The 54473-nt window shown below is 58.6% G+C and carries 62 protein-coding genes (2 of these 62 cut by a window edge); 24 read left to right on the top strand and 38 right to left on the bottom strand.

All coding sequences use genetic code 11. The features are described from left to right. Window positions 1-652 carry the 3' portion of a flagellar basal body P-ring protein FlgI gene (locus K3756_RS17115; RefSeq protein WP_259989508.1) on the top strand. The gene continues 461 nt to the left of window position 1, outside the view, so 652 of the gene's 1113 nt are visible here — the last part of the coding sequence; the start codon falls outside the window, past its left edge; it ends in the stop codon at window positions 650-652. Between the two features lie 261 nt (window positions 653-913). Here the strand turns inward: K3756_RS17115 and fliP are convergent, their stop codons facing one another. From fliP to fliF, 4 genes are read right to left on the bottom strand one after another with little or no spacing between them, the layout of a single operon-like run. Beyond that, a complete protein-coding gene (fliP, locus tag K3756_RS17120; protein WP_259989510.1) occupies window positions 914-1648 on the bottom strand; it encodes a flagellar type III secretion system pore protein FliP in 735 nt (244 codons plus the stop codon). Beyond that, window positions 1648-1932, bottom strand: a complete 285-nt coding sequence (locus K3756_RS17125) for a FliM/FliN family flagellar motor switch protein (RefSeq protein WP_259989512.1) — start codon at window positions 1930-1932, stop codon at window positions 1648-1650. Before K3756_RS17125 ends, fliP begins: the two co-directional genes overlap by 1 nt. Next, on the bottom strand, window positions 1925-2530 hold the full coding sequence (locus tag K3756_RS17130) for a hypothetical protein (RefSeq protein ID WP_259989514.1): 606 nt from the start codon (window positions 2528-2530) through the stop codon (window positions 1925-1927). Before K3756_RS17130 ends, K3756_RS17125 begins: the two co-directional genes overlap by 8 nt. Beyond that, window positions 2527-4176 (bottom strand): flagellar basal-body MS-ring/collar protein FliF, encoded by a 1650-nt coding sequence (fliF, locus tag K3756_RS17135; protein ID WP_409202409.1) that lies wholly within the window; start codon window positions 4174-4176, stop codon window positions 2527-2529. Before fliF ends, K3756_RS17130 begins: the two co-directional genes overlap by 4 nt. A gap of 122 nt (window positions 4177-4298) precedes the next feature. Between fliF and K3756_RS17140 the strand changes: the two genes are divergently transcribed. From K3756_RS17140 to K3756_RS17185, 10 genes are all read left to right on the top strand, one after another. Then, a complete protein-coding gene (locus tag K3756_RS17140; protein WP_259989518.1) occupies window positions 4299-4790 on the top strand; it encodes a flagellar basal body-associated FliL family protein in 492 nt (163 codons plus the stop codon). Between the two features lie 9 nt (window positions 4791-4799). Then, window positions 4800-5201, top strand: a complete 402-nt coding sequence (locus K3756_RS17145; protein ID WP_259989520.1) for a hypothetical protein — start codon at window positions 4800-4802, stop codon at window positions 5199-5201. After that, window positions 5198-5827, top strand: a complete 630-nt coding sequence (locus tag K3756_RS17150) for a MotE family protein (protein WP_259989521.1) — start codon at window positions 5198-5200, stop codon at window positions 5825-5827. The genes K3756_RS17145 and K3756_RS17150 overlap by 4 nt, the downstream gene beginning before the upstream one ends. Before the next feature lie 64 nt (window positions 5828-5891). Continuing rightward, on the top strand, window positions 5892-6761 hold the full coding sequence (gene motA, locus K3756_RS17155; RefSeq protein WP_259989523.1) for a flagellar motor stator protein MotA: 870 nt from the start codon (window positions 5892-5894) through the stop codon (window positions 6759-6761). Then, window positions 6758-8959, top strand: coding sequence for a hypothetical protein (locus K3756_RS17160; RefSeq protein ID WP_259989526.1), 2202 nt, complete (start codon window positions 6758-6760; stop codon window positions 8957-8959). Before motA ends, K3756_RS17160 begins: the two co-directional genes overlap by 4 nt. Window positions 8960-9034: 75 nt before the next feature. After that, window positions 9035-9736: a transglycosylase SLT domain-containing protein gene (locus K3756_RS17165; protein ID WP_259989528.1), complete on the top strand. Its 702-nt coding sequence runs from the start codon at window positions 9035-9037 to the stop codon at window positions 9734-9736. 2 nt (window positions 9737-9738) lie between these two features. Next, entirely contained in the window at window positions 9739-11817 is a 2079-nt protein-coding gene (gene flhA / locus K3756_RS17170; RefSeq protein WP_259989530.1) for a flagellar biosynthesis protein FlhA, read from the top strand. Continuing rightward, window positions 11814-12584, top strand: a complete 771-nt coding sequence (locus K3756_RS17175; protein WP_259989531.1) for a flagellar biosynthetic protein FliR — start codon at window positions 11814-11816, stop codon at window positions 12582-12584. The genes flhA and K3756_RS17175 overlap by 4 nt, the downstream gene beginning before the upstream one ends. Beyond that, the gene (locus tag K3756_RS17180; protein WP_259989533.1) at window positions 12584-13669 is read left to right on the top strand and encodes a flagellar biosynthesis protein FlhB; all 1086 of its coding nucleotides are present in this window, start codon (window positions 12584-12586) and stop codon (window positions 13667-13669) included. The genes K3756_RS17175 and K3756_RS17180 overlap by 1 nt, the downstream gene beginning before the upstream one ends. After that, a complete protein-coding gene (locus K3756_RS17185; RefSeq protein WP_259989535.1) occupies window positions 13666-14088 on the top strand; it encodes a hypothetical protein in 423 nt (140 codons plus the stop codon). Before K3756_RS17180 ends, K3756_RS17185 begins: the two co-directional genes overlap by 4 nt. On the opposite strand, the gene K3756_RS17190 is transcribed toward K3756_RS17185, so the two are convergent. The 9 genes from K3756_RS17190 to K3756_RS17230 are packed head-to-tail and all read right to left on the bottom strand — an operon-like array spanning window position 14082 to window position 18662. Next, window positions 14082-14597 (bottom strand): flagellar basal body-associated FliL family protein, encoded by a 516-nt coding sequence (locus K3756_RS17190; RefSeq protein WP_259989537.1) that lies wholly within the window; start codon window positions 14595-14597, stop codon window positions 14082-14084. The genes K3756_RS17185 and K3756_RS17190 overlap by 7 nt on opposite strands. A 15-nt stretch (window positions 14598-14612) precedes the next feature. Beyond that, window positions 14613-15323 (bottom strand): flagellar basal body L-ring protein FlgH, encoded by a 711-nt coding sequence (gene flgH / locus K3756_RS17195; protein ID WP_259993601.1) that lies wholly within the window; start codon window positions 15321-15323, stop codon window positions 14613-14615. 18 nt (window positions 15324-15341) lie between these two features. Then, complete coding sequence (flgA, locus tag K3756_RS17200; RefSeq protein WP_259989539.1) at window positions 15342-15764, bottom strand: flagellar basal body P-ring formation chaperone FlgA; 423 nt, start codon at window positions 15762-15764, stop codon at window positions 15342-15344. Beyond that, the gene (gene flgG, locus K3756_RS17205) at window positions 15764-16549 is read right to left on the bottom strand and encodes a flagellar basal-body rod protein FlgG (RefSeq protein WP_259989541.1); all 786 of its coding nucleotides are present in this window, start codon (window positions 16547-16549) and stop codon (window positions 15764-15766) included. Before flgG ends, flgA begins: the two co-directional genes overlap by 1 nt. 24 nt (window positions 16550-16573) lie before the next feature. Then, window positions 16574-17290: a flagellar hook-basal body complex protein gene (locus K3756_RS17210; protein ID WP_259989543.1), complete on the bottom strand. Its 717-nt coding sequence runs from the start codon at window positions 17288-17290 to the stop codon at window positions 16574-16576. A gap of 1 nt (window position 17291) precedes the next feature. Continuing rightward, complete coding sequence (locus K3756_RS17215) at window positions 17292-17561, bottom strand: flagellar biosynthetic protein FliQ (RefSeq protein ID WP_259989545.1); 270 nt, start codon at window positions 17559-17561, stop codon at window positions 17292-17294. Next, window positions 17561-17848 (bottom strand): flagellar hook-basal body complex protein FliE, encoded by a 288-nt coding sequence (gene fliE / locus K3756_RS17220; protein ID WP_259989547.1) that lies wholly within the window; start codon window positions 17846-17848, stop codon window positions 17561-17563. The genes K3756_RS17215 and fliE overlap by 1 nt, the downstream gene beginning before the upstream one ends. Before the next feature lie 26 nt (window positions 17849-17874). Beyond that, the gene (flgC, locus tag K3756_RS17225; protein ID WP_259989549.1) at window positions 17875-18267 is read right to left on the bottom strand and encodes a flagellar basal body rod protein FlgC; all 393 of its coding nucleotides are present in this window, start codon (window positions 18265-18267) and stop codon (window positions 17875-17877) included. An 8-nt stretch (window positions 18268-18275) separates the two neighbouring features. Beyond that, entirely contained in the window at window positions 18276-18662 is a 387-nt protein-coding gene (locus tag K3756_RS17230) for a FlgB family protein (RefSeq protein ID WP_259989551.1), read from the bottom strand. Window positions 18663-18743: 81 nt separating this feature from the next. Between K3756_RS17230 and K3756_RS17235 the strand changes: the two genes are divergently transcribed. Continuing rightward, a complete protein-coding gene (locus K3756_RS17235) occupies window positions 18744-20087 on the top strand; it encodes a FliI/YscN family ATPase (RefSeq protein ID WP_259993602.1) in 1344 nt (447 codons plus the stop codon). A gap of 10 nt (window positions 20088-20097) precedes the next feature. Here K3756_RS17235 and K3756_RS17240 read toward each other — a convergent pair whose 3' ends face one another. The 6 genes from K3756_RS17240 to K3756_RS17265 form a co-directional block, all read right to left on the bottom strand. Further along, on the bottom strand, window positions 20098-20895 hold the full coding sequence (locus K3756_RS17240) for a DUF1217 domain-containing protein (RefSeq protein ID WP_259989553.1): 798 nt from the start codon (window positions 20893-20895) through the stop codon (window positions 20098-20100). Then, window positions 20895-21299, bottom strand: coding sequence for a flagellar biosynthesis repressor FlbT (gene flbT, locus K3756_RS17245; protein ID WP_259989555.1), 405 nt, complete (start codon window positions 21297-21299; stop codon window positions 20895-20897). The genes K3756_RS17240 and flbT overlap by 1 nt, the downstream gene beginning before the upstream one ends. Window positions 21300-21312: 13 nt before the next feature. After that, entirely contained in the window at window positions 21313-21666 is a 354-nt protein-coding gene (flaF, locus tag K3756_RS17250; RefSeq protein WP_259989557.1) for a flagellar biosynthesis regulator FlaF, read from the bottom strand. Window positions 21667-21738: 72 nt separating this feature from the next. After that, window positions 21739-22581: a flagellin gene (locus K3756_RS17255; protein WP_259989560.1), complete on the bottom strand. Its 843-nt coding sequence runs from the start codon at window positions 22579-22581 to the stop codon at window positions 21739-21741. A 200-nt stretch (window positions 22582-22781) separates the two neighbouring features. Further along, window positions 22782-23138 (bottom strand): hypothetical protein, encoded by a 357-nt coding sequence (locus K3756_RS17260; RefSeq protein ID WP_259989562.1) that lies wholly within the window; start codon window positions 23136-23138, stop codon window positions 22782-22784. Next, window positions 23131-23406 carry a rod-binding protein gene (locus K3756_RS17265; RefSeq protein WP_259989564.1) on the bottom strand — a complete coding sequence of 92 codons (276 nt, stop codon included), beginning with the start codon at window positions 23404-23406 and terminating at the stop codon, window positions 23131-23133. The genes K3756_RS17260 and K3756_RS17265 overlap by 8 nt, the downstream gene beginning before the upstream one ends. 76 nt (window positions 23407-23482) lie before the next feature. On the opposite strand from K3756_RS17265, the gene K3756_RS17270 reads away from it, so the two are divergent. Together K3756_RS17270 and K3756_RS17275 are read left to right on the top strand one after the other, a co-directional pair. Next, window positions 23483-24985 (top strand): flagellar hook-length control protein FliK, encoded by a 1503-nt coding sequence (locus tag K3756_RS17270; RefSeq protein WP_259989566.1) that lies wholly within the window; start codon window positions 23483-23485, stop codon window positions 24983-24985. 9 nt (window positions 24986-24994) lie between these two features. Continuing rightward, complete coding sequence (locus tag K3756_RS17275) at window positions 24995-25672, top strand: flagellar hook capping FlgD N-terminal domain-containing protein (RefSeq protein WP_259989568.1); 678 nt, start codon at window positions 24995-24997, stop codon at window positions 25670-25672. On the opposite strand, the gene K3756_RS17280 is transcribed toward K3756_RS17275, so the two are convergent. The 5 genes from K3756_RS17280 to K3756_RS17300 form a co-directional block, all read right to left on the bottom strand. Then, window positions 25669-26994 carry an FAD-binding oxidoreductase gene (locus tag K3756_RS17280; RefSeq protein ID WP_259989570.1) on the bottom strand — a complete coding sequence of 442 codons (1326 nt, stop codon included), beginning with the start codon at window positions 26992-26994 and terminating at the stop codon, window positions 25669-25671. The two genes, K3756_RS17275 and K3756_RS17280, sit on opposite strands and share 4 nt — an antisense overlap. Further along, on the bottom strand, window positions 26991-27809 hold the full coding sequence (locus K3756_RS17285; protein WP_259989572.1) for an ABC transporter permease: 819 nt from the start codon (window positions 27807-27809) through the stop codon (window positions 26991-26993). The genes K3756_RS17280 and K3756_RS17285 overlap by 4 nt, the downstream gene beginning before the upstream one ends. Next, window positions 27806-28681: an ABC transporter permease subunit gene (locus K3756_RS17290; RefSeq protein ID WP_259989573.1), complete on the bottom strand. Its 876-nt coding sequence runs from the start codon at window positions 28679-28681 to the stop codon at window positions 27806-27808. Before K3756_RS17290 ends, K3756_RS17285 begins: the two co-directional genes overlap by 4 nt. Before the next feature lie 2 nt (window positions 28682-28683). Continuing rightward, window positions 28684-29811 (bottom strand): ABC transporter ATP-binding protein, encoded by a 1128-nt coding sequence (locus K3756_RS17295; protein WP_259989575.1) that lies wholly within the window; start codon window positions 29809-29811, stop codon window positions 28684-28686. An 83-nt stretch (window positions 29812-29894) separates the two neighbouring features. Then, a complete protein-coding gene (locus K3756_RS17300) occupies window positions 29895-30980 on the bottom strand; it encodes a polyamine ABC transporter substrate-binding protein (protein ID WP_259989577.1) in 1086 nt (361 codons plus the stop codon). 234 nt (window positions 30981-31214) lie between these two features. Between K3756_RS17300 and K3756_RS17305 the strand changes: the two genes are divergently transcribed. The 5 genes from K3756_RS17305 (at window position 31215) to K3756_RS17325 (ending at window position 38061) form a co-directional block, all read left to right on the top strand. Further along, window positions 31215-32612 (top strand): aspartate aminotransferase family protein, encoded by a 1398-nt coding sequence (locus K3756_RS17305; protein WP_259989579.1) that lies wholly within the window; start codon window positions 31215-31217, stop codon window positions 32610-32612. Between the two features lie 191 nt (window positions 32613-32803). Beyond that, window positions 32804-33904: an ABC transporter ATP-binding protein gene (locus tag K3756_RS17310; RefSeq protein WP_259989582.1), complete on the top strand. Its 1101-nt coding sequence runs from the start codon at window positions 32804-32806 to the stop codon at window positions 33902-33904. 118 nt (window positions 33905-34022) lie between these two features. Then, window positions 34023-35129, top strand: a complete 1107-nt coding sequence (locus K3756_RS17315; RefSeq protein ID WP_259989584.1) for an extracellular solute-binding protein — start codon at window positions 34023-34025, stop codon at window positions 35127-35129. A gap of 100 nt (window positions 35130-35229) precedes the next feature. Next, window positions 35230-36870 carry an ABC transporter permease gene (locus tag K3756_RS17320; RefSeq protein WP_259989586.1) on the top strand — a complete coding sequence of 547 codons (1641 nt, stop codon included), beginning with the start codon at window positions 35230-35232 and terminating at the stop codon, window positions 36868-36870. A 12-nt stretch (window positions 36871-36882) separates the two neighbouring features. After that, the gene (locus tag K3756_RS17325) at window positions 36883-38061 is read left to right on the top strand and encodes an ABC transporter permease (RefSeq protein ID WP_259989588.1); all 1179 of its coding nucleotides are present in this window, start codon (window positions 36883-36885) and stop codon (window positions 38059-38061) included. Between the two features lie 8 nt (window positions 38062-38069). Here the strand turns inward: K3756_RS17325 and K3756_RS17330 are convergent, their stop codons facing one another. Together K3756_RS17330 and K3756_RS17335 are read right to left on the bottom strand one after the other, a co-directional pair. Continuing rightward, entirely contained in the window at window positions 38070-39260 is a 1191-nt protein-coding gene (locus K3756_RS17330; RefSeq protein ID WP_259989590.1) for a lytic murein transglycosylase, read from the bottom strand. A gap of 10 nt (window positions 39261-39270) precedes the next feature. After that, complete coding sequence (locus K3756_RS17335) at window positions 39271-40041, bottom strand: YafY family protein (RefSeq protein WP_259989592.1); 771 nt, start codon at window positions 40039-40041, stop codon at window positions 39271-39273. Window positions 40042-40143: 102 nt separating this feature from the next. Here K3756_RS17335 and K3756_RS17340 point away from each other — a divergent pair, with 102 nt between their 5' ends. Then, the gene (locus K3756_RS17340) at window positions 40144-40839 is read left to right on the top strand and encodes a glutathione S-transferase family protein (protein ID WP_259989594.1); all 696 of its coding nucleotides are present in this window, start codon (window positions 40144-40146) and stop codon (window positions 40837-40839) included. On the opposite strand, the gene rnr is transcribed toward K3756_RS17340, so the two are convergent. From rnr to dapE, 3 genes are read right to left on the bottom strand one after another with little or no spacing between them, the layout of a single operon-like run. Next, entirely contained in the window at window positions 40836-43109 is a 2274-nt protein-coding gene (rnr, locus tag K3756_RS17345) for a ribonuclease R (protein ID WP_259989596.1), read from the bottom strand. The two genes, K3756_RS17340 and rnr, sit on opposite strands and share 4 nt — an antisense overlap. Window positions 43110-43146: 37 nt before the next feature. After that, the gene (locus K3756_RS17350; protein ID WP_259989599.1) at window positions 43147-43569 is read right to left on the bottom strand and encodes a GNAT family N-acetyltransferase; all 423 of its coding nucleotides are present in this window, start codon (window positions 43567-43569) and stop codon (window positions 43147-43149) included. Continuing rightward, window positions 43566-44711, bottom strand: a complete 1146-nt coding sequence (gene dapE / locus K3756_RS17355) for a succinyl-diaminopimelate desuccinylase (protein WP_259989601.1) — start codon at window positions 44709-44711, stop codon at window positions 43566-43568. The genes K3756_RS17350 and dapE overlap by 4 nt, the downstream gene beginning before the upstream one ends. A gap of 262 nt (window positions 44712-44973) precedes the next feature. Between dapE and K3756_RS17360 the strand changes: the two genes are divergently transcribed. Genes K3756_RS17360 through fosX form a run of 3 tightly spaced genes read left to right on the top strand, consistent with a single transcriptional unit; the run spans window position 44974 to window position 48064 of the window. Beyond that, complete coding sequence (locus K3756_RS17360) at window positions 44974-46554, top strand: Hint domain-containing protein (protein WP_409202446.1); 1581 nt, start codon at window positions 44974-44976, stop codon at window positions 46552-46554. A gap of 2 nt (window positions 46555-46556) precedes the next feature. Then, entirely contained in the window at window positions 46557-47651 is a 1095-nt protein-coding gene (locus K3756_RS17365; RefSeq protein WP_259989605.1) for a Hint domain-containing protein, read from the top strand. After that, window positions 47651-48064, top strand: a complete 414-nt coding sequence (fosX, locus tag K3756_RS17370) for a FosX/FosE/FosI family fosfomycin resistance hydrolase (protein WP_259989607.1) — start codon at window positions 47651-47653, stop codon at window positions 48062-48064. Before K3756_RS17365 ends, fosX begins: the two co-directional genes overlap by 1 nt. On the opposite strand, the gene K3756_RS17375 is transcribed toward fosX, so the two are convergent. From K3756_RS17375 to K3756_RS17395, 5 genes are all read right to left on the bottom strand, one after another. Then, window positions 48055-48393, bottom strand: a complete 339-nt coding sequence (locus K3756_RS17375; protein ID WP_259989609.1) for a hypothetical protein — start codon at window positions 48391-48393, stop codon at window positions 48055-48057. The two genes, fosX and K3756_RS17375, sit on opposite strands and share 10 nt — an antisense overlap. Before the next feature lie 65 nt (window positions 48394-48458). After that, entirely contained in the window at window positions 48459-48707 is a 249-nt protein-coding gene (locus K3756_RS17380; protein ID WP_259989611.1) for a GlsB/YeaQ/YmgE family stress response membrane protein, read from the bottom strand. A 63-nt stretch (window positions 48708-48770) separates the two neighbouring features. Beyond that, a complete protein-coding gene (locus K3756_RS17385; protein WP_259989613.1) occupies window positions 48771-49130 on the bottom strand; it encodes a hypothetical protein in 360 nt (119 codons plus the stop codon). Beyond that, a complete protein-coding gene (gene dapD / locus K3756_RS17390) occupies window positions 49130-49957 on the bottom strand; it encodes a 2,3,4,5-tetrahydropyridine-2,6-dicarboxylate N-succinyltransferase (protein WP_259989616.1) in 828 nt (275 codons plus the stop codon). The genes K3756_RS17385 and dapD overlap by 1 nt, the downstream gene beginning before the upstream one ends. 65 nt (window positions 49958-50022) lie before the next feature. Next, window positions 50023-50574 (bottom strand): thioredoxin family protein, encoded by a 552-nt coding sequence (locus K3756_RS17395; protein WP_259989618.1) that lies wholly within the window; start codon window positions 50572-50574, stop codon window positions 50023-50025. Between the two features lie 99 nt (window positions 50575-50673). On the opposite strand from K3756_RS17395, the gene K3756_RS17400 reads away from it, so the two are divergent. Further along, complete coding sequence (locus K3756_RS17400; protein ID WP_259989620.1) at window positions 50674-51516, top strand: TIGR00730 family Rossman fold protein; 843 nt, start codon at window positions 50674-50676, stop codon at window positions 51514-51516. A gap of 4 nt (window positions 51517-51520) precedes the next feature. Here the strand turns inward: K3756_RS17400 and K3756_RS17405 are convergent, their stop codons facing one another. From K3756_RS17405 to rlmN, 4 genes are all read right to left on the bottom strand, one after another. Further along, on the bottom strand, window positions 51521-51736 hold the full coding sequence (locus K3756_RS17405) for a hypothetical protein (RefSeq protein ID WP_259989623.1): 216 nt from the start codon (window positions 51734-51736) through the stop codon (window positions 51521-51523). 154 nt (window positions 51737-51890) lie between these two features. Next, a complete protein-coding gene (locus K3756_RS17410) occupies window positions 51891-53237 on the bottom strand; it encodes a TrkH family potassium uptake protein (RefSeq protein WP_259989625.1) in 1347 nt (448 codons plus the stop codon). Further along, complete coding sequence (locus tag K3756_RS17415) at window positions 53237-53899, bottom strand: TrkA family potassium uptake protein (protein ID WP_259989627.1); 663 nt, start codon at window positions 53897-53899, stop codon at window positions 53237-53239. Before K3756_RS17415 ends, K3756_RS17410 begins: the two co-directional genes overlap by 1 nt. Before the next feature lie 61 nt (window positions 53900-53960). Then, window positions 53961-54473, bottom strand: the 3' end of a protein-coding gene (gene rlmN / locus K3756_RS17420; protein WP_259989629.1) for a 23S rRNA (adenine(2503)-C(2))-methyltransferase RlmN. 672 nt of this gene lie beyond the right edge of the window; 513 of the gene's 1185 nt are visible here — the last part of the coding sequence; the start codon falls outside the window, past its right edge; it ends in the stop codon at window positions 53961-53963.

Consider the following 54473-nt stretch of genomic DNA (forward strand, 5'->3'; position numbering starts at 1 on the left):
AGGGGATGGCGCGGCGGTGACCCAAGGGGTTCCAACATCCGGAACCATCCCGTCAGGTGCCCGTGTAGAGCGTGAAATCGCTTTCCAACTGTCGTCTCTCAGCGATCTTCGTCTGGCCCTTCGTGAGGCGGATTTCACCACGGCCACCCGCATCGAGCAGGCCATCAACCGCACGTTCGGTCGCAATGTTGCAGTGATGCTGGACAGTGGGACGGTTCTTCTGGATGTGCCGGCAACACGCATGCGATCTGTGGCACACGCGCTTGGCAGGATCGAAAACATCGAGGTGCAGCCTGAACGCAAAGCGCGGGTGGTCGTAGACCAGAGATCAGGAACAATCGTTATGGGCGAGGATGTACGCATTTCCCGCGTCGCGGTATCCCAGGGCAATCTGACCCTGCGCGTTCAGGAAGCTCCGCAAGTGGTTCAGCCAAATCCGTTTGCAGAAGGCCAAACCGTCGTGGTGCCGCGCACACAGGCAGAGATAGAAGAAGAACCCGGCACCGGATTGGCGACGATACCGGATGGCACATCGCTTTCGGAGGTGATTTCAGGTCTGAATGCGCTCGGGGTTTCTCCCCGCGACATGATCGATATCCTCAAGAGCATCAAAGCTGCGGGCGCGCTGCACGCGGAGTTCGTCGTGAGATAAACTGACTGCCTTTGATCCGTGACATGTTCACCGATCAAAGGCAGTCGATGGTGATCTACGGTTGCAGGCACAACTCCAACCCAAGTCTGCGGTTCACCACTCTTGCTTCTTGAACCTATGTGAAATCCTGCCGGGGCTACCCCCGAGCGTAGCTGCCGAAGCTCCTTCAGTCGTCGATGATAACAAGGAGGTTTGGGCACGTTACCGGGACGAGCACGTCGACAAAATGCCTACTGTCTTTGCCCGCTTACTTACGACGCATCAAAAGTAGCTGCGCACGAGACTTCCGGCGATGAGCGACCAGCCATCTGCCACGACAAAAAACGCCAGCTTGAACGGAAGCGATACAACCGCGGGAGGCACCATCATCATGCCCATGGACATTAGGATCGCCGCAACGACCAGATCTATGATCAAAAACGGCAGGTAGATGAGAAATCCGATTTGAAAAGCGCGGCTGATTTCGGACAACATGAAGCTGGGCACGAGAACCGACAACGGTGCGTCCTCCGTTGGCTCGACCCCTGCGGTTTGCGGCCGCAATTCGGCGAGTGCAACAAATGTATCTGCATCCAGTCGTGCGGCCATGAAGCTGCGGAAGGGTTCCAGCGTCAGCGAAAAAGCGGTCTCTACATCGATTTCTTCGTTCGTCAGCGGCTCTATTCCGTTGGTCCAGGCAGCTGTAAAGACCGGTTCCATGATGAAATAGGTCAGGAAAAGCGCCAGACTGACCAAAAGCATGTTGGGTGGTGATTGCTGCAAGCCGATCGCCTGCCGCAGGATGGAAAAAATAGTGATGAGAAACGGAAAACAGGTGATCATCACCGCGATACCCGGCGCCAAGCTTAGCACCGTAATAAGCGCAAAAAGCTGGATCGTGCGCGCAGAGATCGAGCCATCATCGCCTAGGGAAAACGGCAGGTCCTGCGCCATGGCGAACTGCGGCAATGACGCGAAAACAATGGCAAGGACGAGCCCCGTGCGAAGCTGCGCCATCAGATACCGTGCTGCAGATCAATGACTTCGGTCAAACGCACGACAAGCTGGCCCGTCTCGCTTCCCTCTTTCTCTTCAAGCTCGCCGCGTGCGATCAGCTTTTCGCCCACGTAAAGATCAACCGGATCATCAACCCGTCGATCCAGAGTCAAAACGGCGTTTTCACCCAGCATCACAAGATCGCGCACCAACGGCCGGGCGCGACCGACACAGACCGTGATTTCGATCGGCACACTTGTGAAGGGGTTGGATTTATCGGTCGCGAGCGGAGTGGCATCAGTCATTGCTGGCCTCCTTTTGGCTATGGAATGCGTAGGCTTTGAGACCGTCGGCGATGCTTTGCGTAATTTCGTCGGTGTTTATTTCGGTCTCGATCGTGCCGAGCTGCACAAAAACCTGTCCTTCGCCGAGGGTATCGTCAGCCGTCACCGTAATTGGCAAAGCCGTATCGACGGTTTCGGCCAGCGCGTTCATCATATCGAGATTCAAGGGATGTGTGGTCAGGACGAATTTACCTTCGATCTGTTGCTGCGCGAGGTCGTCCAGCCGGGCGCGCAAATGACCGCTGAGCGCTGCATCGGCAGATCGGGGTATGATCTGATCCGCAATTTCGTTGAATAGCGGGACGAGACCGCGCTGCAGCTTTGCCACCGCTTCGTGGTAGGTGAAATTGAGATCCGCGAGATTCTGGGCGAAGTCCGACTGGATGTGGTTTTGCCCGCTCTCCGCGGCAACGGTCGCATCGGACCAGCCCGCCTGATAGCCTTCTTCAAAAGAATCGAGACGCGCCTGCTCAAGTTTGCTTGTCGTGATCGGGACCGCTTCTGCGCTCGCTTCGATCAACTCGCCGAAGTCGCGGTACCGCAGTGCGATGGAAGTCATGCTTTTTCCTCTCGATCTTCAAGCCAACCCCGCAGGATTTCGACCGTTTCATCCTGTCGCTCACCAATCATGTTGCGCAGCCGCTCGACAGGATCTTCGCCGCGCAGGGTCATATCCTCGCCGGGCGGCAGCAGATCAAAGCTGGATTCGTCCATGCCAGCATTGGTCTCCTGCGGGATAGCGACCGGAAGGTTTTCGCCGCCAGGCCCCCCGATCAGAGCGTCGGACGACGCGGTGTCCGCCAACGCTGTGGTACTCTCATTTTCGGTGTCACGCGGGGCAGCCAAAGCGGGCACAGGCGCGCTGTTCTTGGTGAGAATCGGGCGGATGACGAACAGCCCGAGAACCAGCGCGACAACACCGAGCACCGCCATCTGGATCAGAGACAGCAAGTCGACCTCGAACTGGTCCAGAACAGAAGTGCCGGCGGCGGTGCCGGACGGGGCAACGCTTTGCAATGCCATCGACTTGAGTGTGATGACATCGCCCCGGTCCGCGTCGAACCCGACAGCGGACGACACCAATTCGCGCAAGGCCTCCATCTCTGCCTCGGGGCGGGGAGACGCGACAGTTTCACCGGCATCGTTGACCACTGCCTGTTCGTTCACCAGCACAGCGACTGACAGCCTTTTGATCGCACCCGGTGCGCGCACGATTTCCCGTTCTGTTTCAGAGACTTCATAGTTCACGCGCTCGCGCGTTTCGCTATTTTGCGAGGTGGAGTTGCCATTGCCTGCTGCGCCTTCCTGATCGGGCAGATTGCTGGCCACCGTCACATCGCCGCCGGTTGAACCTTCGGCGACATTCGTGCTCTCCTGCGTATCGGTACTGATCGCCACGCGCCCTGCGGGATCGAAGGTTTTTTCACGGATCGCCTCGCTTTCCGTGACCGTATCGACCGCCACTTCGACGATGGCATTGCCAAACCCGACGCGTGCCTCGAGCAGACGCTGGACCCGATCCCGCAGCACCTGCGCCTTGTCATCGCCCCCTACCGTCGGGGCCACGTCTTCCGTCGTGCCGATCAAGGCCCCGTTGGCATCGATGACCGCGACATCATCAGGTTGCAGCCCCGCCACGGCGGAGGCCACGAGATAGCGCACTGCCTTGGCCTGCGCTTGCGAAATTCCGGCACCGTTCGGCGTAAGGGAAACCGATGCTTTGGGCGTCACACCGCGCTGGAAAGGGTTGGCGCCCGTGCTGGCGATATGGACCCGCGCCAAGGCAATCGCCGGATTGGCGACAATGGTGCGCGCCAGTTCCCCCTCCTTCGCCCGCCAGTATGCAGCATCGAACATCTGCGATGTCGTGCCGAAGCCGGTAAGCTGATCCAAAAGCTCGTATCCGCGGTTCCCGTTTGCGGGCAACCCTTCGCTCGCGAGGGTCAGGCGCAGTTGGTCCCGTTCCTTCGAATCGACAAAAATCGAGCCACCGCGTACTTCGAAAGCCACGCCCCGCTGTTCGAGCGAACGCACGACATCCCCCGCAGCACTGCTTTCCAGCCCTGCGTAAAGAAGCGTCATGCTGGGCGCGTTTGTCAGGCGGGTCATGCCGAGAATCGCGAAAAAGACCGCCAGCGTCGCGCCCAAAACAATCATTTGCCGCTTGAAGCCAAGCCTCTTCCAGACATCCAGGTATTGCTGCACAAGTGCCTCCGTCCTGCCGCGCATTCTGCACGACCTCGGACACAGAAATGACCGAACTGCCTTAACAATCGGTTAGTGCAATTGGGCCTATACGTCATTTCATCAACAAGGATGGAACCGACATGGCCGACGATCCCGAAAGCACGGATGATGCACCTGCGAAAAAATCGAAATTGCCTTTGATCATTGGCGTTGTGCTTGCTCTCGCGGGGGCGGGTGCAGGGTTTTACGCAACGTGGTCAGGCATGATTCTCGGCAGCGGTTCGGTCGAAACCGCGCAGGTCACAGAGGACCATGATGCCAAACCCACAAAGAAGATCAGCTTCGTCGAAATCGAACCGCTCATGATTTCGGTCGCCGGACGGCCGGAGCCGAAAATTCTGCGATTTCGCGCACAATTGGAGGTCGATGCCGCGCGCAAGGCCGAGGTTCAGGAGCTGATGCCACGCGTGGTTGACGTTCTGAACACCTACCTGAGGGCCGTTGAGCTGGCTGATCTCGAGGATCGAGCGGCATTGATGCGCCTGCGTTCGCAGATGCTGCGCAGGGTGCAGGTCGTGACCGGTGATGGGCGGGTCAACGACTTTCTCATCATGGAATTTGTGCTGACCTAGGAGGCAAAGATGGAACTGATTGCAGATACTCTGTTGGCGGCAGGCGCGCTGGGGGCGGCCATTTACTGCATGGTGCTTGGACGCCGGTTGAAACGGTTCAATGATCTCGAAAAAGGGGTCGGCGGTGCCGTGGCAGTTCTGTCGGCGCAGGTTGACGATCTGAACCGCACCCTGGGCGCGGCGCAGGCCACAGCAAACAAATCGACGTCCGATCTGTCCCGATTGACCGAGCGCGCAGAGACCATGTCCAAACAGTTGGAACTGCAGATGGCGTCTTTGCACGATATTCCTGCCCCCGCTGAAGCCGCGCAAGCGGATCCTGTTGTCGTCACCCCTCCTGCGCCACCCCCCGCGGCAAAACCGTCAGAGCCGATGTTTGTACGCCACACCCAAAGTGGGGGCCCGTCATGAGCAGGGCCGCCACCCGTTTGTCACGCAGGATGGGCCGCGGGACGATCCTGACCATCTCTGCATTGTTGATCGCATCCGCGGTTGTCCGCGTCGCGACGGGCGTTGCCGCCGCGGCGGGAGAAGACATGCTGCCGACGCAGGAAAGGCCCCAGTCGCTCGCGGACAGCGCGCAAAGCGGCGGGTCGCAAGGCTCGGGGCTCGATATCGCGAAGGATGGCGGCAATGTGACTGCATTGGTTCAGGCCCTTCAGGCCCGCGAGGAGCGGGTTGGCAAACAGGAAAAACAGATCCAGATGCGGCTGCAGGCGCTGGCGATCGCCGATGCCGAGATAGAAAAACGGCTGTCACTTCTCGCACAGACAGAGGCCGATTTACGCGCCACGCTCGCGCTCGCCGATCAGGCTGCGGAACGCGATATCGCCAAGCTCACCGCGGTCTACGAAAATATGAAGCCAAAGCAGGCAGGTCCGGTATTCGAAGCGATGGAGACATCCTTTGCCGCCGGTTTTCTGGGTCGTATGCAGCCTGAAAATGCCGCGGCGATTCTGGCGAGCATGACGCCGGAGACCGCCTATTCGATCAGCATCATCCTCGCCGGTCGGAACGCGAATGTCCCCAAGAACTGACTTTGCGATTTCTTAAAACCCTTCACGCCATACTGCGCGAAACCCATTCGCCAAGGAGATTAGAATGATCGGTATTATCGGTATCGTGACCATTTTTGTGATGGTTTTCGGCGGTTATCTCGCGGCTGGCGGCAAGATGGGGATCATCCTCAAATCATTGCCTTTCGAGATGACGATGATTGGCGGGGCGGCGATCGGGGCGTTCCTGATCAGCAATGACATGAGCGCGATCAAACATACTGCAAAAGACATCGGTAAGGTATTCAAGGGGCCCAAATGGAAGCCTGACGACTACCGCGATCTGCTGTGCCTGCTGTTCGAATTGATCCGCCTGGCGCGGCAAAACCCGGTCGAGATTGAAGAACATATCGAAGCACCCGAGGAATCGAGCATCTTTTCCAAGTACCCGAAAATCCTGAAAGACAAGGAAGCGGTTGCCTTGATCTGTGACACGCTGCGCTCGGCTTCGATGAACTACGACGACCCGCATCAGGTCGAAGAGGTGCTGGAGAAGCGGATGGAAGCCAACATGGAGCACGCCATGCATTCCAGCCATGCGCTGCAGACCGTTGCTGACGGGCTGCCGGCCTTGGGAATTGTCGCGGCTGTTTTGGGGGTTATCAAAACGATGGCCTCGATTGATCAGCCACCCGAGGTGTTGGGCAAACTGATTGGCGGGGCGCTGGTGGGGACGTTTTTGGGCGTGTTCCTCGCCTACGGGCTTGTGGGCCCTTTTGCCGCAAAGGTCGCAGATGTCACGAAATCCGAATCGCATTTTTATCAGCTGATCCGGGAGGTTCTTGTCGCTAACCTGCACAACCACGCCACGAATATCTGTATCGAGGTCGGCCGTCAGAACACCCCATCCCAATGCCGGCCGTCCTATGGCGATCTCGAAGATGCCCTGAAAGCGCTGAAGCAGAGTGCCGCATGAAGCGCCTGTATCTCGTTATTGCGTTGGTGGTTTGGGTGCTTCCCGCGCATCTTTGGGCGCAGGCGTCCGACGTAAGGTCGGGTGAGCATCCAAATTTCACCAGACTAACGTTCCCGATCGCGCAAGCGCAGGATTGGAATGCGAAGTTGTCTGGACAGACACTGACGCTTTCTTTCCCTGCGCGGCCAGGACGGTTTGATACATCGGATGTTTTCAACCGGATCGGAAGGGACCGATTGTCAAAGATCACGCAAACCGGGGATAGTGTGGAGATTTCCCTGTCCTGCGCGTGCGATGTCGGAGCGTTTCGGAGTGGCGGCTTGCTCGTGATCGATGTCGCAGACCAAGGTATCCAAGTTGCCGGGACCCTTGTGCGGCAAACTGTTGGCGGAGGTCCCCCAACGCCGCAGATCCCACCCTCATTCGCGCAATATGTCAGCCCCTGGCTACGACAACTGGATTCGGCCAAGGACAGGATATCGAAAGAACAGGCCGCTACAGAGCAGATCGAGACAGCGGCACCCTCGGAACGGTTGGCCGAGATGCGAGAGCAGCTGGCAGAGATGTTTTCGGTCGGGGCCACCACGGGTGTGCTGACAGCCAAAAGGCGCGCCGAACCGACGTCTTCGCCGACACCGGCGCCGGAACAGCCGCCAGAAATTGCGCCCTATCTGGACGGTCGCACTGTCGATCAGTTGAGGATTACGAGCAGTCGGGATCTGCCGGGGCGGGCGGCACGCGGTGACGCGTTGTCCGCGATGTGCCCACCAACTGTGTTGGCCACACTTCCGGAATGGGGATCGGAGGACGATTTTGCCGCCTCCTTCGACGCACTGCACGCGACCTTGTACTCCGACACAGGTGCGCTGGACACGCTGGTTGCGATCAAACTTGCTAAAAACTATCTGTTTTTCGGGTTCGGCGCCGAAGCGCGCATGATGCTGAACCTGATAAAACAGAAATCCCCCCAGATATCGGATATGGAATTGCTGGCCGATCTTCTGGATCACGGGTCGGCCGATGCGCGGGAAGTACCGCTCGGGCTGACTGCCTGTGACGGCCCTTTTGCTCTGTGGGCGACGCTGGCGAACACGGACGTGAGCCGCGCGGACAATCTGAATGCGGATGCGGCGATTCGTACCTTGAGCGCACTGCCGTCTCAATTGAGGCGGGTTTTTGCGCCTGTGCTGAGTGAACGATTCACAGAGCGGAAACAAAACGACTATGCCGAAAAAGCATTACGTACCATCGACCGTCTGCCCGATGCCGCCGATCCTGCAGCGCGGCTGTCACAAGCGCGCATTGACGCGGGCCGTGAGGCGCCTGACACCGATAATCTTGAAGACCTCGTATCAGAGAACAGCAGCGGTTCCCCGCAAGCCTTGGTCCTCCTCGCCAGAACACAGATTGATCAGAACCAGCCCATATCCCAAGACACGATTACGCTTATTGCCGCCTATGCCAAGGAGCATGACGGGACGGTATTGGGACAGGATCTACGGGAAACCGAAATTGCCGTGCTTGGCCATAGCGGACAGTTTTCGCGCGCGTTTGAAAAATTATCTGCGCTGACAGGCATCGCGCCGTCCCAAGAGCTGATGCAGATGATCCTGGAAAATCTGGTCTCGGATGCGAGCGATGGCGACTTTCTGACCCATGCGTTCGACCTGTCGCAAATGGTGATAGACGAGCAGCCCGCGACAGTCAGAAAAGCGATCGCGGAACGGCTCTTGCGGCTCGGGTTTCCCTCGCGCGCACAGCGCATATTGGCGAAAACTCCGGAAATGCCCCTCGACGAAGAGCGTCAGCTTCTCTTGGCACGTGCCGCAATCGATCTGAACCAACCGTTTCAGGCGCTGGCAGAGCTCATCAAAGTGAACGGCCCACGGGTTGACCAGCTGACGGCCGAGGCAATGCAAATGACAGGCAGTTATGCAGAAGCCGCTGATCTCTACGCACAGCAAAGTGCGGGAGACGCAGCGGAGCAAGCGGCGTTCCTCGCGGGTAATTGGCAGGCCTTGGCGGAAGCCGAGAACTCGGGCGCTCGAATTCTCGCCGATCTGCTGTCGCGACCTGCGGCGCCAGATGAAGGCCCACTCACCACAGCGCAATCCGCAGCGGAGGAAAGCGCACAAATGCGCTCGGCCCTTCGCGCGCTTTTGCAGTCGCCGGAAACCCGAATAACAGATGACCCTTAGACGCAGAGTTCTGGGTTTTGGTGACACTTAAATAACCATCGCTCACTAGATTTAGAATCGAATTGGACACATTCGATGGGACTTTCAGTGGCAAACATATTCCGGATATTCTGTTTTCTTTCGTTTGTCTTACTGGGGACGACGCAGCAGCCAAAGCCTGCGCCGGCATCAGGGGACGACTGGCTTATCTGCGATCTTGCAGCACAGCGGGTCGCCGCAGAAACCACCGTGCCGCTGGATGTGCTGCGCACCATCACGCGAACCGAGACAGGGCGCACCCGAAACAGTGAGCTTCAGCCGTGGCCCTGGACCGTCAATATGGAGGGAAAGGGGACGTGGCATTCCAATCGGGCAGAAGCGACAGCCTATGCCAAAATGCATCTCGATCGCGGAGCGCGCAGCTTTGACGTCGGTTGCTTTCAAATAAATTATCGCTGGCACGGAAACGCATTCCGGTCGATTGAGGAAATGTTCGATCCTGAAGAAAACACCCGCTATGCGGCGGCCTTTCTGCAGGACTTATATCGGGAGTTCGGAAATTGGACGGCGGCGGCGGGTGCCTACCACTCGCGCACCAAACAATTTGCGGACAAATACATCAGCCGATTTTCGCAGATTCGCGAAAATCTGGATGCACCGGCGCTTCCGCCCGTGATCGCCGCCCGCACGAATACCTATCCGTTCTTTCAGGCAGCACCGCGCAATTCGTCATTGGGATCGCTGGTGCCGCTGGGCGCTTCAGGGCGCAGCCTGTTTGCTCCGCAAAACGAGGGATGACCATGAGTTTCTCCGTAAAATCCCTGTTTAATCCAACCATCTTGCTCGCGTTGGCACTGTTGGCCGTGATCGTGATGATGATCCTGCCCATGCCGTCGTGGATATTGGACACGGGCCTTGCGGCATCGTTCGCTTTGGCAATCCTGATCTTTACGGTCACGTTGTTCATCGAACGGCCGCTCGATTTTTCGGCCTTTCCGACCATATTGCTGGCGTCCTTGATGTTGCGGCTGTCACTGAACGTGTCGTCCACAAAGCTGATTATCGGCCAAGGGCACACCGGAACGGACGCCGCGGGCAATGTGATCGAAGGGTTCGCGCAATTCGTGATGGGGGGCTCTGTTTTCCTCGGGCTGGTGGTTTTCTGCGTGCTTTTGATCGTGAATTTCATGGTCATCAACAAGGGCGCAACCCGCATGGCCGAAGTCGGCGCACGCTTTGCGCTGGACGGTATGCCCGGCAAACAGATGGCGATCGACAGTGACATGTCCGCAGGGGCCATTTCGCACGTCGAAGCAAAAGAACGCCGGCAGACGGAACAGCAAGAAACGACGTTCTTCGGATCGCTGGATGGTGCATCGAAATTTGTCAAAGGTGACGCGATTGCCGGATTGCTGATCACCCTGCTGAACCTTGTCGCCGGCTTAATCATGGGCACGTTGGTCCACGGCATGCAGATCGGGGCCGCGTTCGAAACTTACGCGATCCTGACCGTGGGCGACGGCCTCGTTTCACAAATCCCGGCCGTCATCATTTCCATCGCCGCCGCGTTGCTGCTCGCGCGGGGCGGCGCGCAGGGCGCGACGGACATGGCGGTATTCAGCCAGTTGGGAAAGCATCCCGCGGCGCTTGCGACGGTCGCCGCGCTGATGGTTTTATTCGCGGTGGTTCCAGGTCTGCCGTTTCTGCCGTTTATCGCTGGTGCAATCGGATTGGGCAGTCTCGCCTTCATTTTGCAGCGACGGGCGAAACAACGGCCCGATCCGGATACCGAGGACGCGACAGAGGTCACACCGACAGACAAACCCTTGGGAGATATCCTTGAGCTTGACGACATCCACGTCGAATTTGCGCCCGATCTTGTCAGTCTGGTTCTGGATCCGGGAACGGGTCTGGACGCGCGGATTGCCAACATGCGCACCCATGTCGCGACAACATTCGGCGTTATTCTTCCGGAAATACGACTGACCGACAGCCCGGGATTGCACAGCGGTACATACCTTATCCGGATACAGGGGGTCGAGGTTGCGCGCGCTGAACTGAAGGCGCATCACGTCCTTGCCTTGGCACCCGATGATACGACGACCCTGCCCAACGGGACGGACACGGTTGAGCCTGTTTACGGAGCGCCCGCGCGGTGGATCAGCCCGACCGATCAGGAGGATGCCGCGCTGTCCGGTATCACGATGGTCACACCTGCGGAAATTCTGGCGACACATCTGCTGGAGATCGTAAAGCGCAACTTCGGTCGTATTCTCAGCCTCAAATCACTGCGCCGTTTGCTGGCTGAGATGGTCAATCTCTCTGATCCCGCCCGCGCAGAGGCTAACCGCAAACTGCTCGACGAGATGATCCCCGACAAAATCCCGATCGACGTTTTGCACGCCGTTTTGCGACTGCTTCTGGAAGAGCAGGTATCCATCCGCAACCTGCCCCTGATCCTCGAGGCCGTTGCAGAAGCCCGTGGCGAAAACGCCCAACCCGAAGCGATTTGCGAGAGGGTACGTCAGCGGCTCGGCTTTCAGCTGGTGGCAGAGATGCGGCGGGACGACGGAAGTTTGCCGCTGATCCAACTGGCGCCGGAGTGGGAAGACACATTCGTCAGCCATCAGGTCGATGCGGACCGTGGTCTGGACATCGCGCTGCCACCCGACATCTTCAACCAGCTTGCCGATCGCGTGGCAGACAAACTGCGCGAGGCAAGCCAGAATGGCATTTTTGCGGCCCTCGTCACCAATACCAAACGTCGCAGATTTTTGCAGACGGTGATGCGTGCCAAAGGGATCCAGAATCCCGTGCTGTCGTTCGAGGAAATCGGCATTGATACGCGCCCGTCACTTGTCGGGGTTGTCGGTCAATGAACGAAAGCCTCGCCGCGCTCCTTGAAGTTGCGCAAACCTATCTGGGCAACGGTTTCATCGTTTTCCTGCGCGTCGCAGCTTTCGCCGCTTTGCTGCCCGGATTCGGTGAGCAGACAGTGCCCGTACGGGTAAAACTCGGGGTCGCGCTGGCGTTCACCCTTGTTATTGCGCCGGCCATTCCGGCGGACGTAATCGCAGGTTCGGGGTACTCCATTTTGTGGCTGATCGTGTCCGAGGGATTGGTTGGTGCCATGCTCGGCGTCGGCTTGCGATTGTTCGTGCTTGCTCTGCAAACGGCCGGATCGATTGCCGCACAGTCCACATCCCTCGCTCAACTCTTGGGCAACCAAAGCGCGGAGCCGGTGCCTGCGATGGGTCATATTCTCGTGGTCGGGGGATTGGCCCTTGCGATGCTTAGCGGTTTGCACGTCAAAGCCGCTCAATTCATCATTCTTTCCTACGACATGTTGCCGGTGGGCATGGTCCCGCTTGCTACGGATCTTTCCGGTTGGGGGACCGCGCGGGTCAGTCACGCCTTTGCTCTGGCCTTCACGCTGGCTGCACCTTTTGTGGTTCTTTCGGTGCTCTATAACCTCGGGCTTGGCGTCATCAACAGGGCGATGCCGCAACTGATGGTCGCTTTCGTCGGTGCACCGGTGATTACCGCGGGCGGGCTGATCATTCTTGCTCTCGCAACGCCGCTTCTCTTGTCGACCTGGCTCGCGGCGGTGGACGTGTTTCTCCTCAACCCGTTCGAGACGCGCTGATGAGCGGGCAGGATGACGACAGCGAAAAGAGTTTCGAGGCCACGGCTCACAAACTGCAAGAAGCACGCAAGAAGGGTGAAATTGCCCTTTCAAACGATCTGTTATCGGCTGCTGCATATCTCGGACTGCTGGTTGCCCTTGTGGCCGCTGGCAGCTTTAGCGTGGACCGCGTGACAAGCACGATGATCGTCTTGCTCGATCAGTCATCGCGGCTTTCCGAGCTGTTCTTCGCAGGAGGAGCGGCAGCGCCGGTTGGCGGCTTGTTGCAGCGTATCGGTGGTGGGCTTCTGCCCGTTTTTGCGTTGCCCGCTATCGGCGTGATCCTCGCGCTCATTGCACAGAAAGCGCCGGTGTTTGCCCCGACAAAGCTGGCGCCGAAACTGTCCCGGATTTCTATCATCTCGAACGCCAAGAACAAGTTCGGGCGCAGCGGCCTGTTCGAATTTTTCAAAAGCTTTGTGAAACTTTGCATCTTCTCGACCAGCCTGACGATATTCCTGAAGGTCTGGATGCCCGATATGATTTCGGCGCTGCAAACGGGCCCGCAGATCGTCATCGGGCTGCTGGCGAAACTATTCATCGGTTTTTTGCTGGTGGTGGTTCTGGTGTCCGCGGCGATCGGATCGATCGACGCGATCTGGCAACATGCAGAGCACATGCGCAAGAACAGGATGAGCCGCAAGGAAATCACTGACGAGACGAAAAACAGCGAAGGTGATCCACATCTGAAACAGGAGCGCCGGCAGAGGGCACTGTCGGCCAGCCAAAACCAGATGATGAAAGATGTGCCAAGTGCCGACGTGATTATCGTGAACCCCACGCATTATGCCGTTGCCCTGAAATGGAGCCGCGCCCCCGGCGAGGCCCCTGTCTGCGTCGCCAAAGGTGTCGATGAAATCGCGGCAACAATCCGCCGCGTTGCACAGGATGCAAATGTGCCGATCCACAGCGATCCACCAACGGCACGCGCGTTGCATGCGACAATCGAGATCGGACAAGAGATCGAGCACGGGCATTTTGCGGCGGTCGCAGCGGCGATCCGCTTTGCCGAAGCGATGCGTCACAAAGCGAAGGGGCGGGTATGAAGGATTTGCGTAAGCTGGAACAGCTGCAGCTCATCACGGCAGCAAAACACCAACAGCAACAACAAAGCTACCGCCGGTTGATGGAGCAAGAGAACAACCTGCGGGCCGCGTTGCGCAAATTGGATCTGCATGCGGCTGAGGCTGTAAAGGGCGCGCCCGATCTGTCACACCAGTCTCTGGGTCTCACAACACTTTGGCATGCCTGGGTCGGAAAGCAGAAAACACAGCTCAATATGCAGCTGTCGCAGGTTCTATCGATCAAGGAATTTCATCTCAAGCAGGTCCGCCACTCCTTTGGCCGCGAAGAAGTGGCCACCCGCCTCGTGGCGCAGGAAAGGAAAAACATTAAACAGCGCGCTGCGGCCGCGCAGTTCGAGCGGATCAGCAGCATCGCTGTGATGCCAGCAAAGGATCAGTAATCCTGGCGCGCGATTTCGATGATCAGGATATCCGAAACCGCTTCTTTTCCGAGATCACGTTGCGCGATTTCCTTCAGCGCTGTGCGCAAGCGGCCAAGCGTCACCGCGTTAGTAAAGGATCCGTCAAAGCCTCCGACGTTCGCGTGGTCGAATAGGATTTGCAGAAAGGAATCCCGAAGCTTGGGCTGCTTTTCGTAGATGATTTCCTTGCCGCCCGCGGGAACTTCAACGCTCAAAGAAAGGATGACCAGCGCGTTTACCCGCTGGCTGTCGACGATCGGAACGACAAACTGGTTTTCCAGCTTCACATATTCGACGGCCCCGTCATTTGGCGCATCGGCCGTATGATCATCACCGGTGGCGTGATCTTCCCCAGTATGGGTTTTTTCCTCGCTACCGGATACGTCAGCGGCGGTGGCCTCAGGGGCAGCGGGGCGCAAGTAGATACCTGCACCAACGCCCGCTGCAGATCCGAGAAGGAGCAATATGACCGGCAGGATTTTTTTCATCGGCTTTAAATTCCCTTAGAATGGCAGCACGGCATCGAGGACCTGTTGACCGATACGCGGCTGTTGCACGTCGGTAATTTGACCGCGCCCCCCGTAAGAAACCCGCGCGGACGCGATTTTGTCATAGGTGATTTCATTCTGTCGCGAGATATCGGCCGGACGGACGTAGCCGGTCACCAACAGCTCCCGCAGTTCGAAGTTCACCCTCAATTCCTGGCTTCCCGAAATCGCAAGGACACCGTTTGGCAAGACGTCGATAACTGTCGCCGCCACGCGTAGGGTCAGCTTTTCGCTGCGGGTCACAGATCCGTCGCCGCCGGACGAGCTTGCTGAATTCAGCCCGACCAAATCGGCACTCGTCGCCCCTTCGGGGAGTTCACGGTCAAGCCTTTGCGGAATGCCCGCCAGATTGGGGATATTCAGAGACTCGGACCCGTTGCGGCGACGATCGGTGGAATTGGAAATCTCGGCCTCTTCATCGATTTCGATCACGACGGTGAGAATGTCGCCACGAACGACGGCCCGGCGATCCCCCAGAAGAGACGCGCGGGTACCCGACCACAAAGACGCGCGGTCAACCGGGCGTTCTTCGATAATGGCGATCGGGAGACCGGGATCGACCATTGCGGTTGTTTCCGGCGATGCGGCCGTCGGGGTGAAACTCGGCGGTTTGCCAAGATGATCGGATCTGCCGCAGGCGCCCAGCGCAATCAATGCGAAAAGCATGGTGATATTCTTCACACGCTATCTCCTTACTATAAGTGAGCCATCGGGTTGAACCTGACCGAATAGGGTCGCACGGGATGTCAGGTTCATTGCGCGGATCATGTCACCCGCGGCACCACGTTCGAGCGCGCGGCCCTCGGCGCTAATCACCAGCCCCTGACCTGTAAACCGCAAGAGTACGAGCTGATTGCGGTCCACCAGTGCAGGAGGCCCGATATCGTCGAGGTAAATCGGACGTCCGGGGTAAAGCGCCACGCGGGCCTCTTGACCAATCACATCCGATAGCCGTGAGAAGCCGTTCGGCAAATCGCCCTTGGCAAATTTTACGTCCATTTCGGTGATCAGGGTATTGGGCCGGATGGTACGCGACGGCACGACCGTGTCTGCAAGCGCAGGGATCGTGCACGCGAGCCAGGCCAGCGATGCAAACAGATTTTTCATTATCTTACCTGTGTTGTTGCGCTCATCATCTGGTCCACGGCCGAGATGACCTTGGCATTCATTTCGTAGCCCCTCTGCGCCTCGATCAGCTCGGTGATCTCGCGAACGGCGTCGACAGAGCTGTCCTCAAGATAACCCTGTCGCAGCGTGCCCAGGCCGTCTTCTCCGGGGGTGGAAACCAAAGCGGGACCGGAGGCTTCGGTTTCCAGGAAAAGGTTGCTGCCAACGGCTTCGAGGCCCTTGGAATTGGTGAATCCCGATAGCGTGAATTGGCCCAGCAGTTGCGCTTCGGTCGCCTCGTTGAAATAGGCGTAGACTTCGCCCTCCGCATTGATGGAGATACTGCGGGCGTCAGACGGAATGACAATCTCGGGCGCGACCGGAAAGCCGTCGGATGTCACAATCAATCCGTCGCCGGTCCGTTTCAGCCCTCCGTCACGCGTATAGGCGGTTTGCCCGGATGGCAATGAGACCTCGAGATACCCAAGGCCATCGATCGCGACGTCGAGATCGCCCTGGGTCGCGGATAAGGAGCCCTGTTCAAGCGTGAGGCTGACGGCTGCAGGCCGTACGCCAAGCCCCAGCTGGACACCTGTGGGAAGCACGGTGCCGTCAGAGGCATTGACCGCGCCGGCGCGGGCCACCTGCTGATAATGCAGATCCGCGAATTCGGCACGCCGGGCGTTGTATCCGGTCGTGCTCATGTTCGCGAGGTTGTTGGAAATGGTCTCTACACGGGTTTGCTGGGCGCTCATCCCGGTGGCAGCGATTTTAAGGGCACGCATGTTCTAGTTCCTTTCGAAGGCGGATTAGGATTGCGTCAGGGTCTTGAGGGCAGCACGCATGCGACCATCTTCGGCTTCGAGAAAGCTCTGGCCCATCTCATAGGCGCGCTGAACGTCGATCATCCGCGCCAGTTCGAGCAGCGGATTGACGTTGGATGCTTCGACAAACCCCTGCATGACACGCGCATCCAAAGCGGGTTCGACACCTTCATCGGCACGAAACATCACTCCGTCTTCACGCACCATGTCGAGCGGGGCCAAGGGGCGCATGATGCCGAGTTGTCCAATGGGCGCACCGTCCACGCTCAGCGTACCGTCATTCGACACAGAAATCGGCCCCGCGCCGGTGGGCACAAAAACAGGTGCGCCGCCCGCGTCGAGAACACGAAAACCATCATTCGTGACCAGTTCGCCTTCGGCATTTGGGGTGAAACTACCGGCGCGGGTCAACCTGTCGCCCGTTGGCGTCTGGATCATGAAGTACCCGTCCCCCTCGATAGCAAAATCGAACGTGCCGTTCGTTTTGGTCAGCCCTCCTTGTTCAAATGAGGTTTTGCCGACATTGCCCTGTCCCATCGACAGCGAACTGTCGTGTTCGATGCTCTGCACGTACTCGGAAAAGATCATACCCTCGGCCCGAAACCCGGTGGTCGCGGCATTGGCGATGTTGTTCGCAACGACCTGCATTTCGCGTTGCAGTCCGGATTGGCGGCTGAGCGTGATATAGCCTGCGCTGTCCATGCTATCCTCCTGTGATCAGCGGAATGATCCGCGTGTGAAAGAACGAAACGAGCGTCTGGGTCATGAAGCCCATCGAGATCCAGAAAACGACGACGATGGCGCCCAGTTTCGGTACAAAGGTCAGCGTCATTTCCTGCACCGATGTCAGAGCCTGAACGAGGCCGATTGACACGCCGGTGATCAACGCCACCGCGAGAATCGGCAGCGAGATCATGAAAGCGACCCAAAGTCCTTGACGCATCGTGTCGTAGAACAGCACCTCATTGAGCATCAGACGGGCATCCGCAGAATTTCCTGATAGGCCTCGACGACCTTGTTGCGTACGGTGACGGCCGTTTCGACAGCGAGTTCTGTCTGCGCCAACGCCTGAACCAGGGCGTGCGGATCCGCGTTGACGGCCATTGTCTGGGTTGCCGTTTGTTCCGACGCGGCGAGTGTCTGCGCAAAATCGAGCGCCATATCCTTGGCGGCGGCCCCGATGCCCCCCGCGGCGGAAGGATCGGTGGCGGGTTTTGCCTGTGTGTAGCTTTGGATGGCTGAAAGGGTCTGCATTTCCATTCTGGAATTCCTTTTTGATCTTCAGGTTAGCGGCGCAAAAGCTCCATCAGGCTCGATGACATTTTGCGGGATTGGTCGAACATCTTGAGATTGGCCTCATAGCCGCGCTGCGCCTCACGGGCGTCGGCAAGTTCAATCAACAGATTGACGTTGGATCCGTCGTGATGGCCGGTGTCGTCTGCCATCGGGTGCGACGGATCATAGATGCGCTCCAGCTCGGTCTGGTCCAGCCTTACGCGCCCGACCTCTACATTTGCGGGTTTGCCACCGGCACCCATCGCGGTCTCGAACGCGATGAGTTTCCGACGATACCCGGGGGTATCCGCGTTTGAGATGTTTTCGGACAAGTGGCGCAAACGCGTCGCCTGCGCCTTCATTCCGCTGGCCGAAACCGACCGTGCTTGTGTAAAATCGCTCATATGTGCTCCTATCTGCGCAATGTCGCGTGCAGAACGTCCAGCGCGGATTTGTAGATCGCGAGCGCCCTGTCATGCTGGCTCTTGGCGCCGGCCGCTTCGACCAGTTCAACCTCGAGTGAAACGGTGTTCTTGTTGGGTGATCCGCCCCCGTCCGTCCTTACCTGCGCATCGGGCAATTGCCCGGCGACAGTACCGTGAAGGTGGGTTGCGCGTGTGGCCCGCGCGCCCGGTGCATCATTTGGGGCCTGGTACGTCGTTGCAAATTCCGCCATCCGCCGCGCTTTGAAGCCGGGCGTGTCGGCATTTGCCACGTTGTGCGATATGATCGCCTGCTGCTGGCCCGCATGGCGCGCCATCTCGGATGACATGCGGAAAATATCAAGATTTTCGAACATCGGGATTCTCCCAAGGACAATTTCAATGAAGGCTTAAGGGTGATTCCTTTAGAAAGCGTGAGCATCGCCAGGAGGATCTGCATGCCCCATACAACTCTCATCGACGGATTGGCCGCGCATGTGGCGGCAACCCAAGGCATTCGTGACGTCGGACGGGTCGCCCGTGCAGAGGGCGGTGTGATCCATGTGGGTGGCCTTTCTGCAAGCGCCGCGATCGGGGACCGGTTGCGATTGTATCGCAAACGGTTGCCACCGCTTTCGGGCGAGGTCGTGCAGATTGACGGCGATACGCTCGTGATGCTGCCGGATGCGGCGCAGGATGGCGTGACGCTGGGGGATCGGGTGTCGCTCCTGCCACCGATTTCTGTTGCCCCCTCGCCAGAATGGCTCGGGCGCATCATCGATCCGTCGGGCCAGCCCCTAGACGGAGCGCCGCTGTTGGGGGGACCGCATGCTCGGCCGCTAAAAGCACCTCCGCCGAATGCCGCCGAACGGCGCGGGCTCGGTAAACGTATGTCGAGTGGGCTTGCCGTTATCAATACCTTCCTGCCGATCGTCGAGGGGCAGCGCATGGGGCTTTTCGCGGGTTCCGGTGTGGGAAAATCGAGCCTTTTGGGGCACCTTGCCCGCCACATGAAAGCGGATGTCGTCGTGATTGCGATGATCGGCGAACGGGGACGCGAATTGCGCCATTTCGTGGACGAGGTTCTGGGGGGAGCCGGGCTGGAACGGGCGGTTGTCGTTGCGGCGACTTCGGATCAATCGGCGCTGGTGCGTCGGCGGTGTGCCTGGACGGCAATGGCCGTAGCCGAGCATTTTCGGGACGCGGGCCATTCAGTTTTGCTCCTGGCAGATTCGATTACGCGATTTGCAGAAGCCCATCGTGAGATTGCAGTGGCGGCAGGCGAGGTACCCCTCCTGAGGGGGTTCCCGCCGTCATTATCGCCCACCATCATGTCCTTGTGCGAACGGGCAGGACCGGGATTGAAGGGTCAGGGCGATATCACGGCCGTGTTCAGCGTTCTGGTGGCCGGGTCTGACATGGATGAACCCGTTGCCGATATCCTGCGGGGGGTACTGGACGGGCACGTCATTCTCGATCGCACTATCGCGGAGAAAGGGCGCTATCCTGCAATAGATATTTTGCGTTCTGTTTCCCGCAGTTTGCCTGGCGCGGCGACGGATACTGAAAATACTTTGCTGGCGACCGGGCGGAAATATCTGTCGCTCTACGACGCGAATGAAACAATGATCCGCGCAGGATTGTATGCACAGGGCAGTGATCCGGAACTGGATAAGGCGATCCTGATGATGCCCGAATTGGAGGAGTTCTTTACAAAGACTGAAACAGAAGGTGCCGCGCGCAGTTTTCAGCAATTAGAACTTATCTTCCGGCGCAACGGCATCGTCTTTCAACCAACTTGAGCGCTTGTGATCAACGCACGCTGTTCTGAAGCAAAGTCAGCGCAATCGCGCCCGACGAAAAGCCGTTTCCAAGTTGCTTGATCTGATCGCGCACGAGAAATTTGGTGACAAGATCCTGGACCGCTTCCGGATCGGTGAATTGTGCTATTTCGTCCGTTCCGAATTCTTTGGCAGCGCGTTCCTTGAAGACGACCAGCTGTTGCTCAATGTCGACCTGACCAAATTCCGTGGGCAAGCCCAGAGCGGTTTCAAAGATGCTACGTAGCGGCGGTTCGCCCATAATCGTGAACCACTTGGTATCATTTGTCGTATCTTCTTGTGCAAGCGTGCCGAGTTCGCGTTCTGCATAAAGGGCAAAGCGCATTGACTGGTCCTGCTCACCCGCTGCGACTTCAAACGATACCGCTTCGAAACGCTCGATAATTGCCTCCGCGAACAACGGCTCTCCGGTTTTGAGAAACTCCCCGGGACCAAACCCGAACGCTGCGGACAGGTCGGAATAGCGAGGATCGGCAAAGCGGTTTGCCAATGCGTCCTCGTTTGTTGTGCCTTCCTCGAGAATTTTTCTGATGAAGAATTTGCTGTCCAGATCCTGTTCAAGACCAAAGGCGGTCAGGGCAACCTGCATCAATCGACGATCATCGACAAACTGTTCGGCCGTCCCGATACCGCCAATCGTTTCGCGGAAATAATCGACATCGCGTTTCAATTCTATTGACTGACTGAAAGCGGCGAATTGCTTGTCATACGTTTCCTGCAGAAAACGCCAACCGCTCAACCCTCCTGTGGGGATGACGGGGGTAAACATCAGGACGGCCGGATCGACAAAAGGCGATCCTCTCTGGGCAGCAGGCTACGCAACGCCTTGAGCGCGCGGTAATGCTGTTTCGATATGACGCCGGTGCTTGCCTCTGCAAGAATGGCACGGCTGTCGGGATCGGTGAACACCTGACTCAACTCTTCGATTTGCCGCAACAAGGAGACATGTGAGGTGTCCGGATCATTGTCACCGGACAGGACGAGCTGCAGCGCAAAAATTGCACGACGCACGGGTGTTTTTGCGTCTTCGGGATGGATTGCATCGCGTAGCCGCAAAATGTTTGCGTCCGGCGTCATGATGGCCAGCTTGCTACGGCGATCACCGTTTTCGATGACTGCGCCGTTGATCAGTACCCGTTCTTTTGGACCCAGTTTTAAAACCAAACCACTCATTCTAAATCCTAACCTACTTCAGCCCGCGCAAGATTGCCGTATTCACTTCAAGCAAGGGGATCGCCGTATCCTCTTTGCGCAGAACCTTACGGGTATGGTGTTCTGTGAACTCAGCAAGGTAAAAAATACGCGCCCGCAAATCCTTGGGGAGCGAGTTTTCCGTATCAGCGACATCAATGGCGAGCTTGCGCCAAAGCGTCCTGTTTTCGTGCATGGCGCGGATCAGGCCGGGAAAGTCGCTTTGAACAACGGCGGTTTTCATCCGTGACGTCACACGCGCGATCACATCATATTCCGCACTTCGGCTCGACCTGAGGGGTGCCGACGTCGGTGCGTAGGCTTTCTGAGCTAAGGTCATCGCATCCATGTGGCATCCTCGGTTATTATACTTCAGGGAACAGGGGCGCCTTGTCTGGCGCCCCCGTCAATTTCATTTCGCTTAACGGAAGAGCGACAGGATTGTCTGCGGTGCCTGATTGGCAATGGACAAGGCCTGCACACCAAGCTGCTGCTGGGTCTGCAATGCCTGGAGCTTGGCCGAGGCCGCTTCCATATCCGTATCGACCAACGCGCCAATACCAGATTTGACTGCATCACTCAGCTTGCCAATGAAGTTCGCCTGGTCATCAAGTCGCTTGCCAGAAGCACCGAGCGCAGCTGCGCCATCAATTGCTTCTGTCAGCATCGCCTCGATCTCGTCAAACGCTGTCGCCGCGGTGGCCGCGTCTGTAATTGCGGTCATACCGGCAAGATCAATGTCAGCTTCGAAGTCGACGGTATCGACGTCGATCGTCGTCACTGTCGGCGCGGCGGTGCCCACGCGGTCAAGCGAAGCGACGACTGTCAGGCTGGTGGCGCCGTTGCCGTCCGCATCAGTTGCAAGAAGGTTTACCCCGTTGAATTGCGACCCGCTGATAATCGCCGTGATTTGGTCCTTCTTGGACTGCATATCCGCTTCGATCTTCGCGAAGTCGGCAGTTTCACTTTGACCCGCGATCGATAGCTCTTTCATTTCTTTGAGAGTCTCAACAATCTGTTCGGCGCCTGCTGCAGCAACCGCCACAGTCGATCCGCCCACGGCAAGTGAATCCGACACGGCATCGAAACCCGCGACGTCCGACTCCATCACTTTGGAAATCGCCCAGATCGCTGAATTGTCTTTCGCACTGGCAATTTCCTTGCCTGTGGAAATCTGGCTTTGGGTATCGGCCAGGTTCATGTTGATCGATTTGAGTGTCTGCAATGCCACCATGGCGCTGTTGTTAGTAAGAATACTCGACATGAGAATGATCCTTTGTGTTCGGCACTTTGGCCGCAAATAACCCTTTGAAGGGCGGAAATGTCATTCTGACCAGTACACGTGGCTGCCGTGCAGACCGTGTGCCACCCAACGCTGGGTGCGCCTTTCTTTTGGCCCGGGACCGTTTAACAGAACCCTAATCGCGCAAGTCTGGATATCCGCGATTTGAGCTAAATCAGCGGTCATGCACGTTTCTCGACCTGCCCTTGCTGCGGCGACTTGATGGATTTGCGCTTGCCCAGCTGATCGTAGGTTTCCAGGCTGCTGCGTACGGTTTGAAGCTCCTTCACACGCTGCGTGACCGATCGCAGGCCGGCCAGCGCCGCATTCAGAAGCCGCTCATTATCCCGTGACTGCACCCTGATCTCATCCAGCACTTCGGCGTCGCCCTCTTTGGCATCGTGAAAATGCGCAACCAGGCGTTCTTTTTCCGGCAAGAGATCGGATAGCTTTGCAAGATCGCCCGACAGCAGAAGTTTTCTTTCCCGGCGCAGGATGTCTTGCATGGCGATGGCATCGAATTCTTGCGGATCACTCATCACCATTACGCGCCTTCAATGCCGCAAAGATGGATTCGGCCAAACCGATGCCACCACTTTTCGTGATCTGCCTTGCCTGTTCCTGCACGAGAAACGACCCAAACTGATCCTCGCCGGCCCCGCCGCCAAACGATTCTCTGCTTTTGCCGAGGCCCGCGGCGTCCAGCATTTCGGCCAGAAACGTGGCCTCAAGCTCCTGCGCGGCCTCGCGTAAGAGGGTATCTTGCGGGGGCGCCTGAACCTGCGCCGGTGTGACGGATGTAATCACTTTATGCTCCTCAAAATTGAATGATTTTTCCGACCGTAGCGGACCACCGGTAAATGTTCGGTAAGGAAAAACCGCGATGTTGCGGGAAATTCGTTTGATATCTGGATTGGTCTTTATGGACGTGACAACGCTTTTTGACGGCAAGGTACCAGCGGTCGCTGTGGTGCCTGCGGGGACCAGCGATGCTGCGATTCCGGAGGGGTTTTCTTTTGCGCAGATCTTTGCAGATGCGGGACTTGAGGAGGTCGCAATCGACGTGGATCCCGATCCTGCAGTCGAAGCAGAGGAAACCGGCGATGCCCAGACTGCGGCACTCGAAACAGATATCTCGGATGTGGAACTGGGTGAAATCACGGGGCTCCTTGCGCCCGCTCAAGAAGCACCACTGAAAAAAATAACGTCGAATAATCAGACCGCATTGATGACGCCACTGTCACAGAATGCGCCGCCGATCGGCGCGCCACTTCCCTCCCCTATAGAAGACAGAGTGACGTCAATGACATTCATGCCAGATGTGGAGATGCCGGACAGCGGCACAAAGCCGATCGCCGCGCCGTTTAGGGCCGGCGCGGGCACTGCGGCTGGTGCGGCTGGCGAAAGCGAGCTGCTGCCCGCCCGCGGAGCTGCGTCACAGAACGACAGTTCCGTCGCGCAAAAGCACGGGCCAGATGACGGTCCGCAGATTGAAACAGCGGGCGGACGAGCAGCGGGTGCGACTGCCGTCGCGCAGAGTGATATGGCTTCGATGACCATCGGGACCGCACGCGAGACGGCGGAGCCTATGCGTTATGCCCCTGTAACCACGCCGGAGATTCGGCAACAGCCGATCCAGCCAGTGCAGCAATCGCCCCGCGAAAAAGGCAGGACGGGATACTCCGAAATTGTGACATCCGAGAAAGTCTTCGCCTTGCCTGAGGATAGAGCCGAAAATGATGCACTCGTTCGACCACCAGAACCGCCCTCGAAACTGCGGTTTTCGGGCGCGGAACACGTAACCGCACCTCCCGTGACCCCGCCCCAGACTATCGCGGCGCCCAAAGAATTCGCTGTCACGATCAAAACTGCTTCACCCCGCGCGGGAGACATGGCGTCCGTGACGCTCGTGCCAGAAACCACGATGACAGCTGCGCCTTGGGAGACACATCGCTCGACCACTACGCCCCTTTTCCAATCCACGCGGGTGGATATGCCGGTCCATGTTGCGCGACAATTGGCGGAGGCCGCACCCTCGGCCCAGACGCGGCCTATCGATGTCTCTCTTTCTCCGATGGAGTTGGGGCGGGTGAAAATGTCAATCACGCCGGAAGAGACCGGTCTCACCGTTCACATCATCGCGGAACGGGGGGAGACGATCGACCTTATGCGACGGCACATCGACGTATTGGGCCAACAATTCAAGAGCTTGGGATATGAGGATATCTCGTTCGCATTCGGTGAGAGTGGCGCGGATCCAGAAACGGGGGATGAGGCGTCCAATGGCAATGCACAATCCGCGCGCGGGCCGAGTGACGATTTGGTTGAAGTAGAAGAACAGACGACGCGGCCCGACACGGGCAGCGGGATCGACATCAGACTTTGAGGATTTAATATGCTTACACCGACATTGACCAATGGCGCGACGGCCACCGGTAGCGCGGCAGCCACGGCGGCAGCTACTGCCGAAAAGAAGGCTGCGCTGTCGTCCGATTTCGAAACTTTTCTGAAGATGCTCACCGCGCAAGCCGAAAATCAGGACCCGTTGGAGCCGATTGACAGTTCTGAATACGCAGCACAGCTTGCGCAGTTTTCGATGGTCGAACAACAGGTGCTTTCCAATGATCTGTTGACCGCGCTGAGCGCCCAGTTCGGGTCGACCAACATGGCTCAAATGGCGGGATGGATCGGAATGGAAGCGCGAACGTCCGTGCCGGTCATGTTCACCGGCACGCCTGTGTCCCTGAACCCGACGCCCGCAGCCGGATCGGACGAAATGGCGGTCGTGGTCTTTGACCAAAGCGGGCAAGCCGTGGACCGCATCGTACTGCCCGCAACGACGGAGCCGATATCCTGGGCCGGTGTCCAGCAGGACGGCTCGCCGATCGCGGCGGGTCAATACCGGTTCGAGCTTGAAAGCATGACAGCAGGAGAAGTCGTGACTACCGAACCCCTTGAAGCCTATGGCAGGATTACCGAGGTCCGTTCCGGACAGGCGGGCACTGAGGTCCTTTTCGAAGGTGGATCGTCAGCGCTGTCTTCCAGTATTACGGCACTGCGTGCACCGGTCTAGCGATCCGCAAGCATGAGACCCGCGTAGGCAAGAGGCATCAACGCACGACGACACCGCCCCAGCGGGAAGCGCCGCAAAGGCTGCTTCATGGCAACGGGATGGGAAAGCACGTGTCGGCCCAGCAAGGTCTGCGCCATCAGTGCGCCCGAGTATGAACCCATCGCGACACCGTTTCCGTGGTAACACATCGCAGCGTAGAGATCCGATGCTCCGGGAACGTGCCCGACGAACGGGAGCATATCGCGCGACAGACAGACCATGCCGGACCATGATCCTTCTATGCCGACTTGCGACCATGCGGGAAACATCGCGCAAAAGTCGCGGTGAATGCGCAGGCGCGCGCGAGATTGGGCTGCGGGGCCGGACATCAATCCGCCACGCATGCCGAACAGGAAACGCCGGTCCGGCATCAGCCGAAAATAATGCAGCAGGTTACGGGTATCGAACGCCATCTGGTCGCTTGACCAACCCTGCCGCGACAGATCATCATCGGTGAGCGGCTGCGTGACCAATACATTGGATTGAACGGGCATATAGCGCCCCGCCAACCATTCGGGCAAATGTTCGGAGGAGTATCCGTTCGTGGCGACTACCACGCGCTTGGCCCGAAGAGACCCTCCCGGCGTACGCACCAACCACCCGGCGGATATGCGTTTCAACGTAGTTGCGGGGCTGCGGTCATATAAACGCGCGCCTGCGTTCGACGCTGCCCTCGCCAGACCGGAGATGTATTTTCGCGGGTTCAGCGCAAAACCTGCACGGATCGTCAATGCGCCGAAAAACGGACCGCCCAGACCGTGCGCGGCCAGCTCTGCTTGCTCAATAACCTCGACATCTGCGCCGTAGTTTTCACGGATATCTGCCGCGGATTTGCGCAACGCGGTCATGTCTTTTGCACGATGCGCCAAAGCTGTTTCGCCGCGCGAATGACGATCTACGTCAATGTCCAAACGGGTGATGAGCGCATCGACAAGATCAATCGCCGCCCGCTCGGCCTGCCGGTAGACACGCCGTTCTTCTTTGCCGAACCGGGCATCAAGCACCGCGTCAGAGGCCATACCACCCCCCAGACAACAGAACCCCCCGTTGCGACCCGAAGCGCCCCAGCCGATGCGCTCGGCCTCCAGCACGGTCACATCCACCCCCGCTTCGGCAAGGTGCAATGCCGCAGAAATTCCGGTGAACCCACCGCCGATCACGACGACATCGGTTGTCAGATCACCTTTCAGCTCGGGGTTCTCTGGCACATCCACGGTTCGATCCCACCAACACCCTTCACGGGCCGCAGCGGAATAGACGTGCGTGCCGAAAATGCGGGTCATGCGGTGCGTTCGGCGGCGCGGGCGTCCCTGTCTGCGCGCACGGCGTTGCGCTTGGTCACAAGGGATGCGGAGATAACCCCAACTGTCACGATCCCGATCATCAGCGTCGATAGGGCGTTGATCTCGGGCGACACACCAAGGCGGACCGCACTCCAGATTTTGATCGGCAAGGTGGTGGAGGACGGGCCCGCGACAAAAGACGCGATCACGAGGTCATCGAGGCTGAGCGTGAAGGCAAGCAGCCAGCCTGAAATGACGGCCGGCGCGATGATTGGCAAAGTCACCAATCGAAATGCATCGAAGCGGTTACACCCCAGATCAAGCGCTGCCTCTTCGAGAGAACGGTCAAAGCTGATCAACCGCGACGAAACCACGACCGAGACATAGCACATCGCGAATGTCGTGTGCGCCAGCACGATGGTCAACACGCCGCGGTCCAGCCCAATGCCAATGAACAGCAGCAAAAGCGAAAGTCCGGTGATGACTTCGGGCATGACGAGCGGCGCGTAGATCATGCCGGAAAACAGGGTCCGACCGAAAAACCGCCCCGCGTTGACCAGCACATAGGCGGCCATCGTGCCAAGCACGGTGGCAAGCGTCGATGATACAACCGCAACTTTCAGCGTGACCCAGGCGGCATCCAAAAACGCCTCATTCTGAAAAAGCTCACCATACCAGCGGGTAGAAAACCCGGCCCAGACTGTCACGAGTTTGGAGGCGTTAAAGCTGTAGATCACCAACAGGATCATGGGCAGATATAGAAATGCAAACCCGATCGTGAGCGACGTGACATTGAAGGCGGAGAGACGTTTCATAGCTCGGCCTCCGCCTGTTTTTGCTGGTTCCGCTGGAACAGGACAATCGGGACGATGAGGATCAGCAACAAGATAACGGCCACGGCTGACGCCACCGGCCAATCGCGGTTGTTGAAGAATTCCTCGAACAGCACCTTGCCGATCATCAGCGTACCGGAGCCCCCCAACAGGGACGGGATGACAAATTCACCGAGGGCGGGGATGAAAACGAGAAAACAGCCCGCGATGATCCCACCACGCGACAGCGGTACCGTGACCAACCAGAATGCGGACAGGCGCGAGCAGCCAAGATCCTCTGCCGCTTCGATAAGGCTGTCGTCCATACGGTCGAGCGCGGCATAGATCGGCAGGATCATGAAGGGAAGATAAGTGTAGACGATGCCGATATACACGGCGACCGGTGTATTGAGGATGGTCAGAGGTTCGGAGATCAAACCGATCGACATGAGAAACTGGTTCAGCAGCCCCTCGTTGCTGAGAATTCCGACCCAAGCGTAGACGCGGATCAGAAACGAGGTCCAGAACGGCAATATGACCAGCATCATAAGTGTTGCCCGCCATTCCTGCGGCGCGCGGGCCATACCGTAGGCCATGGGATAGCCGACAAGCAGCGTGAGCACCGTCGATATCAGGGCGATCTGCAAACTGCTCAGGTACGCCTTGTAATAAAGATCATCGGTGGTCAGGAACCAGAAGTTCTCAAAATCCAGACCCGCGATCAACGCACCAAACCCGTCTTTCAACGTTGGCGTATAGGGCGGGATCGCCAAGGCGATATCGGAAAGCGAAATCTTGAATACAATGAGAAACGGCACCAGAAAAAGTGCCAGAAGCCAAACGTAAGGAACGCCGATCAGAAACGCGCGACGCATGCCTAACGCTCCAGAAGAACGCCGGCTGTGGCGCTCCAGCTGATCCAAACGGGGTCTTCCCAAGTGATATCACGCCGCGAAATCCGGCGGGTGTTGGCGGTTTGCGCCTTGATAATTTGACCGCCGGGCAATTCGACATGATAGGTGCTGAGGTTGCCCAGATACGCAATGTCGAGCACCTTGCCCTGAACGGCGTTGTCAGCCCCCTCGGGTGCCTCTTTGGTGATCGTTATCTTTTCGGGACGGATCGCCAGATGGCAGGTCTGGCCATCGGAAAACGCAATGTCGGATGTGGCGCCGAGCGGCTGCTGCGTGTCAGCCCAGTCAAGGAGGTACTTGCCGTCCCCCGCGGGTTTTGCCCGCCCCTCGATGATATTCACATCACCGATGAAATCGGCGACATAGACACTGTTGGGCGTTTCGTAGATTTCGGCGGGTGTCGCCACCTGGATAATGCGCCCTTCGTCCATCACCGCGACGCGGCTTGCGACGGTCATCGCCTCTTCCTGATCGTGGGTCACGATGACGAAGGTCGTGCCGGTTGTTTCCTGGATATCCATCAGTTCGAACTGCGTATCCTGCCGCAACTTTTTATCGAGCGCCCCCAGAGGCTCGTCCAGCAGCAAGAGCTTGGGGCCTTTGGCGAGACTGCGGGCAAGGGCGACGCGCTGGCGCTGCCCGCCGGAAATCTGATGGGGTTTGCGGCGTGCAAATTTTTCCAACCGCGTCAGCTTGAGCATCTCCGCGACGCGGGCTTCGATCGCGTCTTTGGCCATACGGTCCCGCTTGAGCCCGAAGGCGATATTTTCCCACACACTCAGGTGCGGAAACAGCGCGTATGACTGGAACATCATGTTGACCGCACGCTGGTTCGGCGGCACGGCCGCAATATCCTGACCGGCCAGTTCGATGGACCCCTCGGTCGGGGATTCAAACCCTGCCAGCATTCGCATCATCGTCGTTTTGCCACAGCCCGACGGGCCAAGAAGCGCAAAGAACTCGCGTGCATAGATGTCGAGGGTCAGGTCATCAATCGCGGTGAAGTCACCAAACCGTTTGGTCACATTCTTAAACCGGATCAGCGGTTCTTCATCGGCGTCGTTCCAAGGGGCAAAAACGGATGTGCTCACAGACAGAAGGTTCCTTGAAAAGCCGCGGATGGGTCGGCGGGCGGCACACGTACAGCGCCGCCGCCCGCGCGTTTACCTGTCGATCAGGTGCCGGATTTGATTTTGGTCCAGCTGCGCGTCACGACACGCTGTACCTTTGGCGGGTAAGGCGTGGTGGTAAACAGGTTCTCCAGCGTTGCCGCATCAGGATAGATCGCCGGATCTTCGATCACGTCCTCGACCAGATGCTGCTGCGACGCTTCATTGCCGTTGGCGTAATAGACGTAATTCGATGCAGCCGCCATGTTCTGGGCATCCATGATGAAGTTCAGGAATTTGTGGGCGGCATCAGGATTTGGTGCATCCACCGGAATCGCCATTTGGTCGAACCACATCTGCGCACCTTCTTTGGCAGCGTTGTAAGCGATTTCGACACCGTTATCGGCTTCTGCTGCACGGTCGCGCGCTTGCAGGATGTCGCCTGACCAGCCGACAGCGACGCAGATATCACCGTTCGCCAGCGCGTTGATGTATTCGGAGCTGTGGAACTTCTGGATATAGGGGCGCACCTTGGTGAGCACTTCTTCGGCCTTGGCGATCACTTCGGGATCGTGGCTGTCGGGATCTTCGCCGATGTACTGCAGCGTCATCGGGATCATCTCGGCGGGCGCATCGAGGAAATGCACCCCGCATTCAGCCAGCTTTTCCATGTTCTCGGGATTGAGGACCAACTCGAGAGAGTCCAATGGTGCATCCTCGCCCAAGATTTCCCGCACCTTGCCTACATTCGTACCGATGCCGGTGGTGCCCCACATGTAGTTGATCGAATAGGCGTTCTCGGGGTCGTACTGTTCGGTACGGCTTTCGACGACATCCCACATGTTCTCGAGGTTCGGCAGTTTGGATTTATCCAGAGGCTGGAACGCACCCGCAACGATCTGGCGTTGAAGGAACGTGCCCGACGGTACAACCACGTCGTATCCGGACCCACCCGCAAGCATCTTGGTCTCGAGAACCTCGTTGCTGTCGAACACATCGTAGATCAGCTCGATACCGGTTTCTTCCTCGAACTTGGCCAAAAGGTCTTCGTCGATATAGTCGGACCAGTTGTAGACCCGAACTTCTTCGGCCGTTGCCGCGCCAGCCATCAGGGCTGCGACAGCGGTGCCGGTCAGAATGTATTTCTTCATGGTTAGCTCCCAGTGGTGAGGCACGGTTGATCCCTGCCTTTTCAGAATATGATCAAATTAAGCCGTATCCGACAAGATGAATCATGTTTTGCAGCCGCATCACAGCACCAAACCGAACAGGAATTCAACGGGATTCCGCGCAGGCAACGTCGCAAGAACATGGCGCGCGATTGACCCGCCAAAAATTTGATCATATTATTTTGGCAACAGCTTCTCCAGTCCGTAGGCGCACCCATGACATCGATCACAAACCATCTGCCCACCGCAGAGTTGCAGGCGCTGGACGCCGCGCACCATATGCATCCTTTCACAACCAATGACGAGTTGAGCGAGAAGGGTGCGCGCGTCATCACGCGGGCCAAAGGTGTCTATCTCTACGATAGCGACGGTCATGAGATTATCGACGCCATGGCCGGTCTATGGTGTGTGAATGTCGGCTACGGGCGTGAAGAACTCGTCAATGTCGCCAGCCGTCAGATGATGGAATTGCCGTATTACAACACCTTCTTCAACACGACCCATACGCCAGCGATCGCCCTTGCTGCCGAGCTGGCGAAACTTGCGCCGGAAGGCATGAACCAGGTGTTTTTTGCTGGATCCGGATCGGAGGCGAACGACACAAACATCCGCATGGTGCGCACCTACTGGGCCGAAAAGGGGCATCCGCAGAAAAAGCACATCATCAGCCGCAAGAACGCCTATCACGGGTCGTCGCTGGGGTCGGGCAGTCTGGGTGGTATGAGCTATATGCACGCGCAGGGCGGTATGCCGATCCCCGATATCCACCACATCAACCAGCCCGACTGGTGGTCAGAAGGCGGCGATCACACCCCCGAAGACTTCGGGCTGGCGCGCGCACAGGAACTGGAAGCGAAAATTCTCGAGCTTGGCGCCGAGAATGTAGCCGCCTTTATCGGAGAGCCGGTGCAGGGCGCGGGCGGTGTGATCGTGGCGCCCGACACATACTGGCCGGAAATCCAGCGCATTTGCGATAAATACGAAATTCTGCTGATCGCGGACGAGGTGATCTGCGGCTTCGGACGGACGGGCAACTGGTTCGGGTCCACGACCGTCGGCATCCGGCCGCATATCATGACAATCGCAAAGGGGCTGAGCTCGGGCTATGTCCCCATCGGGGGGTCCATCGTCTGCGACGAGGTTGCCGAGGTCATCAATGCGGTCGAATTCAATCACGGCTACACCTATTCGGGGCATCCTGTCTGTGCGGCGGTCGCCCTCGAAAACCTCCGGATATTGCAAGAAACCGATATCCTGCATCACGTGAACCATGTAGCCGGCCCCGCGCTGAAGGCCGGGTTGGAGAAACTGGCGGAACATCCGCTGGTTGGTGGATTGAACATATGCGGGATGATGGCGTCGCTGCCGCTGACACCGGACAAGGCGAGCCGCGCAAAGTTCGCGATGGAGCCGGGCACCGTCGGGTTCATGTGCCGCGAGCGGTGCTTTGCAAATAACCTCGTGATGCGTCACGTCGGTGACCGCATGATCATTTCGCCACCGCTGGTCATAACGCCCGAAGAAATCGATATCTTCCTCGAGCGCGCGCAAAAAGCCTTGGATGAAACCTACGCAGCCCTTGAAGAAGGCGACATGCTGAGGGCCGCATCCTAGGACCGGTACCAATCTGTGATTGCAAAAACGCAGGCAATTCGACTGAATCGTTTGAAATTGCGGGCGGATCTCCTCGAATCGCACAGAATCGCCGCCGAGTGGCTTTAATCAGTTGCAAAGCGCGATCCTGATGCGTTTAGTTCAATACGAAAGCGAGTTAATCGCTGACTAAAAAACGGGGAGCCAAAGACTTGGCCGATACCAACAGCAACGACGCGTTTGTCGAATTCGAACGCGTGCAGAAAAGCTACGACGGTGAGACGCTTGTCGTAAAAGACCTCAACCTCAGCATGCCCAAGGGTGAGTTTCTGACGATGCTCGGCCCCTCGGGATCGGGCAAGACAACCTGCCTGATGATGCTGGCCGGATTCGAAACGGCGACGCACGGCGATATCCGGCTCGGTGGGACGTCGATCAACAACATCCCGCCGCACAAGCGCGGCATCGGCATGGTATTCCAGAACTATGCCCTGTTCCCGCACATGACTGTCGCCGAAAACCTGTCCTTCCCGCTGGAAGTGCGCAAGATGGGCAAATCCACCCGCGAAGAGAAAATCCACCGCGCGTTGGGCATGGTGCAGATGAACGATTTTGCCGGGCGGCGTCCGGCGCAATTGTCGGGTGGCCAGCAACAGCGGATTGCGCTGGCGCGTGCGCTGGTGTTTGAACCCGAGCTGGTCCTGATGGACGAACCGCTGGGCGCGCTCGACAAACAGCTGCGCGAATCGCTTCAGTTCGAGATCACGAAACTTGCGCATGATCTGGGGATTACCGTGGTCTATGTGACCCACGACCAGACCGAAGCGTTGACGATGTCGGACCGCGTCGCGGTATTTGATGATGGCCGCATCCAGCAACTTGCGCCGCCGGACGAGCTTTACGAACAACCGCAAAACAGCTTCGTTGCGCAGTTCATCGGCGAAAACAACACGCTGCATGGCGAGGTCGTAAAACTCAGCGGCAACCGCTGTGTCGTCAAACTGGACGGCAGTGGCGAAGAGATTGACGCGGTCCCCGTGAACGTCAACGCCGTGGGCGACAAGACGACCCTGTCGATCAGACCGGAGCGGGTTGAGTTCAATCCAGATTTGGGGCCGGATTCACATACGCTCAGCGCCGAAGTGCTTGAATTCATTTACATGGGCGACGTGTTCCGCACGCGCCTGCGGGTGGCTGGCAAGGACGACTTTGTCGTCAAGACACGCAACCGTTCCGATCAGGTGCGTCTGACGCCGGGCGACAAGATCAAGATCGGTTGGTTGCCAGAGGATTGCCGCGCGCTCGACGCCTAGCGTCTGGCCTGCGTGCCATGTCGCGGCGCACCCGTGTGCCGTGATCCAAAAGGGGCGACAGCCAATCCCGTTGTTGTCGTCTTGAAATACTTAACGGGTAAAAACTGGGAGACTATCAATGAAAATGACCAAAACGCTGATGGCGACCACCGCACTGACTGTTGCGGCCGGTATGTCCTTCGCCGATGGCCACATGGCCGATGAAATGACCATCGTGTCGTGGGGTGGCGCGTATTCCAACAGCCAGCAAAAAGCCTATCACGACCCCTATATGGCCGACACTGGCGTCAAGATCATCAACGATGAATCCTCCGCCGAAGCGGTTGCGAAACTGCGCGCGATGAACGAAGCGGGCAATGTCACGTGGGATGTTGTCGACGTGGTTGCAGCCGATGCGATCCGTCTGTGTGACGAAGGTCTCGCGCTGGAAATCGATCCTGATGAAGATCTGGCCGCAGCGCCCGACGGCACCTCTGCCGCGGACGATTTTGGCGATCTGCTGGTGTCCGACTGCTTCATTCCGCAGATCGTGTACTCCACAACGTTCGGCTACCGCACCGACCTGGTGGGTGATACGCCTCCAACGGATGTCTGCGCCGTGTTCGACACAGACGCGTATCCCGGCAAGCGTAGCCTCGAGAAGCGTCCGATTGCGAACATGGAATGGGCTCTGCTGTGCGACGGTGTCGCAAAAGACGAGATCTATGATGTGCTGGCAACCGAAGAAGGTCAGGACCAGGCTCTGGCCAAGCTCGACACCATCAAGGACGACGTAGTGTGGTGGTCCGCCGGTGCCGACACGCCCCAGCTGCTTGCGGACGGCGAAGTCATCATGGGTTCGACCTACAACGGTCGCCTGTTCTCGGCCATCGTCGAGCAGGACCAGCCTATCGGCATGCTGTGGGACGCACAGATGTTCGATCTGGACGGTTGGATCATTCCAACAGGCCTGAGCCCCGAGCGTGAAGCGCGTGCGCGTGACTACATCAAGTTCGCGACAGACACACAGCGTCTGGCCGATCAGGCGAAATACATCTCCTACGGTCCTGCACGTGCGTCTTCCGCGCCGCTGGTCGGCAAGCACGCCGATCTGGGTATCGATATGGCGCCTCACATGCCAACCGATCCAGCGAACGCCGAGAACACGTTCCTGTACAACTACGAGTTCTGGGCTGACTACCGCGACGACATCGACGCGAAATTCCAGGCTTGGCTGGTAAAATAAGCCCCTAGCGGCTTTCGAAGGGGGCCCGAAGCGGCCCCCTTCATCCACTTTATTCCATTTGTCCATTTACCAATTCCGCACCCATCCGAACGGGGATCACATGAGCGATCAAACAACAAACGGCCCGGTTCTGGCAGCCGATGGCACGCCTCTCAAACGGTCCCTGAACCGCGCACTGCGGCTGCAAAAGCTGCGTGCACTCGCGTTGATCTCGCCTTTGCTGATCTTCGTGCTGGTGACGTTTATCGCCCCGATCGCGGACATGTTGTTCCGCTCGGTGGAAAACCAGATCGTGTCGGAAACCCTGCCGCGCACAACGCAGATGCTGACCGAATGGGACGGCGACGGCGGTGAAATCCCCGATGAACCCGTTTTCGAGGCGCTCTACGAAGATATCTTCTACGCCCAGGAGGCCAAGCTGCACACGCGTCTCGGCTCGCGGCTGAACTATGAATTGACCGGCGTTTCATCGCTGTTCCGCAAATCCGGTCGCCGTGTCGAAGACATGGGCGAAGTCTATCAGGACCAGTTCGAGGACCTGAACGATTTCTGGAAAGCAGGCGAGAACTGGAACAGCTTCATGGGTTCTGACGCATGGCTGGCCGATATTCAGGCCTGGGACGATAAATCCGATGCCCGCCAGCCCCGTTTCGAATTGCGCGAAGGCATCGACGTGATGCTGCCCAAGACCGCAGATGCCTATGCGCGGTTTGCACAGTTCGTACAGGTCGAAGACGAAGACAATCTTTACAAGGAAGACCCCTGGGCCATCGTCTATTCCGCGCTGCACGCAGACATGACCGGACCGAACGCCGATGCCATACGCGCATGGAGCGGCCCCGCAGCCGAAGAGCTTTCGGCAGCGACAGAAGCGGCCCCCGCCTTCGAGACGGTCGATTTCAAACAGTCCTTTGTCGACATTGACAAGGACTGGCATGCGATGGACGTCTGGCAGACCATCAAGATTTACAGCCCGAAGCTGACCAACGGTTACTTCCTCAACGCGGTCGATATGCAAAAATCGGTGGACGGGCCGGAGCTGCGCCCCGAAAGCCAGCGCATCTATGGCATCCTGTTCTGGCGTACGATGGTGATGTCGCTCACCATCACGATTTCCTGCATTTTGCTGGGTTATCCGGTCGCGTGGATTTTGGCGAACCTGCCGTCGCGCACGGCAAACCTGCTGATGATCCTTGTTCTGCTGCCTTTCTGGACATCGCTGCTGGTGCGGACTTCGGCGTGGAAGGTGATGCTGCAACAGCAGGGTGTCATCAATGATACGCTCGTGTGGCTCGGGCTTGTGGCCACCGATGACAGGCTCGCGCTGATCAACAACCAGACCGGTACGATCATCGCGATGACGCATATCCTGCTGCCCTTCATGATCCTGCCGCTTTATTCGGTGATGCAGACGATCCCGCCCAGCTACCTGCGTGCGGCGAAATCGCTGGGTGCCACAAACTTCACGGCGTTCTGGCGGGTCTATTTCCCGCAGTCGGTGCCCGGTATCGGCGCGGGGTCGATCCTCGTGTTCATTCTGGCGATCGGCTACTACATCACGCCCGAAATCGTTGGCGGCACGTCGGGGACGTTCATCTCCAACCGGATTGCCTACCATATTTCCAGCTCGCTCAACTGGGGTCTCGGAGCGGCGCTGGGCGCTATCCTGCTCGGGGCCGTGCTGATCCTCTACTACGCCTATGACAAGATTGTCGGCATCGACAACGTGAAACTCGGATAACGGAGCAGAACCATGGCTGCACTCACACCCATCTCGCGCACCGAGCCGCAATTCTATGTCTCGACGGTGGCCGCCTTTGGCGCGTTCTTCGGCATCTTTGTCGGCGCAGGCCAAGGGTCCGTCCTGACCGGTATGATCGGGGGTGCCGTTCTCATGGCGCTGGCGGCCTTCGTGCTGACCAAGGTCATCAAGAACGAAAAAATCGGACGCTGGGCGCTCTTTGTCGTCATGGCAGCCGCCGGGTTCGCTCTGGCCGGCTTCCCGGGCCTCGTGGTCGGGGGCTTTTTTGGCTGGTTTTTCGGCTTTCTGATCTTCTGGCTCTACGAGGGTCGCTATCGTGCGCGCATCGCCCCCTACCTGACACCCGGTCAGGTGTTCTGGCACTTTGCGTTCAGAACCCTGTGCGGCGCGATCTTTGTTTTCCTGATCACGCCGATCCTCGTCGTGATGCCGCTCAGCTTCAATGCAGAGGATTTCTTTACCTTCACACCTGAAATGCTGCGCTTCGATCCCGAAGGCTATTCGCTCAAGCACTACCGCGATTTCTTTACCAACGATGACTGGCAGAACGCGCTTGCAAACTCGGTCAAGATTGCACCGGTTGCGACCCTGTTGTCCGTCACGTTCGGCACGCTTGCCGCCATTGGCCTCAGCCAGCCACACGTTCCGTTCCGTCGCGCGATCATGGCTATTCTGATTTCACCCATGATCGTGCCATTGATCATCTCGGCGGCGGGTATGTACTTTTTCTACAGCCGCATGGGCCTTCAGGGCACGTATATCGGTGTCGTGCTCGCCCATGCCGCTTTGGGTATTCCCTTCGTGATTATCACGGTCACGGCCACTTTGGTCGGGTTCGACCGGTCGCTCACACGTGCTGCAGCGAATATGGGTGCGAATCCCGTCACAACGTTTTTCCGCGTGCAAATGCCTCTGATCCTGCCGGGCGTGATCTCGGGCGGCCTGTTCGCCTTCATCACGTCATTTGATGAAGTTGTCGTCGTGCTCTTCGTCGGATCGGCGGGTCAAAAAACGCTCCCGTGGCAGATGTTTACCGGTTTGCGCGAACAGATCAGCCCTACCATTCTGGCGGTTGCGACGATCCTCGTCTTCATTTCGGTCTGCCTGCTGACGGTTGTCGAACTCCTGCGGCGGCGTTCGGAGCGTCTGCGTGGCATGAGCCCCGGTTGATCGCGTCTTCAACCGCCTCTCAGCCGGTCCAATAGCCGCAGAGACGCATATCCGTCCGGTATCAGACCTTGTGCAGCTTGCCAGTCGCGCACCGCATTCACGGTGAGCGGCCCGATTTTCGCGTCGATCTTTTGCGGGTCAAATCCCGCGTCGCGCAGACGTTCCTGCAGCTCAATCCGCTCATCATAGCTCAGCGCCCGATCCTGTCGGGGCCAGTTGCCTTGCAGCGGCGCACCTCCTGCGATCCGATCCGCCAAATAACCGACCCCGATGACATAGGCATCTGCGGTATTATAGCTTTCCAGAACCTCGAAATTATCGAAGATCATGAATGCCACTCCTTCATGGCCCGCGGGCAGCAAGATGGATGCAGGCCCCGTGTCCGACAATGACTGCCCCGAAGCACTGCGCACGCCCAGCCCGGCCCATTCCTCTGGCGCTTTTTGCACGGTCCGGTCGGCAAGCCGGTAGTCAAAGCCCTCCGGCAGCACGACCTCGAAGCCCCACGGCTGGCCCGTGGTCCATCCGTTGGCCTTCAGATACGCCGCTGTCGACGCCAGCGCATCCTTCGGATCCTCTCCCCAGATATCGCGGCGCCCGTCGCCGGTCCAATCGACTGCGTGATCCTGAAACGAGGTCGGCATGAACTGCGTGTGACCCATCGCCCCCGCCCAGCTTCCGCGCAGCTGGTCGGGTGTGGTGTCTCCCTTCTGCAGGATCTGCAAAGCGGCCAGCAGTTGGTCTTCGAAGAACGCCGCGCGTCGCGCGTCATAGGCGAGCGATACCATCGAATCGAGCACCGGATCGGACCCGCGGAATGTGCCATACGCGCTCTCCAGCCCCCAGATCGCGGTAATGATCTCTGCCGGAACGCCGTATGCATCACTGATTTCGGTCAACGCGGTTTGTTCACGCTTCAGCGCCGCCTTGCCATTCGCCACCCGCACGTCCGAGACGGCGGTCGACAGGTAGTCCCAGATCGTCTTGGTGAATTCCGACTGGTTGCGGTCACGCTTGATGATCTCGGGTGCAAATCGGACCGCGCCCATGGCAGTGTCATACGTCTCTGACGTGATCCCGGCAGAAACCGCACGGTCACGGAATGTTTCGATCCACGCGCGCAGGCCCGCATCATCCAGCTCTTGCGCGAGGGCCCCCAGCGGCAACAAGCAGACAAGCATCGTTGGAAAGACACGCATTGAAACCCCCTCAATTCTCTTCCTGCGCAGAGTAGTCACCTTCTTGGCGCGCTGGAACAGGCGCGGCATCAGATGAGCGGTCTTTGGCCTTTTCCAGGGCCAATGCCCGCAACCGCGCCATATGCTCCCGCAGCATCGGCACGCGCCGCGGTCTGAACGAGGCACCGGTGCGCGCCATTGCCCGCATCCGGTCCAGCCGAAAAACCCGATAATCCTTTCTGAGATGGCAAAAGGCGAGCAGCATATGTGACGATTGCATATACACGATGCTCAGCGGATCGACCTCGCGCAAGGAAACCCGCCCCTGTGCGTCCGCATATTCGAGGGCGATGGTCGCCTCGTCCCAGGTCGCTTTGCGCAGATCCACAACGTCGATGCCCGGCTCGGGTGGCCGGCCCCAGCGACGGGCGTCCAGCACCGCGTGTTGCAGCCGGTGGGTCTGGCGGGCGGGCAGTCGTGCCTTGAGCTTGCTCAGGGCCACGCTGGCCGCCTTCGCCAGCGCAGGATCACCAATCACCTTCACTTCGCGCAGTCCCAGAACAAGCGCTTCAAGCTCGTCGTCGCTGAACGAAAGCGGCGGCAGCGCTGCGTCTTCGATCAGCGTGTATCCGAAACCGGCTTCACCATCGATCACCGCACCCAAGCCGCGCAGCGCGTCGATATCGCGGTAGATGGTGCGCAGCGACACTCCGGTTTCATTCACCAGATCACGCGCCGTGACCGGCGAAGGCAGGCGGCGCAAAACCTGCATCAACTGAAAGAGCCTGTGTGTCCGCGTCATGACCGTTCCTTTCACGGGTCACTATCCGCTTTCATCCTGCCAGTTTCTGTCAACGGGGCAAGATACTTCGGGATCATCGCTTTCAGTCACAGGAGACCCGCCATGCTTACGCTTCTCACCTTCGGCCCCGCCTTTGGCGAAATCAGCGCAAGCCCCTTCAGCATCAAGGCAATCTGGCTCCTGAATCTCTCTGGCCAACCTTGGCAGCGGCGGGTCCTGACCGATCCACGCAAGATGCCTAAAGGAAAACTGCCCGCCCTCGAAGTGGACGGCGGTATCATCGCAGACAGTGACGACATCCGCGGCTATCTCGAAAGTCAGGGTCATGATTTCGAAACAGGCCTGTCCGATCTGGACAAAGCGAATGCCCGCGCCTTCATTCGGATGGCCGAAGAGCACATGTATTTTCATCAGGTCCTTGACCGGTGGGGCAATGATGCGATCTGGGCTGTGATCCGCGAACAGTTTTTCGCGGATGTGCCGCGCCCTTTGCGCGGACTTGTGTCCGGCAGTTTGCGCAAGAAACTACTGCGCGGCATGCACGTCCAGGGCCTCGGGCGGCTGAGCGCGGCAGAGCGCCTTGCCCGCGTTGAGCCGGACCTCACAGCCATCGCCGCACGGCTGTGGCAGGGAAAGTTCCTGTTTGGCGATCGTCCCAGCGCCGCAGATACGTCTGTGGGGGCCATGCTTTGCTGCATGATGTCGGCGCCAGTGCAAACACCCCTGTCACGCAGGATCGCAGACGATCCGGTTCTCGGCGCCTACGCCCAGCGGTGCCGGGACGCGATGGGCGGTTAGTCCCGTGTCCGGCTCCGCTTGAGCTTGCGCTTCAGCTTGTCCTTCTTTGTCTTCGCCTTCTTGGCCTTCGGACGCGCTCGCGATCGCCCTGCTGGGCTACGCCTGCGGCCGTCACCGCGCGGCATTGCCTCATCCTCGATCGTCAAAAGTTCCAAAGCGATGCCGCCGGTCACCGGCGTCACTTCGGACAGCCTCACGGTGACGCGCTGACCCAAACCGATCATACGGCCACTATCAGCGCCCATCAGCGTGCCAGCCTCTGCGTCGTGGTGAAAATACTCCCGCCCGATATTGCGCATGGGGATAAGGCCGTCGGCACCGGTTTCGTCCAGCTTCACGAAGGCGCCAAAGCGGGCCACGCCGCTGATCCGCCCGGTCATTTCGGCACCCACGCGTTCGGACAGGAAATGCGCCAGATAACGGTCGGTGGTGTCGCGCTCCGCGATCATCGACCGGCGCTCCGTATCCGAAATATGCGCACCGGTCGCTTCCATATCGTCTATGTCGTGCTGCGATAGACCGTCGTCACCCCAGCCGTGCGCGGTGATCAGCGCCCGGTGCACGATCAGATCGGCATACCTGCGAATGGGGGATGTGAAATGCGCGTAGCTTTGCAAAGCGAGCCCGAAATGGCCGATCCTGTCGATGCCGTAGTAGGCCTGTGTCATGGACCGGAGGGTCGATATATTGATCAATTCGGCATCGTCCGATCCCGCCGCCTGATCCAGTAACCGGTTCAGGTGCGCCGTCTGCAAAACCTGACCCTTGGCCAACTGATAACCGGCCGCCGCAGCGGTTTCGCGCAAGTTATCGAGCTTTTCCTGCGTGGGTTCTTCGTGCGTGCGGAACAACAAACGCGTCTTTTTCTCGATCAGCGTTTCGGCGGCGGCAACGTTTGCCAGCACCATGAACTCTTCGATCAGCTTGTGGGCATCCAGACGTTCGCGGAAATTCACGGATTTCACCGTGCCGTCCTCAGCCAACTCGATCCGCCGTTCCGGCAGATCAAGCTCGAGCGGCTGGCGTCGCGCGCGCGCACGAACCAACGCCGCATAGGCCGCGTAAAGCGGGCGAATTACATCATCCAGAAGTGCTTCGGTCCGCGGATTTGGTTCACCGTCCACGGCGGCCTGCACTTCTTCGTAGTGCAAACTGGCCGGAGAGCGCATTAACCCCCGATGAAAGCTGTGCCGCAGTTTGTTTCCGTCCGCGTCAAGAACCATCCGAACCGCGACGCAGGCGCGCTCCACACCTTCGTGCAGCGAACACAGATCCCCCGATAGCCGGTCAGGCAGCATCGGCACCACGCGGTCCGGGAAATATGTGGAATTGCCGCGCTTGCGCGCCTCGCGGTCGAGCGCGGAGCCCGGCGTCACATAGGCTGCAACATCGGCAATCGCGACCCAGAGGATGTGCCCCCCTTCATTATCGGGGTCCTGATCGGCTTCGGCAAAGCAGGCATCATCGTGATCGCGGGCATCTGACGGGTCAATGGTGACAAGGGGCAAGTCCCTCAGATCTTCGCGGCCCTCCAGCCCTTTTGCCACGGCGGCATCTGCCTCGGCCATGACATCATCGGGAAAATCGTCGGGGATCTGGTGCTGGTGAATGGCGATCACCGATACCGCTTTCGGCTGAGACGGGTCGCCCAAACGCTCCACGATCCGCGCACGCGGCAGGCCCATCCGGCCTTTCGGTCCGGCCAGTTCCGCTTCGACAAGCTCTCCATCCTGCGCGCCCGCCATTGCATCCGCCGCGACGGTCCACTCCTTGTCGGCCCCCTTATCGATGGGATGGATACGCCCGCCTTCCGCACCTTTGCGAAAAATACCCATGATTTTCTTGGGATTGGTGCCGATGCGCCGGATCAATCGCCCTTCGTAGTGATGATCCTCGTTCTTGACCAACGTCAGCCGGGCAAGAATGCGATCACCGGCGCCCAGCGCGGGATCAGCTGCACGCGGGATCAAGAGAACGACCGGCTCCTGCCCCTCACCGTCCCATTCCATCGGCTTGGCAAACAGATCGCCGTCACCGTCCGGCCCCGTCACAACGAGAACGGACACCGGTGGCAGCCGGTCGGGGTCGCGGTAGGTTTTCTTGCGCTTCTCCAAATGGCCCTCGGCTTCGAGTTCTTTGAGAACGCGCTTGAGGTCGATGCGTGCAGCACCCTTGATGCCGAACGCCTTGGCGATGTCGCGCTTGGCCGTCAGTGTTGGATTGACTTCGATCCACTCAAGGATCTCGCGCTTGCTGGGAATTTTACTCATGCCTTGGCAGGTAGCACGCGCACCCCCCGGCGTCACATTATTTTAGATCGCACGCCATCCATTGGTGCGGCACGCCTTCGTCATCGTAAAGCGGGCCAAACGGCACAAACCCCAGTTTTTCGTAGAATCCGGTCGCCGTTGCCTGCGCGCCGAGGATTGCACGTGTTACGCCGGGCTGCTGCGCGGCAAGATCTTTGCAGGCCTCGATAAGATCGGCCCCCAAACCACGACCGCGCAGGTCTTGAACCACGCAAACCCTGCCTATTTTCGCGTCCGAACCATCGACAAAAACGCGCGCCGTGGCCACGGGGGTATCCCCTTGGTGGGCCATTAGGTGCAGACTGGCCGCATCCTTGTCGTCAACTTCGCCTTCTTCGGAAAATCCCTGTTCTTGCACAAAAACCTCGTGACGCAGGGCAAAGCAGGTTTCCGTATCTTCGGTCGCCGCAATCACGATCATGCAAAATAATCCCGCAGAATACGCCCGTATATCGATTTCAGCTGCTCGATATGGGCAACGGCGACATGTTCATCGACTTGGTGCATGGATTGGCCAACCAACCCGAATTCCACGACCGGACAATGCGATTTCACAAACCGGGCGTCGGAAGTGCCACCGGTCGTGGACAATTCGGGCGTGATACCGGTTTCGGCCTCCACCGCTGCAGCCACTAGCGCAGATAAATCGCCGGGTGGGGTGATGAAACTCTCGCCGGAAATCTTGGTTTTTGTTTCGATCTGCACCCCAAAGCTGTCCGCGATCCGCGATGCTTCGGCCTCGATCCATTCCGTCAGGCTTGCGCCCGAATGCGTGTCGTTGAACCTGATGTTGATGGCCGATGTGCATTCCGCCGGAATGACATTCGTTGCCGGATTGGCGGTGTCCACGGTGACGATGGCCAGCGTCGAAGGGTCGAAATGGTCGGTACCGGTGTCGAGCGTATGGCTGGCCAATCTGTCCATCAACTGCATCATGGCAGGTAGCGGATTGTTCGCGCGGTGCGGATAGGCGGAGTGACCCTGTTTCCCGATAATCCGGAACCACGTGGTCATCGACCCGCGGCGGCCGATCTTGATCATATCGCCCATCGTGTCGGGGCAGGTCGGCTCCCCCACCAGACAGACGTCCATCCGCTCGCCGTGGTTCTGCATATACTCCAGCAGGGCGGTGGTGCCATCGGTGGCGTCGCCTTCTTCGTCGCCCGTGATGGCAATGATCACGGAGCCGTCGGGTGGGGTGTTACGCACGAAGTCGACTGCCGCAGCAACAAAGGCGGCAACGCCCGATTTCATATCGGTCGTGCCCCGCCCGTACATGACACCGTTGTGTATCTCTGCCCCGAAGGGCGGCTTGGTCCAGGCAGATTCGTCGCCTATCGGCACAACATCCGTGTGGCCGTTAAAGCCGAAACTGCGCGTATTGCCCTTGGTGCCCCAACGGGCGAACAGATTTCGGATACCGCCGCGGTCCGCCCAGGCACACTCGAAACCCGCATCCCCAAGCAGCCGGTGCAGAATGTCCAGCGCCCCCGCATCTTCCGGTGTCACGGATGGGCATCGGACCAATTCGGCGGTCAGGGCAACGGGATCGACAGGTGGCATAACGGTTCCTTTCAGACGCGGCTGCCTTCTTATCCTCCCTGTGGTCAAAAAGTGCCAGCCCCGTGCGGCCTGCCCAGTTCCCGCTTCATTTGCGGCAAAATTGTGGTAACGTCGGCACTATAAAAATTGACCCGAGGCAGGGCAAAGCAGTTTCGTCACCTGAAAACAGGGGCGGATTGGTTCAAAAGAACCACCAATGAGCAGCGGAAACACCGCTGCCGATCGCTGTTGTGCGCTGTCTCACAAGTGTGGTGAGCAGAATATGGTACGGGCGTCCAAGCTTCCGATACAAACAGTCCGAAACGGCGTTGATGCAGATGACATGGCGCAAGAGATTTTCGGCGATGGCGTTACCGTTGTCGGTGCGACCTATTTCGGCGATAACGACAGCGCGGGCATCTATAGCGATGGGGACAACACGGCCCCCGGCGTGACGCCCGGAGATACCGGTGTCATTCTCTCGACAGGTAACGCGGACGATTTCACCAACCGCAATGGTCAGGCCAATCAGGATACCAATACCTCGACGAACACGTCGGGGACCAACAACTTCAATCAATACAACACGGCAGCGGGCGCGCGGACCTACGACGCCGCCACGCTCGACGTCGATTTCATCCCCGACACGAACGTGATGACGATGCAGTTTGTGTTCAGCTCCGAGGAATACCCGGAATTTGAGAACTCGATTTATCAGGATTTCTTCGGGGTCTGGATCAACGGGCAGCAGGTCGAACTTGATGTCGGCGACGGCGATACCGATCCCGGCAACATCAATACCACAAACAATATCAACATGTACGTGAACAACCAGTCCGACGACTTCAATACGGAAATGGACGGTTTCACCATCACGATGACGCTGACGATGGTCGTGAACCCCAACGTCGTGAATTCGATGCGCATCGCTGTCGCCGACGTGTCCGACAGCGCCTTCGATTCGAACGTGTTGATCGCGGGGGATTCAGTCCAGACCAATCTTGTCGCGATTTCCGACGACGTGAACGTCTATCCCGATGGGACGACGACCCTCAACGTGCTCGACAATGACATCAACAACGGGCCGGGCGTGCTGACCATTACCCACATCAATGGCCAGCCCGTTGTCGTGGGGTCGGTTGTTGTCCTGCCGACCGGGCAGGAAGTCACGCTGAACGCGGATGGCACGCTCGAGGTGGTGGGCGACGGCGATGAGGAAGATTTCAACTTTACCTATACGGTCACCAATGGTGCCAATTCCGATACCGGTTTTATCAACGCGACCTCTGTCCCCTGTTTTGTCGCAGGTACGCTGATCGCGACGCCGCAGGGCGATGCGCGCGCCGAACGGCTGGTGCCCGGCGATCTGGTGATGACAAAAGACGAAGGCGCGCAGCCCTTGCGCTGGATCGGTTCGCGCACGGTCAAGGCCAGTGGTGATTTCGCCCCCATCCGCATCAAAGCGAACACGCTGGGCCAGCATCGCGACCTGTTGGTGTCTCCCCTGCACCGGGTGCTCATCCGCGACAGTCTGGCAGAGCTTTTGTTTGGCGAAACCGAAGTATTGGTGGCCGCCCGTGATCTGGTCAACGACCGTTCCATCGTCCGGTGTGAAGGGGGCGATGTGACATACGTTCACCTCATGTTCGATCGCCATCAGGTCGTATTTTCCGAAGGGTTGGAGACCGAGAGTTTTCTGCCCGGCCCCCAGACCTCGCACAGCTTCGAGGCTGACGTGGTGGCAGAAATCTACGCGCTCTTTCCCGAACTCGATCCCGATACCGGCACCGGTTATCCCGCTGCGGCCCGTCGGACCCTGAAACGATACGAAGCGCAACTTCTGCGCGCAGCACAGGTGGCTTGATCATGACTTGGCTCGCACTCGCCGACCACACGGACCGCCGCTTTTCCCTGCGTGGATTGGGGCATGGGAAATCGGACGCACCGCTTCTGGAGGACCGGCCAGATACGCTTCTGACGCGCGGCAGTATCGTTTTCGAAACCCAGATTCCCGCTGATGTGCGCCCGCAGGTGCTGTTCGGATATAAAACGCCGCACCCGTCCCGTCGCAGCCTCGTGTTTCAGGCGATTCCCGGCGGTGGCGTGTCGATGGTACAGGTGCAGGACAGCAGCTATACCCACGCCGCAATCAATCACGACAACGCCGGACGCAGCGAAGTTCTGCGTGTGATGTACGCGTGGGACACGACGTATAACTGGGGCCGTCTGACGCTTGAGCAAGCCGGCGACAGTGCGATCACATCCGTTGCCGTGGACAACCCGCAACCCCTGAAACTTGACGATCTTCGCGATCTGATGCTCGGCCGTGGACAGCAGGACTTTGCGCAGGATGTGATCTTTGCCGCCTTGTCCAATGATATCGAACCGGTCGGCCCGTCACCGTCGCTCGCGCCCGACACGCCGATTGCGACGCCCTGGGGATACCGCGCCGCCAGTACGCTCAAACGCGGCGACACCGTCTATACGCACGAAGGCGACGTGGTGCCGGTGCTGCACAATGTCCTGCGCGAGGTACCCGCCCGCGGCAGCTATGCTCCGATCCGGATGCGAGCGCCCTATTTCGGCCTGCAGGAAGATATTGTAATCGGGCCTGACCAGCACGTCGTCATCGACGGACCGGAGGTCGAGTATCTGTTTGCCTGTGAAAAGGTGCTGACCCCCGCCCGACATCTCGTAAACGGATTTGCCGCCCGACCCGAGACAACAGGACCGACAGCGCGCTATTGTCAGCTGATCCTGCCACAGCACGAAACGCTTCTGGCCGCGGGCGCCCCGCTCGAAAGCATGTACATCGGACGGATGCGTCGCGATCAACAGCAGGTCGTCTCAAGCGTTCTGGCGTATTTCGACCGCGCCCTTCTGCCCGAACACGCCCAGCCCGCGCACAAGGTGCTCAAATGGTATGAGGCGATCCATCTCGCCAAACGCCGCGCTGCCTGATGGGGCTGAGCCATGTCACCTTCATCACCGCCGATCTGGACCGGATGGAGCAGATTTTCACCCGCGTGTTGAAAGCGGAAAAGATTTACGACAGCGGGCTGGACACGTTCTCCATCGCGCCGGAACGCTTCTTTGATGTCGATGGCGTTTGGGTGGCGACAATGCTCGGTGCCCCGCTGCCGACCCGGACCTATAACCATACGGCTTTCACGATGCCGGAAGCCGATTACGATGACCGCCTCGCCGAGATCAAATCACTCGGTCTGGATTTGCGCGAAGGGCGCAGCCGTGTGGCGGGCGAAGGGCATTCGATATACTTTCACACCCCCGACAACCATTTGATCGAGCTGCACACAGGCACACTGGCGCAGCGTCTGGCCAGATACCGTGCGGCAAAGCCGGTTCAGTCGTAGAACGGGGTCATCTGCGCGACAATGACCGAATTTTCGTCAAGCGCGCGCTGCATCAGTTCGCGTTCGTCCGCGTCAATCTCCTGACCGTCCGCTTCACGCTCGGCCAACGTGCCGTAGCCCGTCACATCAAGCGGTGCGGTATCTGCCTGCTTGAGGATCGCGACGGTTTCGCGCACCGCTTCGGCTTCGTCGATACCGGACGCAAAACACATCAGCGCGGCACCGGTCGCTTTTTCGGGCAGGCCGTCCCCTTCCTTGCGCCCGATCTGGACAAGCAAGGTAAACACCTGCTGGCGGGACGGTTTCTTGGGCTTTTTGGTGTCAGACATGAAAACTGCGCCTTCCAGAGTTTGGAAGACGCAGTGCTAGCTTGATCAGGGGTGATTGAAAAGGGTCAGCGTCGGATCATGCGTCCGGCTGCAATCAACAGACATGCACCCACGACACCGACAAACAACTGGCCAATCCAGCCACCCAGCGTCGAGCCGACGATCAGCACGAGGATCCAGTTGAACACCAAAGCACCAACGATGCCGAGAATGATGTTCATCAGCAGATTGTGATCGGTCTTCATGATCTTTTCCGCGATCCAGCCCGCAAGCGCGCCTACGATGATGGCGGCGAACCAACCAATACCTGTCATTTTGTAGTCTCCTTCAATTCATTAAAGGGTCAACGCCGCTGACATAGGAATGGTTCCGCCCGTTTATTCGCAGCGGCGCAGCGGGCTGATGACCCCGCCTTTCTGGATAACCGTGATGCCGGCGTCGGTACGCATGATCATGATCCGCCGTTCCCACGGAGCACCGTCCGCACGACAGATCGCATCATACAGCGTTGCATCCATACTGCCGACCGGGGTCGCATTGCGCAGCGAACAGCGGCTGCCGACAGCAAAAAAGGTATTGGCCGCGATAGCGATCGCGCCGCCGTCCTCGCCGATATTGGTACAGTCCCAATCGCTGGCCGACGGATGATCGGGGCGGTACCGCCCATCGTAGGGACCCGCCCAGGCAGCGGTTGCCGCGACAGCAACCAAAGCGCCAAGGCAGGTCCGAAAGAACATCAGTCGCGCAACAATTCATTGATGGACGTCTTGGACCGTGTCCGTTCATCCACGCGTTTGACGATAACGGCGCAATAGAGGTTCACACCGTTTTTGGATGGCATGGAGCCTGCAACAACAACCGAACCTGAAGGCACTTCACCGTACATGACCTCGCCGGTTTCGCGGTCCACAATCTTGGTCGATTGCCCGATAAAGACCCCCATGCCCAGCACGCTGCCTTCCCGCACGATACAGCCTTCGACGACCTCGGACCGCGCTCCGATAAAGCAGTTGTCCTCGATGATCGTGGGTCCGGCCTGCATCGGTTCGAGCACACCGCCGATACCGACCCCGCCCGACAGGTGCACGTTTTTCCCGATCTGCGCGCAGCTGCCAACCGTTGCCCATGTATCAACCATGGTTCCCTCGTCGACGTAGGCGCCCAGATTGACAAAGGAAGGCATCAGAACGACGCCGGGCGCGATGAAGGCGGATTTACGGACGACACAGTTTGGTACGGCACGGAAACCTGCCGCTTTCCACTGGTTGTCGCCCCACCCCTTGAATTTGCTGTCGACCTTGTCCCACCAGCCGCCACCCTGCGGTCCGCCGTCCTGCTGTTCCATGTCCTTGATGCGGAAGCCGAGCAGAACCGCTTTCTTGGCCCACTGGTTTACATGCCAGTCGCCGTTGTCCTGACGCTCGGCCACGCGCAACGATCCGCTATCGAGCGCGTTCAGCGTATCTTCGATGGCGTCGCGCGTTTCACCGGTTGTTGCGGGCGTGATGCTGTCGCGGTCTTCCCATGCGGCTTCGATGGCGGTCTCAAGTTGGGCGTTGGACATCAGGATCCTCCGGTTGTCTGAAAAAGGTTGCAAGCGCTATACGCGCAGCGTGCCGTCGAAGCAATCTAGCTGCGCCATTTGATGGAGCAGCCCATCGAGGGTGTTTGCTGTGACGGGCCTGTGCCAGTGCGCGCAACTTGGGTCATCGCATGCACCAGATCCGGCGTGCGACCGGATGGATCGCCTCGCATGGGAACGTCATCGAGACGGCCGCGGTATTGCAGACCGCCGGACGCATCGTACCCGAAAAAGTCAGGCGTACAGACCGCACCGTAAGCACGGCCAACCGACTGTGTGTCGTCCACCAGATACGGCGCCGCCAAGCCGTGGGCGTCCGCGAACCGATGCATCATCTCGGGGCGGTCGGCGGGATAGGCCGCATAATCGTTCGACATGATCGCGGCACATCCGACGCCCCTTGCCTCGAGTGTTTTCATGTCCGCGGCCAGACGGTCGATCAGGTCCACCACATACGGACAGTGGTTGCAGATGAAAGCGATCAGCATGCCGTTTTCCCCCATCACGGTATCGCGGGTGAACCGCTGGCCGTCTGCGGTTTGCAGATCGAAATCGGGGGCGGCTTCGCCAAAATTGCAGGTGTCCGTTTGCAGCAGCATGGCGTGTCCTTTGAGGCGAATTTCACCGACAGCATAAGGACGTGGCCAACGCTTGCAATCCAAGGCATGTTGGCGCGAACACTTTTGCCGGAGAGCGCGATGACAAAACAGACCCAGCACCCCTTGCGAGATGCCCACAGCGACCGATCAGCCGCGGACAAGGTGCCGGTCACGCCGCAGACGCAGGCCCCTGCGTATCGGCTGGCGTTCAGTGACAAGGATTTCCTGTGTCGGGACGAATTGCGCCCCGTGCGCCTGCAGTTGGAGCTGCTCAAGCCCGAGATGCTGCTGGACGAATACGGCGTTGAATCGACGATCGTCCTTTTCGGCGGGGCCCGCATTCCCGAACCCGCCAAGAAGGACACAGCACGGACCGAGACGCTTGCCGATCTGTCACAATTTTATGACGAAGCGCGAGAGTTTTCGCGACTAATGACGCTGAAGTCAAAAGAATCCGGCGGCCGCGAGGATGTTGTGGTGACCGGCGGCGGTCCGGGTGTGATGGAGGCTGGCAACCGTGGTGCAGTGGACGCGGACGGTGTGTCCATCGGGCTCAATATCGTATTGCCGTTCGAGCAGGCGCCCAATGAGTACGTGACACCCGATCTGTGCTTCAACTTCCACTATTTCGCGATCCGCAAAATGCATTTCCTGATGCGGGCCAAGGCGATTTGCGTGTTTCCCGGCGGGTTCGGCACATTGGACGAGCTGTTCGAGGCCCTAACGCTGATCCAGACAGGACGCATGCAGCGCGTGCCCTTCCTGCTGTTCGGTCGGGCGTTCTGGGAAAAGATCATCAATTGGGACGCGCTGGCAGATGCCGGTACGATTTCTGCCGAAGATCTGGACCTTTTCCGTTTTGTCGAAACCGCAGCCGAAGCGGTGGACCTGATCGAGAACTGGGGCGATCTGTCTGCCCGCTCGACCGTGCCTGGCCGCTGAGGGATTAGTGGAACATCTCGGCGGGCAGGACGCATAGATCGGTGTGCGTGGACAGCTTTTGCAGGACATGCCCGCCGTCCGCCGTGTCACGGATGCCATACCCGTATCCGGCCAACCGGTGCTTCCATTCACGCGTCGACAGCGCGACCTGCCGCTCGTGGGCGACCAGTTCGATGATTTCGGGGGCGACAAAGGCCTCCTGATGACTAAAGATCGACATTGCTTCTCTCCCGATTAGGTCAATTCAGGAAACAGTGTCGAAATCTCGAATGGCAGGATTCCGCTGCGATTGCGGCAGAAAAAAGGTATTTCAGCCACCCTCGGTTGAATTTCTACCGAAAGTAGGCACTGCGACAACTGCGGGTTCGGATTCCCTAGCCGAGATAAACGCGCCCTTCGGGGTATCCGATCCGCGGCACGGACCGTGTGGCGAGGAAAAAGCCAAGGGTCAAAGGCCCCAGACGCCCTACAAACATAATGATGATGATCAGGGCCCGACCAAATTCATCCAGTTCTCCGGTTGCGCCGCGTGACAATCCAACCGTGCCAAAAGCGCTTACGACTTCGAACAACAGATCGAGGAAGTCACCGCGGTAGGTAATGGATGCGGTGAAAAGACCGAACATGACCAGAAACAGGCTGAGCGCAGTCAGTGCCAGTACCTTGGTGATTTCCTGAATACCCAGACTGCGGCCAAAGATATGCAGTTTTTCCTGACGGTTGAAAAACGCCAAAGTCGCCAGAACCAGAACAATCATTGTCGTGACCTTGATACCGCCGGCGGTCGAGGACGGCCCGCCCCCCACCAGCATGAGCGATATGGTCATCACGGTCGTGCTGTCGCGCATTTCGGCGTAATCAAGCGTGTTGAAGCCAGCGGTACGCGGTGTGACCGCCTGAAACCAGCTGGCCAGAACTTTGGTACCGACCCCGTCGAGACCACCAAGGGTCTGGGGATTAGTCCATTCCAACAGCGCGAACAGGACCCATCCCCAAAGTATCAGGAACAAGGTGCCGGTCAGCATGAGCTTGGTATGAAGCGACAGCTGACGCCAGTTGCGCTTGCGGTATATATCGACGAGCACCACAAAACCCAGACCGCTCACCATGAAGAGCGCGGTAATCGTGAGATTGACCGTCGGATCACCGACGTAATTGCTCAGACTCCCCGGAAACAGGGAAAAACCCGCGTTGTTGAATGCCGAAATTGCATGAAACAGGGCTTGCCAGAAACCGTGGCTCCACCCGAACTCCGGCACAAAGACAGTCATCAGCAACGCCGTGCCCAGCGCCTCGCAGAAAAACGCAACGCTGATGACGACACGGACCAGCGCGGCCAGATCACGCAGTGACGTCTGGCCCATTTCGTCGCGCAGCACCATACGTTCGGGCATACCGATATTCAGCCCCAGCATCGTCAGAAGCAGGGCAGCAAAGGTCATCAGACCCAGCCCCCCCACCTGAATGAGAAGGGCAATGATGATCTGGCCAAAAAGAGTAAAGTCGCTGCCGGTATCGACCACGACCAATCCCGTGACCGTCACGGCCGACGCTGCGGTGAAGAGTGTATCGCTGAACGTGACATTGCCGGTCTGGCTGAAGGGCAACAACAGGATAAGCGCGCCGCCAAGGATGAACATCGCATAGATACTCGCCAGAACAGCGGGCGGGCTCAGCCGTTTGCTGGCGAGAGAAAGCTGCAGCGCGCGACGCTTTGCCATCAAAGGCTCCCGGCGAAATCACGCAGGTTCTGCCGGCTGCCCAATAGCAACAGCAGATCGTCTTTCTCCAGCGTTGTGTCGCTGCCGTCACTGCCCAGATATTCAGACCCGCGCAAAACCCCGATGCACCGCAGATCGTATTTCTTGTTGTGGTCCAGTTCCGGCAGCCTGCGTCCTTCGAGCGCTTCGGGGATCAGAAAGTTCACGACGTGCTGGCCGTTGCCAAGGCTGACATAGTCGCGGACAAGCGGATTGTGCAGCACCTGCGCAATATGCGTGCCCACCTCTTTTTCAGGATGGATCACCCGGTCAACGCCCAGTTTGGACAGGATCCGGTGATGGTTCTTGGATGTCGCTTTGGCCCAGATCTTGGAAATGCCCAAGGTCTTGAGGGTGATGGTGGCGAGAATGCTTGCTTCGATGTCATCACCAATGGCGACGACCGCGATATCACAGGTATCGATCCCCGCATCGCGCAGCGCGATGTCCTCGCGCGCATCAAGAATCAGCGTCCGATCGAGGTTATCGGCAATCGCGGCGACGTTGCGTTCCGACAGATCGATGCCCGTGACGTGATTGCCGAAACGGGCAAGTTCATTGGCGACGGTGCTGCCAAATGTCCCCAATCCTACTACGACAAATGTCTGCTGTTTTCTGGGCATACCGCCGCGCTCCTGATCAACCTTCAGGGCATAGATAGGTCAATCTGGAGCGCCGCAAAGGTCAGGGCTGGCTGACGCCTGCTTCTGCCTCGATCTGGCGCTTGGACTTGCGCGCGCGTTCGGTATCGGATTTCAACTGTCCACAGGCCGCCATGATGTCTTCGCCACGGGGTTTGCGCACGGGTGACGCATATCCCGCTTGATAAACGATCTCCGAAAACGCGCGGATGCGGTTATTGGATGACCGTTTGTAAGGGGCGCCGGGCCATTCGTTAAACGGGATGAGGTTGATCTTGGCCGGGATGCCCTCGATCAGCTTCACAAGCCGGTGTGCATCTTCATCGCTGTCGTTCACACCGTCCAGCATGACGTATTCAAACGTGATCCGCTCCGAATTGCTTACCTTGGGATAGGCACGCAGCGCGTCGAGCAGCTCTTCGATGTTCCAGCGCTTGTTAATGGGCACCAGCTTATTGCGGACCTCGTCTGTCGTCGCATGGAAAGACACAGCCAACTGGCAACCGATCTCTTCGGCGGTCTTGGCAATTTCCGGTACGACGCCAGAGGTGGACAG

This window comes from Sulfitobacter sp. S190 (assembly GCF_025141935.1).
In the GTDB taxonomy this organism is placed as follows: domain Bacteria; phylum Pseudomonadota; class Alphaproteobacteria; order Rhodobacterales; family Rhodobacteraceae; genus Sulfitobacter.

What these genes read in the sequence shown, in the direction of transcription:
- K3756_RS17335 (WP_259989592.1), bottom strand. Translation starts at nt 40,041, where the DNA reads ATGACGCGGACACACAGGCTCTTTCAGTTGATGCAGGTTTTGCGCCGC.
- K3756_RS17270 (WP_259989566.1), top strand. Translation starts at nt 23,483, where the DNA reads ATGTTGCGGGAAATTCGTTTGATATCTGGATTGGTCTTTATGGACGTG.
- flgG (WP_259989541.1), bottom strand. Translation starts at nt 16,549, where the DNA reads ATGCGTGCCCTTAAAATCGCTGCCACCGGGATGAGCGCCCAGCAAACC.
- fliE (WP_259989547.1), bottom strand. Translation starts at nt 17,848, where the DNA reads ATGGAAATGCAGACCCTTTCAGCCATCCAAAGCTACACACAGGCAAAA.
- K3756_RS17160 (WP_259989526.1), top strand. Translation starts at nt 6,758, where the DNA reads ATGAAGCGCCTGTATCTCGTTATTGCGTTGGTGGTTTGGGTGCTTCCC.
- K3756_RS17240 (WP_259989553.1), bottom strand. Translation starts at nt 20,895, where the DNA reads ATGTTTACCCCCGTCATCCCCACAGGAGGGTTGAGCGGTTGGCGTTTT.
- K3756_RS17180 (WP_259989533.1), top strand. Translation starts at nt 12,584, where the DNA reads ATGAGCGGGCAGGATGACGACAGCGAAAAGAGTTTCGAGGCCACGGCT.
- fliP (WP_259989510.1), bottom strand. Translation starts at nt 1,648, where the DNA reads ATGGCGCAGCTTCGCACGGGGCTCGTCCTTGCCATTGTTTTCGCGTCA.
- K3756_RS17130 (WP_259989514.1), bottom strand. Translation starts at nt 2,530, where the DNA reads ATGACTTCCATCGCACTGCGGTACCGCGACTTCGGCGAGTTGATCGAA.
- K3756_RS17210 (WP_259989543.1), bottom strand. Translation starts at nt 17,290, where the DNA reads ATGGACAGCGCAGGCTATATCACGCTCAGCCGCCAATCCGGACTGCAA.
- K3756_RS17140 (WP_259989518.1), top strand. Translation starts at nt 4,299, where the DNA reads ATGGCCGACGATCCCGAAAGCACGGATGATGCACCTGCGAAAAAATCG.
- K3756_RS17405 (WP_259989623.1), bottom strand. Translation starts at nt 51,736, where the DNA reads ATGTCGATCTTTAGTCATCAGGAGGCCTTTGTCGCCCCCGAAATCATC.
- K3756_RS17410 (WP_259989625.1), bottom strand. Translation starts at nt 53,237, where the DNA reads ATGGCAAAGCGTCGCGCGCTGCAGCTTTCTCTCGCCAGCAAACGGCTG.
- flbT (WP_259989555.1), bottom strand. Translation starts at nt 21,299, where the DNA reads ATGAGTGGTTTGGTTTTAAAACTGGGTCCAAAAGAACGGGTACTGATC.
- K3756_RS17350 (WP_259989599.1), bottom strand. Translation starts at nt 43,569, where the DNA reads ATGATCGTGATTGCGGCGACCGAAGATACGGAAACCTGCTTTGCCCTG.
- K3756_RS17385 (WP_259989613.1), bottom strand. Translation starts at nt 49,130, where the DNA reads ATGTTCTTTCGGACCTGCCTTGGCGCTTTGGTTGCTGTCGCGGCAACC.
- K3756_RS17165 (WP_259989528.1), top strand. Translation starts at nt 9,035, where the DNA reads ATGGGACTTTCAGTGGCAAACATATTCCGGATATTCTGTTTTCTTTCG.
- K3756_RS17280 (WP_259989570.1), bottom strand. Translation starts at nt 26,994, where the DNA reads ATGACCCGCATTTTCGGCACGCACGTCTATTCCGCTGCGGCCCGTGAA.
- dapE (WP_259989601.1), bottom strand. Translation starts at nt 44,711, where the DNA reads ATGCCACCTGTCGATCCCGTTGCCCTGACCGCCGAATTGGTCCGATGC.
- rnr (WP_259989596.1), bottom strand. Translation starts at nt 43,109, where the DNA reads ATGAGTAAAATTCCCAGCAAGCGCGAGATCCTTGAGTGGATCGAAGTC.
- motA (WP_259989523.1), top strand. Translation starts at nt 5,892, where the DNA reads ATGATCGGTATTATCGGTATCGTGACCATTTTTGTGATGGTTTTCGGC.
- K3756_RS17360 (WP_409202446.1), top strand. Translation starts at nt 44,974, where the DNA reads ATGGTACGGGCGTCCAAGCTTCCGATACAAACAGTCCGAAACGGCGTT.
- dapD (WP_259989616.1), bottom strand. Translation starts at nt 49,957, where the DNA reads ATGTCCAACGCCCAACTTGAGACCGCCATCGAAGCCGCATGGGAAGAC.
- K3756_RS17230 (WP_259989551.1), bottom strand. Translation starts at nt 18,662, where the DNA reads ATGTTCGAAAATCTTGATATTTTCCGCATGTCATCCGAGATGGCGCGC.
- K3756_RS17150 (WP_259989521.1), top strand. Translation starts at nt 5,198, where the DNA reads ATGAGCAGGGCCGCCACCCGTTTGTCACGCAGGATGGGCCGCGGGACG.
- K3756_RS17415 (WP_259989627.1), bottom strand. Translation starts at nt 53,899, where the DNA reads ATGCCCAGAAAACAGCAGACATTTGTCGTAGTAGGATTGGGGACATTT.
- K3756_RS17305 (WP_259989579.1), top strand. Translation starts at nt 31,215, where the DNA reads ATGACATCGATCACAAACCATCTGCCCACCGCAGAGTTGCAGGCGCTG.
- K3756_RS17125 (WP_259989512.1), bottom strand. Translation starts at nt 1,932, where the DNA reads ATGACTGATGCCACTCCGCTCGCGACCGATAAATCCAACCCCTTCACA.
- K3756_RS17285 (WP_259989572.1), bottom strand. Translation starts at nt 27,809, where the DNA reads ATGAAACGTCTCTCCGCCTTCAATGTCACGTCGCTCACGATCGGGTTT.
- flgA (WP_259989539.1), bottom strand. Translation starts at nt 15,764, where the DNA reads ATGAAAAATCTGTTTGCATCGCTGGCCTGGCTCGCGTGCACGATCCCT.
- K3756_RS17255 (WP_259989560.1), bottom strand. Translation starts at nt 22,581, where the DNA reads ATGTCGAGTATTCTTACTAACAACAGCGCCATGGTGGCATTGCAGACA.
- K3756_RS17315 (WP_259989584.1), top strand. Translation starts at nt 34,023, where the DNA reads ATGAAAATGACCAAAACGCTGATGGCGACCACCGCACTGACTGTTGCG.
- K3756_RS17260 (WP_259989562.1), bottom strand. Translation starts at nt 23,138, where the DNA reads ATGAGTGATCCGCAAGAATTCGATGCCATCGCCATGCAAGACATCCTG.
- K3756_RS17380 (WP_259989611.1), bottom strand. Translation starts at nt 48,707, where the DNA reads ATGACAGGTATTGGTTGGTTCGCCGCCATCATCGTAGGCGCGCTTGCG.
- flaF (WP_259989557.1), bottom strand. Translation starts at nt 21,666, where the DNA reads ATGGATGCGATGACCTTAGCTCAGAAAGCCTACGCACCGACGTCGGCA.
- flgC (WP_259989549.1), bottom strand. Translation starts at nt 18,267, where the DNA reads ATGAGCGATTTTACACAAGCACGGTCGGTTTCGGCCAGCGGAATGAAG.
- K3756_RS17275 (WP_259989568.1), top strand. Translation starts at nt 24,995, where the DNA reads ATGCTTACACCGACATTGACCAATGGCGCGACGGCCACCGGTAGCGCG.
- K3756_RS17290 (WP_259989573.1), bottom strand. Translation starts at nt 28,681, where the DNA reads ATGCGTCGCGCGTTTCTGATCGGCGTTCCTTACGTTTGGCTTCTGGCA.
- K3756_RS17185 (WP_259989535.1), top strand. Translation starts at nt 13,666, where the DNA reads ATGAAGGATTTGCGTAAGCTGGAACAGCTGCAGCTCATCACGGCAGCA.
- K3756_RS17235 (WP_259993602.1), top strand. Translation starts at nt 18,744, where the DNA reads ATGCCCCATACAACTCTCATCGACGGATTGGCCGCGCATGTGGCGGCA.
- K3756_RS17175 (WP_259989531.1), top strand. Translation starts at nt 11,814, where the DNA reads ATGAACGAAAGCCTCGCCGCGCTCCTTGAAGTTGCGCAAACCTATCTG.
- K3756_RS17325 (WP_259989588.1), top strand. Translation starts at nt 36,883, where the DNA reads ATGGCTGCACTCACACCCATCTCGCGCACCGAGCCGCAATTCTATGTC.
- K3756_RS17190 (WP_259989537.1), bottom strand. Translation starts at nt 14,597, where the DNA reads ATGAAAAAAATCCTGCCGGTCATATTGCTCCTTCTCGGATCTGCAGCG.
- K3756_RS17365 (WP_259989605.1), top strand. Translation starts at nt 46,557, where the DNA reads ATGACTTGGCTCGCACTCGCCGACCACACGGACCGCCGCTTTTCCCTG.
- flhA (WP_259989530.1), top strand. Translation starts at nt 9,739, where the DNA reads ATGAGTTTCTCCGTAAAATCCCTGTTTAATCCAACCATCTTGCTCGCG.
- fosX (WP_259989607.1), top strand. Translation starts at nt 47,651, where the DNA reads ATGGGGCTGAGCCATGTCACCTTCATCACCGCCGATCTGGACCGGATG.
- K3756_RS17375 (WP_259989609.1), bottom strand. Translation starts at nt 48,393, where the DNA reads ATGTCTGACACCAAAAAGCCCAAGAAACCGTCCCGCCAGCAGGTGTTT.
- K3756_RS17340 (WP_259989594.1), top strand. Translation starts at nt 40,144, where the DNA reads ATGCTTACGCTTCTCACCTTCGGCCCCGCCTTTGGCGAAATCAGCGCA.
- flgH (WP_259993601.1), bottom strand. Translation starts at nt 15,323, where the DNA reads ATGCTTTTCGCATTGATTGCGCTGGGCGCCTGCGGCAGATCCGATCAT.
- K3756_RS17320 (WP_259989586.1), top strand. Translation starts at nt 35,230, where the DNA reads ATGAGCGATCAAACAACAAACGGCCCGGTTCTGGCAGCCGATGGCACG.
- K3756_RS17300 (WP_259989577.1), bottom strand. Translation starts at nt 30,980, where the DNA reads ATGAAGAAATACATTCTGACCGGCACCGCTGTCGCAGCCCTGATGGCT.
- K3756_RS17330 (WP_259989590.1), bottom strand. Translation starts at nt 39,260, where the DNA reads ATGCGTGTCTTTCCAACGATGCTTGTCTGCTTGTTGCCGCTGGGGGCC.
- K3756_RS17395 (WP_259989618.1), bottom strand. Translation starts at nt 50,574, where the DNA reads ATGCTGCTGCAAACGGACACCTGCAATTTTGGCGAAGCCGCCCCCGAT.
- K3756_RS17215 (WP_259989545.1), bottom strand. Translation starts at nt 17,561, where the DNA reads ATGCTCAATGAGGTGCTGTTCTACGACACGATGCGTCAAGGACTTTGG.
- K3756_RS17400 (WP_259989620.1), top strand. Translation starts at nt 50,674, where the DNA reads ATGACAAAACAGACCCAGCACCCCTTGCGAGATGCCCACAGCGACCGA.
- K3756_RS17145 (WP_259989520.1), top strand. Translation starts at nt 4,800, where the DNA reads ATGGAACTGATTGCAGATACTCTGTTGGCGGCAGGCGCGCTGGGGGCG.